The sequence below is a fragment of the Leisingera sp. SA32 genome, assembly GCF_056033425.1.
Genome location: NZ_JBVYHB010000010.1, coordinates 1 through 57,464 on the forward strand (window position 1 = coordinate 1; position 57,464 = coordinate 57,464).

The 57,464-nt window shown below is 63.1% G+C and carries 44 protein-coding genes, 7 pseudogenes and 1 other annotated feature (1 of these 52 running past the window's edge); of the genes and pseudogenes, 26 read left to right on the forward strand and 25 right to left on the reverse strand.

The genetic code is table 11. From position 1 onward, the window contains the following. Positions 1-1,164, forward strand: a protein-coding gene (locus AC0IPL_RS14425) for an IS3 family transposase (protein ID WP_474272577.1) whose coding sequence is annotated in 2 segments (ribosomal slippage) — positions 1-224 and positions 224-1,164 — 1,165 coding nt annotated over the 2 segments. Because the reading frame shifts where the segments join, the coding sequence is not laid out codon by codon here. This gene is flagged as partial in the annotation. Further along, positions 217-333 (forward strand) — a sequence feature (AL1L pseudoknot). Its footprint overlaps the gene before it by 117 nt. Positions 1,165-1,262: 98 nt before the next feature. On the opposite strand, the pseudogene AC0IPL_RS14430 reads toward AC0IPL_RS14425, so the two are convergent. From AC0IPL_RS14430 to AC0IPL_RS14445, 4 pseudogenes are all read right to left on the reverse strand, one after another. Further along, positions 1,263-1,529 (reverse strand): annotated as a pseudogene (locus AC0IPL_RS14430) (integrase core domain-containing protein); the annotation flags it as partial. 42 nt (positions 1,530-1,571) lie between these two features. Continuing rightward, positions 1,572-1,922, reverse strand: a pseudogene (locus AC0IPL_RS14435) (IS30 family transposase); the annotation flags it as partial. A 5-nt stretch (positions 1,923-1,927) separates the two neighbouring features. After that, positions 1,928-2,128: pseudogene (locus AC0IPL_RS14440) on the reverse strand (transposase); the annotation flags it as partial. A 53-nt stretch (positions 2,129-2,181) separates the two neighbouring features. Next, positions 2,182-2,454, reverse strand: a pseudogene (locus tag AC0IPL_RS14445) (site-specific integrase); the annotation flags it as partial. A 30-nt stretch (positions 2,455-2,484) separates the two neighbouring features. Here AC0IPL_RS14445 and AC0IPL_RS14450 point away from each other — a divergent pair. The 3 genes and pseudogenes from AC0IPL_RS14450 to AC0IPL_RS14460 all read left to right on the forward strand — a co-directional run. Then, positions 2,485-2,919, forward strand: a pseudogene (locus AC0IPL_RS14450) (transposase); the annotation flags it as partial. A gap of 59 nt (positions 2,920-2,978) precedes the next feature. After that, positions 2,979-3,111, forward strand: a pseudogene (locus AC0IPL_RS14455) (IS5/IS1182 family transposase); the annotation flags it as partial. A 495-nt stretch (positions 3,112-3,606) separates the two neighbouring features. Beyond that, the gene (locus tag AC0IPL_RS14460) at positions 3,607-3,843 is read left to right on the forward strand and encodes a hypothetical protein (RefSeq protein ID WP_474275344.1); all 237 of its coding nucleotides are present in this window, start codon (positions 3,607-3,609) and stop codon (positions 3,841-3,843) included. 83 nt (positions 3,844-3,926) lie between these two features. Here AC0IPL_RS14460 and AC0IPL_RS14465 read toward each other — a convergent pair whose 3' ends face one another. The 4 genes and pseudogenes from AC0IPL_RS14465 to AC0IPL_RS14480 all read right to left on the reverse strand — a co-directional run bounded on the left by AC0IPL_RS14465 (position 3,927) and on the right by AC0IPL_RS14480 (position 11,111). Then, positions 3,927-7,028 (reverse strand): AAA family ATPase, encoded by a 3,102-nt coding sequence (locus tag AC0IPL_RS14465; RefSeq protein WP_474275298.1) that lies wholly within the window; start codon positions 7,026-7,028, stop codon positions 3,927-3,929. After that, positions 7,025-10,075 carry an NAD(P)-binding protein gene (locus tag AC0IPL_RS14470; RefSeq protein ID WP_474275299.1) on the reverse strand — a complete coding sequence of 1,017 codons (3,051 nt, stop codon included), beginning with the start codon at positions 10,073-10,075 and terminating at the stop codon, positions 7,025-7,027. Before AC0IPL_RS14470 ends, AC0IPL_RS14465 begins: the two co-directional genes overlap by 4 nt. Positions 10,076-10,270: 195 nt before the next feature. After that, a pseudogene (locus tag AC0IPL_RS14475) lies at positions 10,271-10,401 on the reverse strand (IS5/IS1182 family transposase); the annotation flags it as partial. A 62-nt stretch (positions 10,402-10,463) separates the two neighbouring features. Then, on the reverse strand, positions 10,464-11,111 hold the full coding sequence (locus AC0IPL_RS14480) for a GntR family transcriptional regulator (RefSeq protein ID WP_474275300.1): 648 nt from the start codon (positions 11,109-11,111) through the stop codon (positions 10,464-10,466). A gap of 84 nt (positions 11,112-11,195) precedes the next feature. Here AC0IPL_RS14480 and AC0IPL_RS14485 point away from each other — a divergent pair, with 84 nt between their 5' ends. From AC0IPL_RS14485 to AC0IPL_RS14530, 10 genes are all read left to right on the forward strand, one after another. Next, positions 11,196-11,567 (forward strand): TIGR04076 family protein, encoded by a 372-nt coding sequence (locus AC0IPL_RS14485; protein ID WP_474275302.1) that lies wholly within the window; start codon positions 11,196-11,198, stop codon positions 11,565-11,567. After that, complete coding sequence (locus tag AC0IPL_RS14490; RefSeq protein ID WP_474275303.1) at positions 11,564-12,637, forward strand: aldo/keto reductase; 1,074 nt, start codon at positions 11,564-11,566, stop codon at positions 12,635-12,637. The genes AC0IPL_RS14485 and AC0IPL_RS14490 overlap by 4 nt, the downstream gene beginning before the upstream one ends. 34 nt (positions 12,638-12,671) lie before the next feature. Beyond that, positions 12,672-13,160, forward strand: a complete 489-nt coding sequence (locus AC0IPL_RS14495; protein ID WP_474275304.1) for a TRAP transporter small permease — start codon at positions 12,672-12,674, stop codon at positions 13,158-13,160. Next, positions 13,070-14,449: a TRAP transporter large permease gene (locus AC0IPL_RS14500; RefSeq protein WP_474275305.1), complete on the forward strand. Its 1,380-nt coding sequence runs from the start codon at positions 13,070-13,072 to the stop codon at positions 14,447-14,449. Before AC0IPL_RS14495 ends, AC0IPL_RS14500 begins: the two co-directional genes overlap by 91 nt. 53 nt (positions 14,450-14,502) lie before the next feature. Further along, complete coding sequence (locus AC0IPL_RS14505; RefSeq protein WP_474275306.1) at positions 14,503-15,543, forward strand: TRAP transporter substrate-binding protein; 1,041 nt, start codon at positions 14,503-14,505, stop codon at positions 15,541-15,543. Between the two features lie 87 nt (positions 15,544-15,630). Continuing rightward, positions 15,631-16,452, forward strand: a complete 822-nt coding sequence (locus AC0IPL_RS14510) for an alpha/beta hydrolase (RefSeq protein ID WP_474275307.1) — start codon at positions 15,631-15,633, stop codon at positions 16,450-16,452. Positions 16,453-16,893: 441 nt separating this feature from the next. Next, positions 16,894-17,400: a CBS domain-containing protein gene (locus tag AC0IPL_RS14515; RefSeq protein ID WP_474275309.1), complete on the forward strand. Its 507-nt coding sequence runs from the start codon at positions 16,894-16,896 to the stop codon at positions 17,398-17,400. Positions 17,401-17,603: 203 nt separating this feature from the next. Next, positions 17,604-19,244, forward strand: coding sequence for an ABC transporter substrate-binding protein (locus AC0IPL_RS14520; protein WP_474275311.1), 1,641 nt, complete (start codon positions 17,604-17,606; stop codon positions 19,242-19,244). A gap of 194 nt (positions 19,245-19,438) precedes the next feature. Then, positions 19,439-20,080: an NAD(P)-dependent oxidoreductase gene (locus tag AC0IPL_RS14525; RefSeq protein ID WP_474275313.1), complete on the forward strand. Its 642-nt coding sequence runs from the start codon at positions 19,439-19,441 to the stop codon at positions 20,078-20,080. A 71-nt stretch (positions 20,081-20,151) separates the two neighbouring features. Further along, the gene (locus tag AC0IPL_RS14530) at positions 20,152-20,580 is read left to right on the forward strand and encodes a thiol-disulfide oxidoreductase DCC family protein (RefSeq protein ID WP_474275314.1); all 429 of its coding nucleotides are present in this window, start codon (positions 20,152-20,154) and stop codon (positions 20,578-20,580) included. Positions 20,581-21,126: 546 nt separating this feature from the next. Here the strand turns inward: AC0IPL_RS14530 and AC0IPL_RS14535 are convergent. From AC0IPL_RS14535 to AC0IPL_RS14550, 4 genes are read right to left on the reverse strand one after another with little or no spacing between them, the layout of a single operon-like run. Further along, positions 21,127-21,909 (reverse strand): arginine deiminase family protein, encoded by a 783-nt coding sequence (locus tag AC0IPL_RS14535; protein WP_474275315.1) that lies wholly within the window; start codon positions 21,907-21,909, stop codon positions 21,127-21,129. Positions 21,910-21,912: 3 nt separating this feature from the next. Then, positions 21,913-23,520, reverse strand: a complete 1,608-nt coding sequence (locus AC0IPL_RS14540) for a 5-guanidino-2-oxopentanoate decarboxylase (RefSeq protein WP_474275316.1) — start codon at positions 23,518-23,520, stop codon at positions 21,913-21,915. Continuing rightward, a complete protein-coding gene (locus AC0IPL_RS14545; protein ID WP_474275318.1) occupies positions 23,517-24,701 on the reverse strand; it encodes a pyridoxal phosphate-dependent aminotransferase in 1,185 nt (394 codons plus the stop codon). Before AC0IPL_RS14545 ends, AC0IPL_RS14540 begins: the two co-directional genes overlap by 4 nt. Further along, positions 24,698-25,363 carry a TetR/AcrR family transcriptional regulator gene (locus tag AC0IPL_RS14550; RefSeq protein ID WP_474275319.1) on the reverse strand — a complete coding sequence of 222 codons (666 nt, stop codon included), beginning with the start codon at positions 25,361-25,363 and terminating at the stop codon, positions 24,698-24,700. Before AC0IPL_RS14550 ends, AC0IPL_RS14545 begins: the two co-directional genes overlap by 4 nt. Positions 25,364-25,459: 96 nt before the next feature. On the opposite strand from AC0IPL_RS14550, the gene AC0IPL_RS14555 reads away from it, so the two are divergent. The 8 genes from AC0IPL_RS14555 (at position 25,460) to AC0IPL_RS14590 (ending at position 33,567) form a co-directional block, all read left to right on the forward strand. Beyond that, positions 25,460-26,257 (forward strand): ABC transporter ATP-binding protein, encoded by a 798-nt coding sequence (locus AC0IPL_RS14555; protein WP_474275320.1) that lies wholly within the window; start codon positions 25,460-25,462, stop codon positions 26,255-26,257. Between the two features lie 40 nt (positions 26,258-26,297). Further along, positions 26,298-27,062: a transporter substrate-binding domain-containing protein gene (locus AC0IPL_RS14560; RefSeq protein WP_474275321.1), complete on the forward strand. Its 765-nt coding sequence runs from the start codon at positions 26,298-26,300 to the stop codon at positions 27,060-27,062. A gap of 9 nt (positions 27,063-27,071) precedes the next feature. Next, on the forward strand, positions 27,072-27,818 hold the full coding sequence (locus AC0IPL_RS14565) for an ABC transporter permease (protein ID WP_474275322.1): 747 nt from the start codon (positions 27,072-27,074) through the stop codon (positions 27,816-27,818). After that, entirely contained in the window at positions 27,815-28,576 is a 762-nt protein-coding gene (locus AC0IPL_RS14570) for an ABC transporter permease (protein WP_474275323.1), read from the forward strand. The genes AC0IPL_RS14565 and AC0IPL_RS14570 overlap by 4 nt, the downstream gene beginning before the upstream one ends. Before the next feature lie 379 nt (positions 28,577-28,955). Continuing rightward, positions 28,956-30,080 (forward strand): extracellular solute-binding protein, encoded by a 1,125-nt coding sequence (locus AC0IPL_RS14575; RefSeq protein WP_474275324.1) that lies wholly within the window; start codon positions 28,956-28,958, stop codon positions 30,078-30,080. Between the two features lie 157 nt (positions 30,081-30,237). Beyond that, the gene (locus AC0IPL_RS14580) at positions 30,238-31,350 is read left to right on the forward strand and encodes an ABC transporter ATP-binding protein (protein WP_474275326.1); all 1,113 of its coding nucleotides are present in this window, start codon (positions 30,238-30,240) and stop codon (positions 31,348-31,350) included. 13 nt (positions 31,351-31,363) lie between these two features. Then, on the forward strand, positions 31,364-32,284 hold the full coding sequence (locus tag AC0IPL_RS14585) for an ABC transporter permease (protein WP_474275328.1): 921 nt from the start codon (positions 31,364-31,366) through the stop codon (positions 32,282-32,284). Next, entirely contained in the window at positions 32,281-33,567 is a 1,287-nt protein-coding gene (locus AC0IPL_RS14590; protein WP_474275329.1) for an ABC transporter permease, read from the forward strand. The genes AC0IPL_RS14585 and AC0IPL_RS14590 overlap by 4 nt, the downstream gene beginning before the upstream one ends. Positions 33,568-33,637: 70 nt before the next feature. Here the strand turns inward: AC0IPL_RS14590 and AC0IPL_RS14595 are convergent, their stop codons facing one another. The 7 genes from AC0IPL_RS14595 to lpdA all read right to left on the reverse strand — a co-directional run bounded on the left by AC0IPL_RS14595 (position 33,638) and on the right by lpdA (position 43,000). Then, complete coding sequence (locus tag AC0IPL_RS14595) at positions 33,638-34,642, reverse strand: helix-turn-helix domain-containing protein (protein WP_474275330.1); 1,005 nt, start codon at positions 34,640-34,642, stop codon at positions 33,638-33,640. A gap of 93 nt (positions 34,643-34,735) precedes the next feature. Further along, a complete protein-coding gene (gcvP, locus tag AC0IPL_RS14600) occupies positions 34,736-37,588 on the reverse strand; it encodes an aminomethyl-transferring glycine dehydrogenase (RefSeq protein WP_474275331.1) in 2,853 nt (950 codons plus the stop codon). Positions 37,589-37,707: 119 nt separating this feature from the next. Next, positions 37,708-38,073, reverse strand: coding sequence for a glycine cleavage system protein GcvH (gcvH, locus tag AC0IPL_RS14605; RefSeq protein ID WP_474275332.1), 366 nt, complete (start codon positions 38,071-38,073; stop codon positions 37,708-37,710). A gap of 22 nt (positions 38,074-38,095) precedes the next feature. Beyond that, on the reverse strand, positions 38,096-39,193 hold the full coding sequence (gene gcvT / locus AC0IPL_RS14610) for a glycine cleavage system aminomethyltransferase GcvT (RefSeq protein WP_474275334.1): 1,098 nt from the start codon (positions 39,191-39,193) through the stop codon (positions 38,096-38,098). A 66-nt stretch (positions 39,194-39,259) separates the two neighbouring features. Then, a complete protein-coding gene (locus AC0IPL_RS14615; RefSeq protein WP_474275336.1) occupies positions 39,260-40,630 on the reverse strand; it encodes an alanine/glycine:cation symporter family protein in 1,371 nt (456 codons plus the stop codon). A 25-nt stretch (positions 40,631-40,655) separates the two neighbouring features. After that, positions 40,656-41,600, reverse strand: coding sequence for a lipoyl synthase (gene lipA / locus AC0IPL_RS14620; protein WP_474275337.1), 945 nt, complete (start codon positions 41,598-41,600; stop codon positions 40,656-40,658). Positions 41,601-41,617: 17 nt separating this feature from the next. Continuing rightward, positions 41,618-43,000 carry a dihydrolipoyl dehydrogenase gene (gene lpdA / locus AC0IPL_RS14625; protein WP_474275338.1) on the reverse strand — a complete coding sequence of 461 codons (1,383 nt, stop codon included), beginning with the start codon at positions 42,998-43,000 and terminating at the stop codon, positions 41,618-41,620. 176 nt (positions 43,001-43,176) lie between these two features. On the opposite strand from lpdA, the gene AC0IPL_RS14630 reads away from it, so the two are divergent. Both AC0IPL_RS14630 and AC0IPL_RS14635 read left to right on the forward strand, forming a co-directional pair. Beyond that, positions 43,177-43,791: a helix-turn-helix domain-containing protein gene (locus AC0IPL_RS14630; RefSeq protein ID WP_474275339.1), complete on the forward strand. Its 615-nt coding sequence runs from the start codon at positions 43,177-43,179 to the stop codon at positions 43,789-43,791. 77 nt (positions 43,792-43,868) lie between these two features. Next, a complete protein-coding gene (locus tag AC0IPL_RS14635; RefSeq protein WP_474275340.1) occupies positions 43,869-44,537 on the forward strand; it encodes a GntR family transcriptional regulator in 669 nt (222 codons plus the stop codon). 55 nt (positions 44,538-44,592) lie between these two features. Here the strand turns inward: AC0IPL_RS14635 and AC0IPL_RS14640 are convergent, their stop codons facing one another. Both AC0IPL_RS14640 and AC0IPL_RS14645 read right to left on the reverse strand, forming a co-directional pair. Further along, positions 44,593-46,908 (reverse strand): methyl-accepting chemotaxis protein, encoded by a 2,316-nt coding sequence (locus tag AC0IPL_RS14640; protein WP_474275341.1) that lies wholly within the window; start codon positions 46,906-46,908, stop codon positions 44,593-44,595. Positions 46,909-47,093: 185 nt separating this feature from the next. Then, positions 47,094-47,408: a hypothetical protein gene (locus AC0IPL_RS14645; RefSeq protein WP_474272681.1), complete on the reverse strand. Its 315-nt coding sequence runs from the start codon at positions 47,406-47,408 to the stop codon at positions 47,094-47,096. A 71-nt stretch (positions 47,409-47,479) separates the two neighbouring features. Here AC0IPL_RS14645 and AC0IPL_RS14650 point away from each other — a divergent pair, with 71 nt between their 5' ends. Further along, entirely contained in the window at positions 47,480-48,196 is a 717-nt protein-coding gene (locus AC0IPL_RS14650; RefSeq protein ID WP_474272682.1) for a trypsin-like serine peptidase, read from the forward strand. A gap of 31 nt (positions 48,197-48,227) precedes the next feature. On the opposite strand, the gene AC0IPL_RS14655 is transcribed toward AC0IPL_RS14650, so the two are convergent. The 4 genes from AC0IPL_RS14655 to AC0IPL_RS14670 all read right to left on the reverse strand — a co-directional run bounded on the left by AC0IPL_RS14655 (position 48,228) and on the right by AC0IPL_RS14670 (position 55,771). Then, entirely contained in the window at positions 48,228-49,406 is a 1,179-nt protein-coding gene (locus AC0IPL_RS14655) for an HlyD family type I secretion periplasmic adaptor subunit (protein WP_474272683.1), read from the reverse strand. Then, positions 49,403-51,592, reverse strand: coding sequence for an ATP-binding cassette domain-containing protein (locus tag AC0IPL_RS14660; RefSeq protein WP_474272684.1), 2,190 nt, complete (start codon positions 51,590-51,592; stop codon positions 49,403-49,405). Before AC0IPL_RS14660 ends, AC0IPL_RS14655 begins: the two co-directional genes overlap by 4 nt. Positions 51,593-51,843: 251 nt before the next feature. Next, a complete protein-coding gene (locus AC0IPL_RS14665) occupies positions 51,844-53,133 on the reverse strand; it encodes a TolC family protein (RefSeq protein WP_474272685.1) in 1,290 nt (429 codons plus the stop codon). A 100-nt stretch (positions 53,134-53,233) separates the two neighbouring features. Then, positions 53,234-55,771, reverse strand: a complete 2,538-nt coding sequence (locus AC0IPL_RS14670; RefSeq protein ID WP_474272686.1) for an Ig-like domain-containing protein — start codon at positions 55,769-55,771, stop codon at positions 53,234-53,236. A gap of 698 nt (positions 55,772-56,469) precedes the next feature. Between AC0IPL_RS14670 and AC0IPL_RS14675 the strand changes: the two genes are divergently transcribed. Further along, positions 56,470-57,464 carry the 5' portion of a PrkA family serine protein kinase gene (locus tag AC0IPL_RS14675; RefSeq protein ID WP_474272687.1) on the forward strand. It continues 940 nt past the right edge of the window, so only the first 995 of its 1,935 coding nucleotides appear in the window; its start codon is at positions 56,470-56,472; the stop codon falls past the right edge of the window.

The window sequence follows — 57,464 nt, forward strand, 5'->3', positions numbered from 1 at the left end:
CAACCAGGGCCAGCACAGTTCCCGCTGGCAGGCGATCATGTCGATCTCCGCGAAGATCGGCTGTTCGGCGCACACTCTGAATGAGTGGGTGAAGAAGGCAGAGGTCGACAGCGGCAAGCGGGCGGGCGTTCCAACCGATGTGGCCGACAAACTGAAGGCGCTGGAGCGGGAGAACCGCGAGCTGCGCCAGGCGAACGAGATCCTCCGCAAGGCATCAGCGTATTTTGCGATGGCGGAGCTCGACCGCCGGTCGAAGTGATGGTGTCATTTATCGACATGCATCGCGCGGAGTATGGGGTCGAGCCGATCTGCACTGTCCTGCCGATTGCCCCTTCCACGTATTACGACCACCTGGCGAAGCGGGCTGATCCGGCCCGGTGGTCGGACCGTGCCCGGCGTGACGCGGCATTGCGGCCCGAGATCCGGCGGGTTTTCGAAGAGAACTGGCGAGTCTATGGCGTGCGGAAGGTCTGGCGGCAATTGCAACGGGAAGGTTTCGACGTCGCCCGCTGCACGGTCGCCCGGCTGATGAGGAGCATGGGTATTCAAGGTATCATCCGGGGCAAGCCGCACAAGACGACTGTGCCCGACAAGAAGGCCCCATGCCCGCTGGATAAAGTGAACCGGCAATTCCGGGTGCCTGCTCCAAATATGCTCCGGGTGAGCGATTTCACCTATGTCGCCACCTGGAAGGGGTTCACCTATGTCGCCTTCGTTGTCGATGCCTATGCCCGCAAGATCGTTGGTTGGCGTGTCAGCACCTCGGCGCATGCCGGGTTCGTTCTCGATGCGCTGGAGCAGGCTGTTCACGAGCGGCGGCCGACAAAGGCGATGGGGCTTGTTCACCACTCCGACCGCGGCAGCCAATACCTGTCGATCAAGTACACAGAGCGGTTGGGAGAAGCTGGTATCGAGCCCTCTGTCGGCAGCGTTGGGGACAGCTATGACAACGCGCTGGCCGAAACGATCAACGGTCTCTTCAAGGCCGAGGTCATTCACCGCCGCGGTCCTTGGCGAAACTTCGAAGCGGTGGAATACGCAACACTCGAATGGGTGGACTGGTTCAACAACCGCCGTCTGCTCGAGCCTATCGGGAACATTCCGCCGGCAGAAGCAGAGGCCAATTTCTACGCCGCTCTGGAAACTGAGGCACGAGCCGCGTAACTAACTGAAATCAGCCTCCGGCAAACCCGGCGCGGTTCACCTTCCCGCCGAGACCGCGGGTGGACCTGTCCCGTTTTAGTGCCGCCCCATGTGCTCGTTTAAGCCACGTTCCGTTCGAAAGCGACTGGGCTTTTCCAGCCTAAGGCAGAGTGCCGTCGGCGCGGAATGTAGAAGCCGTTTATGTAGTTGAAGATTGCCATCTCCGCTGTCCGTCGCGTTGGCCAGGACTGCCTCCAGATCAACTCAGCCTTGAGGGTCTTGAAGAAGGTTTCCACTGCGGAGTTGTCATAGCAATTGCCCTTCCCGCTCATCGACGCCTGGAACCCATGCTGGCGCAGGATCCTCTGGTAGTCGTGCGAACAGTACTAGGCGGCTTCAAACGGTCGTCGAAACGATTGATTACTAACTCATGACAAGACCTCTGCCAACGCCTCCGCAGGTGTTCTCCCCCCGAGTGTTTTTCGAGGCCGATTGTTCAGGGCGTATGCGACGGCGTCGAGGGTATTCTCATCATGTACACGGAGATCCGTGCCCTTGGGAAAGGACTGACGCAATAGGTCATTGGTGTTCTCGTTGCTACCACGCTGCCAAGGGCTTTGAGGATCACAGAAGAACACCTGGATGCCGGTATCTGTCTTCAGCTTCGCATGTTGTGCCATCTCAGCACCCTGGTCCCACGTGAGTGATTTGCACCAGTGGCTTGGAAGGCCCTGAATTGATTTGGTAATGGCATCTCGAACAGCCTCAGCACCGTGACCTGCAAGCGCGCGAGCGTTCTTTTTGCGCGGGCAAGCTCCAAGTCTTTGGCCGGCACCACTTCCGTATCGCGGTGCGTCGTGATCCATTTGTTCAGCGTGGATACACCTACGCCCAATTCAGACGCCACCTGTTTACGTGTCAGCCCGCTGGTTAACCCGATCCGCACTGCTCCAGCGTGGAATTCGTCCGTCCGTTTTGTTCCCATAGATCGTCTCCTTTGCTGCAATAAATGCTATCAAAGGAGCGGCATCAAACCGCGACACGTCCACGGGTGCCTTCAGAGCTTTCCAAGCGCACGGGCTTCTGGGTCTTGCTTTGCAGAGCCGACGCGCGCTCCCTGATCAGGCCTGACGCCATGATATCGACCACCTTCATCTTCACCAGATCGCAACCACGCAGCTTGCTGTCTATGGCCAGATTAAAAAGTGCAAGGTCGCGGTGGTTCTCGGCTAGCTCAAGCCGAACGCGGATTGCCCAAACATGTTTGGGCTTAAGTGGGGGTTTGATGCACAAATCCCGCGAGGAATTCATCTCGTGAATCCAGAGTGATAGCAGGGGAGCATGAGCAGTTGGGCCCCGACGAAGTATAAGACCAGGAACTGGCCTTCGTACAACGCAGCATTGAAGCAGCGCGGATCGCTGTCGATTTGGTTTGTCCCGGAGATGATCTGGGCGCCACCACCGAGCGGCACGCGAGGTCGCCAGCAGCGTTTCAGCGACTCGGCGATCCAGACTTGCCTGACGCTGAACGTGCTGTTCGGGATGCCGCTTCGGCAAACGACCGGGTTCCTGCAAAGCCTTCTGCGGCCGGTTGGACTGGACAGTGCCCGACTATGGCACCCTGTGCCGTCCCGTTGCCCGGCAGGCGATTTGCATAGCAAATGTGCCAAGAGGGGCCAGAAGACGCTGAACGTGAGCCTGCCCTGCCAGGGTGGCAACTGCCCACTCAATCTCCTGATAGACAGCACCGGCATCAAAGCGCAGGGCGAAGGTGAGCGGAGTGAGGAGGGTCAGAAAACAGTCCGGGGGACTGTTTTCCCGGCAATTTGATGGACTTCATCAAACTCCTCGGCCAATCGCCTGATGACGAGAGACTTTGAGCGGCAAGTCGCGGAAGTCCAGGTCCGCGTCGCGGTTCTCAACCGTTACACGACTCTTTGCATACCTTTCACAGAGCCCGTAGGATAAGTCCGTCCAGAGAAAGGGAAAGTGCGCTCACAAGCCGATTTGTGCAACAAAGCTAAGCTACCCGAGAAAATACCCGCCAAACAGATTGCGCTTGGATGCGACGCGATGCAATGGTCTTGCGATGTGCTAAGTCACGTTACCTGGAGGCGCGTCGATCTGCTATTTTTCATTCGGCAGATGGTCGTCAATAGTTTCAATCACTTGTCCGGGCGCATCACGCCAGATTGATCTGCCCCCTTCTCCTCGCAGCAATTCGATCTGTAAATAGCCATTGTGAATCCGCACCTTGGGGGTCTCAGGCGGCTCCATGTTGTACTTTGTGATGAGAGGGTTGGCGCACAGGACTGCGTCCGACTTGCGGAAGAGGAGCGACATAACCCACCAGAACAAATTGGATAGTGGCAAGGGGAGCACCTGTGAAGCGAAGGGTTGTATCCTATTGTGGCAGGTCGCAGTAAGATTGAACAGGTAGTCAGTTGCGCGCTATGGAATGCGGTGGCGGGGATCTCGCAGGCAAGACCCCATCGAATTCTACGGGCCGAGTCGCTTGACCCCTCTGTGCTGGGCCAGATCACCGCGCGTTATGAGGGTCGGTTTTTTGTTGCAGGGGTGATCTGGCGGATCAGCTCCTTTGGCCAGTGGGGGGACTTTGCACGGTGCCGGGCAATACGCTGTTGCCGATGGTGCAGAGGGGCGACCCGGCCGGCAAGGATGCCTCCACTGCCGGGCTGATCCGGGTCCGGTCGCAAACCGGCGCTGAGACACAGGGTTGAACCGCAGTTCCGGCCATCTGGATTGCAGCTGGCGTCCGGACGTCAGATCGGGTGCGCGAAGGCCAGGCGGGCGGTTTTGAACGCCGGATGCAATTCCGATCCCGGCAGGGCGAGCGTATCGAGTTCACCATGCAGCCAGCGCTCGGCTTGCTGCTGTCCTGTGCTGTGGCTCGACAGGCGGGCCTGCGACGCTGCGATCAATGCTGCCCAAGCTCTGGTGCCGGTGCGTGCCGCCAGCTGTGCGGCATGGGCAAGGGCAACTTCGGCTTCCTCTGGTCCGGCACCACCAGTCGAAAGGGAGATTTCCGCCGCAAGACGGTGGACCTCAGGCGCGTAGATCAGATCACGGCCAGCCTCCAATGCCGCCAAAGCGCTGCTGATGGAAGATCGTGCCGGGCCGGGCCGGTCGGCGCAGGCATAGCAATTGGCCAGCATGGCGTCGTGATAGGCACCGCCAAGTTTCAGGCCGATGGCATGCATCGTCTGAAGTGCCGCCTCCATCTCGGGTAGGGCAGCTGCCGCCCCCTTGCTGCGCACCGCTTCATGCGCCATCCAGATTTGACCGGCGGTCACCCAGAAAGGCTGTCCGATTTCAGCGGCATAGGCGGTGGCCTCTTCAAGCTCTGCCCGGTATCCGGTGTCGGACAGAGCATAGGTATTGGGGGCGGTGCCATAGATCCGCACATAGGGCTTGAGGATCGGCAGCTCCAGAAAGGCTTCATGCGCGCGGGCGTCGGCGCAGGCCTGGCGCCAGCCTGGCAGATCGCCGGCGATGTAGCGCCCGTGGATCCGGAACAGATGGGCCATCTCCAGGCTGTCCATCGAATAGGTCAACGCATGAAGGCGGTGGATCTCGGGCTGGTACAGCTCTGCCACGCGGGCGGTAGCCTGTTCCTGCGCCTCCAATTCGCCTTGGTTGCACAGAACCAGCGACCGGGCAGCCGAGGCCAATACCTCGAGCGCGGTCTCGGTTTCGGCGATCCGGCTCATCCGGCGGACCATCTGCATGGCCCGCCCGGTGCCGCCCACGACGGTGTAATGCGCCCAGATGCCCCAGGCGATCTGGAACTCTGCCTCGCTGCCGCCGTCGCCCGCTTGGCACAATTCCAGCGCGCGCTCGTAGGCGGCGGCGACGGCTTCGTCGGAAAACCCGCGGTGCTGCACCAAGGCCAGCCCCAGCGAGAATTGAACCGCCATTTCCAGCCCGTCGCGGAGCCCGGAGGCTTCGGGCACCGCCTGCAGCCCTGTTTCCGCCCATCTGAGCAGGCGCACCGCTTCGGGAATTTCGCCGCGCTGCAGCGCGGTCTGTGCCGCGGCCAGCAGGTTCGGGATCGCCTCCGCCGCGCGGCCTGCCCCCATCAGATGGGTGGCGGCAATAACGGGGTCTGCGTCGAGCCGGAGCGGCGCTGCCGCCTGATAGGCGCTCAAGGCCTGTTCATGGAGCGCTCGTGCCTTGGATTTCAGAAGCGTGCCAAGCACCGCATCGCGGATCAGCGCATGATCGAACCTGATGGTGCCGCCGCCCCGCAGCCGGAACAGGCCGCGGCTGATCAGTCGGGACACCTGCTGCGAGACTCCGGCTTCGTCGCGGTCCAGCATTTGGGCCAGCACCGATACCCGCAGTTCCGGGCCGAGGATGGCGGCCGCTTCGACCAGCGCCAGCGCATCGCCGAGGTGGCTGAAACGCTCGTGCAGGGCTTCGATCATCGACACCGGTATCGCGTCGTCCAGCCGGTGGTCGGGGCGTTCCAGAACCGCCCGCGTGATGTGTTCGACAAACAGCGGCACTCCGCCGGCGCGCTCCACGATTTGGGCGCGGGCGGCGTCCGGGATGATGGCCTCGGTGTCCAGCGCGGCAATGATGTCCTGCGCCTCGGCGTCCGCCATGGTGTCCAATTCCAGGCTGACCTGGCCCGGCACCGCAAGCCCTTCCGGACGGCGGGTGGCCAGAACCATTAGCGGCCGACCCTTCAGAAGCTCCGGCAGCCGACCGATGAGCGCCAGGCTGTCGGCATCCAGCCAATGCGAGTCATCCGCAAACAACACAGCCGGAGAGGCGGGCAGCCGCTCCGCCAGCGCGGTTTGCAGCGCGCGGCCGATGGACTCGGTCCGCACGATCGGCGCGACGGGTTCAGTGTAAAGGTCGCAGAGCATGGCCAGCCCGTCAGCCGACCCGGCCGGTGCCCAGGCCCGCAGCGCCGCATGCTGGTTTTCCGCAGGGGCGGCCGCGCTGAGACCTGCAAGGTCGCTGATCAGGCGGCGGAAGGCGGCAAAGCTCTGCTCGCTGCGGTGGTGTTCGCCGTGCAGGAAGAAGACGTTGCTCTCATCCACAGTCTGTTTGAGGAAGGCTTTGGCCAGCGCGGTCTTGCCGTAGCCGCCGGGGGCGGTGATTTCGGCTACTGTGACCTGCCCGGAGCAGGTTTTCTGCCATGTTTCTTCAAGTTTCCGGCGCAGATCGCCGCGGCCGACAAAAACGCTGGCCGGGGCGCTGGCATCTGCCTTGGCCGCCAGCCAGATTTCCAGCGGCTCGTCAAAGCCGCGGATCGGCCGCACGCCAAGCCGGGACAGGGAAAACCGTTCCGGGCCGAGCCGCTGGCTGGTGCCCGAGGCCACGGCCACCTGACCCGGGCCTGCTTCGGATTGCAGCCGGGCGGCCAGATTGACGGTATTGCCGATGGCCATGATTTCCGCAGCCGCCGCATTGGCATGGGCATCGCCGACCACCATCCATCCGGTTGCAACCCCCGCGCTGGCGGTCAAATGCCCGCCATCCGGCAAGGTGATCCTGCCCGTTCGTTCGATAATGCTGAGCGCTGCTGCCACCGCCTGTGCCGCGCTGTTCTTCATCGCATCCGGGTAGCCGAAATAGGCGAGCATGCCGTCGCCCATATATTTTGCCACATAGCCGCCGTGTTCGTCCGTCAGCTGATTGCAGATGTCCTGATACTGCCGGATCAGGCCGAACATGGCCTCGTCGCCCAATGCTCCGGTCATCGCGGTGGATCCGGAAAGATCGCAGAACAGCACCGTCATATAGCGCGAATGGGCTTCGGCCCGGGCTGTGACCCGCGCCCCGCAGGCTCCGCAAAAGCGGCTTCCTTGCGGCAGGGTTTCACCGCAGGACAGGCAGGACAGGGTATTCATCGGGCACGCTCCCTCAGGATCCTCCGCAACTGATAGGATTGCAGCGGGTTGTTGATCGTGGCGTCGCTGGTCAGGAACACCGCGCCAAATGGCGAATGGGTGATGCTGGGCGGTTTGATGATGCCCTCGGGCAGGCCGAACCGGTCCGCAGAGATGCGGATCTCCATGTCGAGCGGTTCCAGCATCGATTGGCCGAGCGAGAAATCATAGACCGAATATTGCCATTGGCCCAAGCGGTTGCGGCAGACCATGGCCATCTCGTAGCCCTGCCGGGCCGCCGCAAAATGCGGCAGCATATGCGCCTGCACCTGCGGCCCGGTGCGGTCGAAGGAGCAGGAGATGATCTCGCTGCCGCTTTGGGCATCGCGGACGATATAGGTGTCCGTGCCCACTTCCATCGCCGCGCGCTCTTTCGGAAACCCGTAGCCGTAGATTCCCAGCAGGATCGGCGGCAGGCTGTCAAGGTAGAGCTTGGTCGGGGTGATCAATGGCGGCAGATCCTGCAGGTGGGCTTCGGTGTGCCGCACCCAGGGCACGGCGCAGATGAATTCGGTGTAGTTCATGCCAAGGGGGATCTGGTTCGGGCGCACGCCGCGCTGCTGGGCAAACAGGAGGATCACCGGGTGCTGGCCCGTCCCGGTCAGGGTCTGAGGTCCCGGCTCCAGCCCTCGGGGCAGCATCTTTGCGACGGTTTTCGTAGGATAGGGCACCATCACGGCCGGTCCCACGGTCTGGGCCATGCCAAAGACCGCGCTCCAGGGCCATTCTGAATTCTGCGCCCGGATCGTCCGCAGAACTGGCCCCATCGGCCGGGCGTGCGCACCGCCCTGCATCGGGCCGCCGGGCACCGGATCGGCCTCTTCGCCGGTGATCTCAGGCACCACGCCCATCAGGCCGGCCGCAGCCCTCAGCCCGGACATGGCGGCGGCCTCGACACAGCCCGCGTTGAGGCCCGTGTAGGTCCAGTCGCCGGCCAGCCAGAGGTTTTTGAACCCGGACCGGTCCGCCCTCAGCCGGGCGGCGGTCGATCCCGGGACCGACAGCACATAACGGTCGGAGGGTTCAACGTTGGCGCGGAAATACTGTGTCTGCCAAAGATCACCATTCTGAGGCGGCGCAGGGGGGATCAGCAGGTTCTGGTCGAAGCTGCTGCTATTCCGGCTGCGCGCGTCCGGCCAGAGATCGCCGAGTCTGCTGTTCAGCCATTTCAGGCTGTCTGCGCGCACCTGGGCCACCGCCCGCGCCGGAAAGGAGGTGTCGGTGAAGGGCGGCAGGTGGTCCGGGTCGGCAAGCGGCCCGCAGAAATAGGCAATGCTGCCCGGCTTGTTATCGCCGGGCCAGGTTTCGGCGGCATCCAGGTGGGTCATGTCCGCCCAGGTGTTCATCGGGTCGGCAAAGGCGGTCAGGATGCTGTCGCCATGCTGCCAGCCCAGGTCCTCCACGGTCGGCTTGAACCAGAGCTGCATGGCCTGCGTCGCCACGGTTTCCACCTTTTCGACCATCTGCCGCCATGCCGGATCGGTGCGGATCAGATCGCCGGCAATGTCGGGCAGGGCGCCAACGGGAATACCCAGGATCACCTCGTCAAAATCGGCACCGCGTTTCAGCGTCAGTCGGCCGGCAGGGGCCCAGCCGTTCCACGAGCTTTCCAGGTCGATGCCGCGCGCTTGCAGCTCGGCCCCCTCATCCAACTGGCCGAAATGCGGCTGCGCGGGCCAGCAATCCAGATCTCCGACCCGCACAAAAGGATCATAGTCGCCTTTGGTCACCGTGGCCTGCCGGTCGATGCCGATCAGGTTGATCGCCTCCGATGCGGGGTCGAGCTTCAACTCGCGCACCTTGTGGAAGAAGTTGAACTTCACGCCGCGCCATTTCAACAGCTTGTAATATGGGGTGAAAATCGTGTCCCCCATGCCGGCGCGCATCTTGAAGAAGATCGACCCCTTGTAGGTCAGGAAAAGCCGCATCGAGCCGCGCAGGAAAGTGCCGGCGGCAATCGCCCTGTGGGCGCGGTCGGTGACACCGCGGCGAAAGCCGAAGGCATAGTCATAGACGGCGCGGACAAGCGGCGAGTCGATGGTTTCCGGCCCCGCGCCATGCCGGGCCAGCCAATCCGATATCTCATCGCCGTCGATCACATCGAACCCATGGGTGATCACCCCGTCTGCAATCATCCCGCGCAGCGCTGCGCCGCCCAGATCCAGCGCTTCGAGCACCCGCTCCAGTTCCTGATCCGCTCTGCCGCTGTCGGCATGGGCGATCCGGTGGCGTTTTGCCGTTGCGTGAACGTCTTCGGCCAAGGCCCGCAGCGCCTCGCGGTCTTCCGAAGCGTGGGCGGCAGGGTCGCGGGGCAAGCGCTGTGCGAAATCGTGCAGCCAATGCAGGGGAGTCACGGCACCGGTTTGCGCCCTGGGCAGCAGGCTGCGGGACAGGTGCCCGGTCACCTCGGCCGTGAGATGCCCGGCCGGATGATCCGCGGCGCCGGGCTGCAGGCTGCTCTGCTCCAGCATATCCCGCAGAAACCCCGCCAGTTCGGTGAAATACTCCCATGGAGTCAGCAGCACACCGCCGGATCCCGGAGTGGCGTCATTGTTTTCCGGACGGAGGGGCCAGAAGGACCAGTCCGGGTGGGAGTCGTCTCCCAATGCGATGTTGTTGTGGGGCAGAAAAGCCTCTTCGAAACTGGGGAAAACACCGGTCAAACCGGCCTTCTGCAGTTCCGCCAGGCAGGCCTTCATCTGGCGGATCGCGTTGTCATAGAAGCCCGACCACACATGCAGGCCGTGTTCCTCGATCCGCTGTCCGGTGCCGGGGTGGCGGCCGCTGGCGCCCTTGCCGCCCAGCCGCCAGCCGACCTGATAGACGGTAATGTCATGCCGTGCGCGCAGCGCCTCTGATGCGGTCAATTCGAAGGCAGCGGTCATAGCGCCCACGCCTCCGCCTAAGATTACAATCTTCTTGCGGCGGGCACTCATGCGAGACTCCAAACAAACAATGACTCGTTGACGCGCCGGTCCGGGGCCGGCGCGTGCCGTTAATCTGCCCATCTGGATCCGAAGACCTGCCCCCAAGTCTTCTGTGATGAGATTTATGCTGATTTTACGCTTTGCCAAGTCTGTGACGCACTCAGCCAGGCAATTCCGCCGCGTAGCCAGCCCGCCGCGCGCCTCTGGCTCCGCTGCACCGGAATGCCATGCGAGCCGCACAAGTCGGCGAAATTCAGCATATGCTGTGCGACATCATCCGGTTCGGGTGATGAGTATTATCCCGCTCAGCGCGCGCCGGTCACAGTGCCGAGGCTTGCCATGGGGTCTGGGAAAAAGGGCTCCAGCCGCGCCATATGCGCTTTGGTCAGCCAAAAGAGATCAGAGATGTCTCCGCCCGATTTCCGGCTTGTGAGCTGTGTTGAACGCCTCAATTCAATGGGTTTTGAGCCTAGGGAAGCAATACGTGAAACGATCGGGTGATATCCGCCTCTAGCGCAGCATGTGCGTCGGCTCGGCGTCCTGCTCGCAGGGCAGCGATAAGGGCGCGGTGATGCGCATGTTCGTCGAGCTGACCGGAAGCGGGGCTGCTGATGATCAGGTTGAGATAAGCGCCATACTGTAGCCAAAGTGCCTCGATCATCGGCAATAGGACCTCTGACTGGCTGAAGCCGTAGAGCATCTGATGGAAGTCGTGATTGGCGACAAGGTCGGGCTGTCCCGTCGTGCTGGCCGATGGCCGCGATAGGATCTCTTCAAGCTGGTCGATGTCCGCATCTTTGATCCGGTCCATGGCTTGGTCCAAAGCCAGACTTTCCAGCGCCAGCCGCGCGGCCTTCAGGTCTGCGGCGCGCCGCGCGTCGAAAGCAGGCACCATCAGCTTGCGCGATGGCGTATCGACAAGCGCGCCCTCCGCCACCAGCCGCCGCACCGCTTCGCGCACGGGAGTCATCGAGACGCCGAGCTGATCTGCCAGGGTGCGTAGGCTCAGCACATCGCCAGGTGCAAATGCTCCCCGGGTGAAGGCGTCGCGGAGTGAAAAGTAGACATTTTCACGCAGTTTCAGCGGGTCGATGCGGGGAATGATCGGTGTGCTCATGTTCGCCCTTGACAGCTCAGAAAGATATCTTTGATAAAATATCACACATCACAGTGGAGTCGGTCAAGCATGGAAAGGCGCGGTATGGAGGAGAAGGGGGAGCGGGGATTCTGGCTCTACGACCTGAAGGTGGAGACCGTTTTGGACGGGCGGACTCCGGTTTGTCGGCATGTTGAAGGAGAGGCCTTCCGCGTCGTCGGCGAGAACCTAGTTTTCGATCGAGAAACCCGGATTTCGATGTATGCCCTGTCGTCGGTCTTGCCGTTGCTCGCGGCTAAGCAGCGGGAGACAGATGCCGACGATTGGATGACGACCGATTCCGAGGTTGCCTGCCCGGACCCGCATTGCGGCGGGCGCCTGCGCATCCACCGCGAAAACAAGCGCTGGTTCTCTCATGCGGCCACAACAGGCCTGCCAGATCAGCGCGGCACTCCCTATTGGAAGGAAGACAAATGACCGTGGAAACTGCAGAACTGCGCCCCGGCCACCGCATGTCCCGCGTTATCAAGGGCGGCTGGCAGCTTGCCGGCGGCCACGGCGAGGTGCGCAGGCAAGACGCGATCGCGGACATGGAAGCCTTTCTCGACGCCGGGATCACGACGTTCGATTGCGCCGACATCTATACCGGCGTTGAAGAGATGATCGGCCATTTCATCGCAGATGTTCGCCGCCGCCGTGGTTCCGAGGTGGCGGATCGCGTGGTGGTTCACACCAAACTGGTCCCCGACTTGGCGCGTCTGGCCGATATCCGGCCGGAGGAGGTCGAGGCGATTGTGGACCGGTCCCTGCGGCGCTTGCAGATTGACCGTATCCCGCTGGTTCAATTCTTCTGGTGGGATATGGGTGTGGGCAACGCTGTCGAACAGCTTGACGTGCTCAAGGAATGCCAGCGCAAAGGAAAGATCGCCAATCTGGGAGCAACCAACTGGGACGCGCCGGTCATGGATCGCTTCATTGATGCGGGGTTCGATGTGGTTTCGGCCCAGGTGCAGTATTCGCTGCTCGACCGCAGACCGGCTGGGACCTTTGCAGAGTGGGGCGCAGGCCGGGATGTTCAAATCTTGTGCTACGGTACGTTGGCAGGGGGCTTTCTGACCGAGAACTGGCTCGGCAAGCCCGACCCTGGCTTCACTTTCGAGAACCGCAGCCTCATCAAGTATCGGCTCATCATAGACGAATTCGGGCCATGGGAGCTGTTCCAGTCGCTGCTCCAGGTGTTGCAGGACGTCGGAAACAAGCATGGCGTTGCGCTGTCTTCCATAGCCACCCGCTGGGTCCTTGACCAGCCGCAGGTCGCAGGCGCCATTGTCGGCGCGCGCTACGCACGGCACCTGCCCAAAACGCTGGAGGTTTTCAAAGTGTCGCTGGATGCCGAGGACCGTGCGGCGATCGACGCCGTGCTCGACCAGGCCGCAGGGCCCAATGGCCCTGTCTACGGGCTCGAAGGGGACCGAAACGGGCGGCATGGCAGGATTATGAAGTACAATCTCAACACAAACCCGGCTGACAAGGTGCACGGGGCATGATCCGCAATCTGCCCTTTGTTCGAGAGGAGGTGTGATGCCCTATACCATCGCCTCCAGGATTTTGTTTCCTCTATACCTGCTCACCTCGTTTTCCATCGTTGTCCTGATGGGGGTGTCCTTTTCGGACGTGATCCTGCGCAGCCTGAACCGCCCGATCCCAGGCGCGTATGAGATCACGGAAATCGCCGTAGGTGCGATGGTCTTTGCGGCGCTGCCGATTGTCACGCTGCGCCAGGAACATGTGCGCGTGACGCTCTTTCGGACAGTGGCTGACCGCTACCGGTGGGTGGACCTTCTGTTCATGGCCGTGAGCCGGAGTGTCGGCGTGGCAGTCTACCTTTTCTTTGCCTGGCACTTGCTGCGGCTTGGCAACCAGATGAGCAGCGCAGGGGCACGGGCAATTTTCGCAGGCTTTCCGCTGGCGCCGTTTGCGTGGTTCGCGGCAGCGATGTGCATGGTATCTGCCATTGCATTGCCATTCAGCCGCAAGGCGCCGGATTCCGAGGGTATGGGAGAAGTCTGATGACGGTCATGCTCTGCGCATTGGCGCTGCTTTTCCTACTGCTATTTCTTGAAGTGCCAATTGCTGTGGCGATGCTGGCGATTGGCGTAGGCGGTTTCGCCTGGATCGTCGATTGGGGGCCGGCGGGATACATGGCGGCGGACACGGCCTATCGCACAGTCCACAACTTCAACATGTCGGTAATCCCGCTGTTCATGCTGATGGGCAATCTGATCAGCCGGGCTGAGATATCGAAGGAATTGTTCGATCTGGCGTATCGCTTTGTCGGTCACCGACGCGGAGGACTGGCGATTTCCACGATCATAGCGGGTGGCATGTTTGCAGCTGTCTGCGGGTCCAGCCTTGCATCCTCGGCTACAATGGGACGGGTCGCCTATCCGTCGATGAAACGCTACCGCTATGACGATTCCCTTGCGTCGGGTTCCATCGCGGCGGCGGGCACCTTGGGCATCATGATCCCGCCCAGCATCGTCTTGATTGTTTATGGTATCTTGACCCAGACAGACATCGGCAAGCTGTTCATCGCGGGCATCCTGCCTGGCCTGCTGGGCGCGTTGCTCTATGTGGGCGCGGTCGTTGTTTCCACCGCGCTGAACCCGGCGGCGGGCCCTGCAGGGGAAAGCAGCAACTGGCGTGAACGGCTGGTGGCGCTGCGTGCGGTCGGATCCGTCATTCTGCTATTCGGTCTTGTCATCGGCGGGATCTACGGAAATTTCTTTACCCCGACCGAGGCCGCGGGCGTCGGTGCTGTCGGCGCTCTGGCGATCACCGTCTGGCGGCGCAAATTGACCCTGTGGACCTTTGTGCAAACCCTGGGGCAAACCGCGATCATGAGCGCGTCGATCTTCTTTGTCCTGGTGGGCGCACAGGTCTTCGGCAACTTCATCAACGTTGCCGGCTTCACCGCGGCCTTGAACAGCTTTGTTGCCGGGCTCGACCTTCCGGCCTGGGCCATGATGCTGGTGATCGTGGCGATGTATCTGATCCTGGGCTGCGTTCTGGAAAGCATGTCGATGCTGCTGCTCACCATCCCCATCACGTTTCCGCTGATCCTGCATCTCGGCTACGATCCGATCTGGTTCGGCATCCTCGTTGTCACGCTGGTCGAGGTGGCACTGATCACACCGCCCGTGGGAATGAATATCTACGTCCTGCAAGGGGTGCTGCCCAAAGTGTCGCTGCGCAAGATGTTCGTCGGTGTAACCCCGTTCGTTGCGGCGGATGCGATCCGTATCCTTCTCCTCATCCTCATTCCCGGTCTGGCCCTATGGCTGCCGGGGCTGATGTAAGACCCCCCAAAATAATAGAGAAAACATAAGAAAACCAACATGGAGACTAGACTATGATCAGACGCAATTTCATTGCCGCGGTTTCAAGCCTGACCCTATTGGCCAGCGCCACATCCGCATTGGCAGAGGACGTGGTTCTGCGCTTTTCCAACTGGCTGCCGCCGACCCACCCGATCCTAACCGACATGATCGAGCCCTGGGCCGCAGAGGTCAAAGCAGCAACCGAGGGCCGCGTGTCTTTGCAGATCCTGCCTGCCCTCGGGGCGCCGGGTGCGCATTTCGATATGGTGCGCAATGGTGTGGCCGACATCGCCTTCGGCGTCCACGGTTACACGCCGGAGCGGTTCAAACTGACCGAAATGGTCGAACTGCCCTTCACGGCCGAGAACGCCCAGGTCAATTCGATCGCTAACTGGCGCACCTATCAGAAGTTCTTCATGGAGGCGAATGAACACGAGGGCACGCACCTTTTGGGCCTTTGGGTGCCCGGTTCTTATCAGCTCTTCACACGCGCTGGCGTGGAAGGCGTCGACGATCTGGATGGTCTGCGCATTCGCGTTCCGGGCGCCATCGTCGAACAGATCGCCACAAAGCTGGGGCTCGTTTCAATTTCTTCGCCGCTGACCGAAGCTTATGACCAGATTTCCCGCGGGATCATCGACGGCATGTTCCAGACCTATGGCACCGTGCTTGACTTCAACATGTCTGAGCACATGCCGGTTGTGATGACCGTACCGGGCGGCTTTGCCGCCTCCAGCCAGTTCATCGTTGTAAGCGGTGCTGCTTGGGACCGCATCAGCCCCGAGGATCAAGAAGTTATCAACGCGCTTTCGGGTGAGGCGATGGTAAGCAAGTTTGCCACTGTCTGGCAGGCGCACAACGCGAAAGCAATTGATGAACTGATGGCTGGCGGCCTGACAAGGATCGAGCTGGCCGGCGCCGATCTGGACGAGATGAAGGAGCGGATTGCTCCGATTTGGGACCAGTGGATCGAAGCCGCAAATGCACAGGGTGTGGATGCCAACGCGGCTGTAGACTTCTACCAGGAGCAACTGGATGAGGTCGCCGAAGAGTTGGGCGTAGACCGGAACTGAAACCGGAATAGAAAGTCATCGGGGCAGGGCCATTGGGTCCTGCTTCTCCCTTCGCAGAGGGGCCCGAAGCGAAAAGCGGAGCTATTCATGTTTCACAAGATCGACGATTGGGATCGCGCCTATTCCAATGCTTCACATATCCACCGGAGCGACCGTTGGCCGGAAGCCTGGGTTGCGCCCGCAGCAAAGTTCCGAGAGGACATGACTGACCAGGGCCGCGCCGTTCTTGATCAGTCCTATGGGAGTGGTCCGCGACAACGCTTTGACCTGTTCATGCCTGAAGGTAAGCCGCGCGGGCTGTTTGTCTTTGTTCATGGCGGCTATTGGCACACGTTGGACCGCAGCTATTGGTCACATCTGGCAGCGGGGCCGCTGGCCCATGGTTATGCGGTCGCCTTGCCGGGTTATACCCTTTGCCCGGAGGTTCGCATCACCGACATTGGCCGCGAAATCGCGCAGGCAGTGGATGCCGCGGCTGCGCGGGTGGAAGGCCCCATTGTATTGGCCGGGCATTCCGCGGGCGGGCATCTGGTTGCGCGGGTCTCAGCTCAGGGATCCGCATTGTCAGAGGATACGCGAACCCGGTTGTCGATGGTGATCCCAATATCTGGCCTTAGCGATCTGCGACCATTCTTGCGGTTGAAGATGAACGAAAGCCTGCGCCTTGATGCCGAAGAAGCGATGCGCGAAAGCCCGGCGCTACTGCATCCGCCCGAAGGTCTGCGTATGTGCTGCTGGGTCGGTGGTAGCGAGCGAGCAGAATTTTTGCGCCAGAACAGGCTTTTAGCATCAGTATGGATCGGGCTGGGAGCGGAAGTGGCTATCTGGGAAGAACCAGACAAGCACCATTTCGACATTTGCGATGCGCTTGCCCGGCCTGAACACCGGATTCACGGTCTTTACATATAAACTTCCCGGCCTTGGCTTGAACCGCACCGGAGCTGCCGACGGATGGTTTCAGTTGGTTAAGCCAATAAAGTTCAGGCATTCTCGCCGCTTGTTGTCTGAAACGCGAGGCGCGCTGCTGGAAGGACATCAATGGACCCTGAGCCTAGGGACAGAATGTGCCTGGCGGGCGGCAGACCGCGTTGATCTTGCGAAGCAGGCAAGACGACGATGGCCGTGGTGCGGCGGGGTCGTTCAGTCCACCCGCGCACAGGCGTCGATTAGGGTCAGCTGGTAGATGCGCCCCGCGCTTTTGATCATAGGGGCAGGCCATCGGTCGGATCACGTCGTCTCATTGGCGTCTATCTGGCAATTCCGCCCGATCGGGCTACGTCTCCTGCCAACTGGAGCCACGCAGAGGGTCACATCATGCCAAACGAGAGCCAGCGTCGCGGGAATAGGTTGATGGACCGGCCCGAGTACAAGTCAAAGCAACAGCCACTGACCTGTTCACCGGATACAAGTGTATTGGACGCCGTTTCGGCGATGACGGAAAAGAGGTACGGCTCCATCGTCGTGATCGATGGCGATGAGAAGGTCATCGGCATGGTAACCGAGCGGGACGTCATGAACAAAATCGTTGCGAAAGAGCGCGATGCCAGGACGACGGACGTTTCCGCAATCATGACCGAGAACCCGAGGCTGGCGAGTGAAACGGATGATCTGGTGGATTGGCTCCGCATCATGTCGAACGAGCGTTTCCGAAGACTGCCTGTTGTCGACGAGAACGGTCGCATCAAGGCGATTTTCACCCAAGGCGACTTCGTCTCCTACACTTGGCCTGACTTGATATATCAGATGAGATCAATGGTAACGGCAACAGCGACAAAGAACTTTCCCCTGTTGCTGATTGGCGGTGGGATCGCGGTTTATTCATTGGCGATGGTTATCGTTGTCAGCATGATGAATTGAGCGCCGATCCTGGCCGAAGAGGTCAGTGGTCTTGTTCGACGGCCTGAAGACGTAGAGGACTATGTCCCGCGCTATACGCTGCGAGGCCGCATGAGTGGGCCATACTCGCTTTGAGTGGTCGCTTACCGTGACACAAATTGCCTGCCTCGCGCGCACTTTTGACAGCTTGGTAAAGGCACAATTTCCAACAGGAGAGCCAAGCTATGGTCAAAATCACGTCAATTCACCCCGCAGCAAAACAATATGCCGCAGAAGTCGCGGCATCGACTTTGTCACGCCGCGAGTTTCTGACCCGTGCGACATCGCTTGGCCTGTCGGCAGGGGCGGCATACGGGTTGATCGGCCTGCAGCAACCCGCCGCGGCTTTGACCCAGGCTCAGCCCGGTGGGACATTGCGCATCGAGTCCAGTGTCAAAGCGCTGAAAGACCCGCGCACATTCGACTGGCCGCAGATGTCAAACTACACCCGAGGCTGGCTCGAATATCTGGTCGAGTATCAGATCGACGGCAGCATTGCCCCGTCCTTGCTGGACAGCTGGGAGATCAACGAGGACGCCACGGAATACGTTCTCAGGCTGCGCGATGGCGTCCGTTGGAACAACGGCGATCCCTTCACGGCGCAAGACGTCGCGATGAACATCGAGCGTTGGTGCGACAAGTCCGTTGAGGGGAACTCGATGGCCTCCCGCATGGCGTCTCTTATCGACGAGGAGACTGGCAAGGCGCGCGCAGGGGCAGTCGAGGTCATCGACGAGCGGACCGTCAAGCTTGCGCTCAACAACGCGGATATCACCTTGATCGCGGGCTTCTCGGATTACCCCGCGGCCATTGTGCACAGTTCGTTTGACGGCGATCCACTGTCCAACCCCATCGGCACAGGACCCTACCTGCCCGCTGAGTATGAGATCGGGATCAAAGCGGTTCTCGTGCGCAATGAAGATCACGAATGGTGGGGGGAGGGAGCCTTTCTCGACCGGATCGAATATATCGACTACGGCACTGAGCAATCCTCGATCTTCTCGGCGGTCGAGTCCGATGAGGTCGATATGATCTATGAATCCCTGGGCGAGTACATCTCTCTCTTCGATGATCTCGGTTGGGAGAAGTCCGAAGCGATCACGGCCAATACGGTGGTGATCCGCCCCAATCAAAACGCAGAGGTGGACGGCGAGAAACCCTATGCCGATGTGCGCGTGCGGCGCGCACTTGCGATGGCCGTCAACAACGCCGTCTGCCTCGAGTTGGGATTCAGCGACAACGGAACGGTTGCGGAAAACCACCATGTTTCTCCGCTGCATCCAGAATATGCCGAACTGCCAGCGCCAACCTATGACCCCGCCGCGGCGGCGGCTCTGATGCAAGAGGCCGGCATGGCGGACTTCGAGCATGATCTGGTCTCGATCGACGACACCTGGCGCAAGAACACCTCTGACAGTGTCGCGGCGCAGCTGCGCGATGCGGGGATCAAGGTCAGACGCAGCATCCTGCCCGGCTCGACGTTCTGGAACGACTGGGTCGGCTATCCGTTTTCGACGACCGACTGGGCCCAGCGGCCACTGGGCGTGCAGGTTCTGGCGCTTGCCTACCGCTCGGGCGAGCCTTGGAATGAAAGCGGGTTTGCCAACGCGGAATTTGATGCCCTGCTGACCGACGCATTGGCCATCGCCGATGCGGACCAGCGCCGCGAGGTCATGGCGAAACTGGAAAAGATCATGCAGGACGAGGGGGTCATCATTCAGCCTTACTGGCGCTCGATCTATCGCCACTACAAGCCGACTGTCGTAAATGCGCAAATGCATCCGACCTTTGAAATTCATGTCTCGAAACTGGGCTTTTCCGGGTGACGTAAGAAATCCGGTCGTGGGGCGACGATTTGCCGCCCAGTCACCTTTCTGAGCAAGCCCCTATATCAGAATTATCCGTGATGAAGTTGTTGGGGAGGGGTGGAATTGATGCGCAAGATGCTCAAAAGATCGGGTCGTATATGGGACGGTCGGTGTGGTCAGCGGACCGTCCGAGCCGCTGACCGGGGCCGCCAATGACCGAGCCAATCCTTGTCATGGGGGCGACCTCGGGCATTGGCGCCGCGGTCGTTGACGCCGCGGTCGACCGTGGCCTGCCGGTCCGCGCTTTTGCCCGCAGTGCCGACGATCTCGAAGATCGCGCGTTGGTGGAACCTTTTGCTGGCGACGCGCTGTGCGCCCCGGACGTTGCGGGCGCACTATCCGGGGCGCGGGCGGTGATCTATGCCCTCGGGATCAAGGAAGGCGTCTCGATGCTTTGGGAAGACGTCACGCTGTTCTCCGACACGACAAAGGTGCTGATCGACGCGATGCAGCAGTCGCCGACCAAACGGCTGTTGGCCGTTACGGGTTTTGGCGCGGGGCGGTCGAAAAACGCCATGAGCACGGTTGAACGGCTTGGACATAGGGCCCTTCTGGGCAAGCCCTACGCCGACAAGGACCGTCAGGAAGCGCTGATCATGGAAAGTGGTCTGGACTGGACCATTGTGCGCCCGGTGATCCTGACCAACGGTTCTGGATCGGCGAGACCCCAGGTCCTGCGGGAGCCATCGTCATGGCGCAACGGTTTGATCTCGCGGGGGGCCGTGGCGCAATACCTCATCGACGCCGTCGAGAACAATCTGGATGTTCGCTTGGACGTCGTGCTGACCCGGTGACCACCCGACCTTTCGCGGCTGCGCCGACAAAGCAGCTGCGGTCAACTGTGACGCAGGAAAGCGAGGATCATATGACTACCTCAGACAACAAGGAACCGCCTGAAACGACGGTCTATTTCGATGGGTCTTGTCCGCTCTGTACGGCCGAAATCAAGCACTACGCCGGGCGCGAAGGCGGTGACAGGCTTTGCTTTGTTGATGTCTCGCAATCGGCGCAGCTCGGCGGCGATCTGGCGCCCGAGGACGCGATGCGCCGCTTTCACGTTAGGCTGCCGGATGGCACCTTGGCCTCTGGTGCGCGGGGGTTTGTCGCGATCTGGGAACGCCTGGCGCGCTGGCGCTGGGCGGCCCGCATTGCGCGCTTGCCCGGCGTTTTGCCGGTGCTTGAGGTCGGCTACCGGATGTTCTTGCCATTGCGCCCCGCCTTGTCGAAAATCGCCTCCTTGCTGGGCGCTGAAGCCGCCAACCCACCCCCCGAGAAGCAGCGCCGCAACCGATGAGATAGCGGCCAGAAACCCTGCATCATCCGGCCCCGACGGGGGGCGCAATGTCGGCTTAGGACGCAACGATCTGTCATTCTACGGTGACGTCGTCAGGAACTGTTGGTCGGGCTCCACTTGCTGGGTGGCTGGTCCTCCCCAAACTGAGGGGGTGCGGAAGCAGATCTTTCTCCGCAGCACGGCCGGGGCGGGTCTGATGAAGACGGCGCGTTTTTCCGAGGTCCAGATCATGGGCATTCGGCGGCAGGTGTGTGCGGTGTTGCTGGTGCCGGTCTGTGCCGGGCGCATGGGGTGCACAGCGCCGCGGTCTGCACGTGGCGCGCCAAGGGCATTGACAGGGATGCCAGCCTGGTCAGCGCGAGCGGTGCCTTCTAAGCCATTGGTCCAAGGACACTGGCGAGCGGCGATGGCCGAGGGGAGCGGACGGCGTTGCCGCAACCTATATCCAGCCCGCCGGGCCACAGCATAACGGTGCGGCACGTATGGCTGTGCGATCCCGCCACGGGGTGGACCCCGGCGCTAGCTGGCCGGGATCCGTTGCGCGCGTCAGAAGCGCAGTGACAGGCAGGACATGCCGCCATCGAGCAGCGCGCAGTCGGTGTTGTCGATCTCGACCACCTCGTAGCCTGCCTTGTCCAGCAGTTCGGCCGTGCGCGGAAAGCCTGCTGCCATCAACACCAGGTTGTTGAAGCGGATGGCGTTGGCGGCGGCTTCCTCGCCTTCGGGGACGTGCAGCACACGGTAGCCCTCGAAACAGCCCGAAGCATCAAGGCGTTTGGTGGCCAGGATGGTCTCGGCATCCATCAGCGAGCAGTCGGTCTTGAAGTGCAGCACGCCCTCAGGCGTGAAGACCTCGCGCAAGGCGTGACCCCATTCAGTGGTGATCTCGGCCAGCTCGGCCACGCCCGCGGCATCGGTGCGGTCGGAGCGGCCGACCAGGATTTCGCGGCCGGTGACCAGGATGTCGCCGCCTTCGATATGGCCCGGGCCGGTGATCGCGCGGACGTCTTCGTAACAGCTGCGCAGGGTCGGGGCCATTTCGGCCACCTCGCCCAGTCGCGACGGCGCACCGGGGCGCATCAGGATGGCGCCCTGCGGCAGGCACAGGGCGGTGTCCTCGACGAACTGCGCATCGGGGAAGGCTTCCAGCGGGTCCAGCTCGATCACCTCGGCGCCGGTGCTGCGCAGGGCGGCGACATAGGCCGCATGGGCGGCCAGCATGCCGTCCAGGTCGGGGTTGCCCATGTCCTCGGCGCGCAGGCCGGCTGTGATGCTGGCAGCGGGGCGGCGGGTGATTGCGCGGGCAAATTCAAACGAGGGGTTGTCCATGGGTTACTCCTGTCCCGGCGTGCGGGGGGTGATGTCGATTTCCAGAAACGACGGTGCGTTGAGGGCCCGCGCCTGTTTCAGGGCGGTTGCGATGGCCTGCGGATCCTGCGGCACGCAGGTGTGGGCGATGCCGAAAGAGCGCGCGGCGGCGGCGAAATCCGGCGGCGTGGGGTCGCAGCCGACGACCGGGACCTCGACCTCTTCCATCGCCGAGGCGATCTCACCATAGCCACGGTTGTTCCAGATCACGAAGGTGACGGGCAGGTTTTCGTCCACTGCGGCCATGACCTCCGGCAGGGAGAACTGCGCGCCGCCGTCGCCGGTGATGCAGATCACCGGGCTGTCAGGGCTGGCGATGGCGGCGCCGATGGCGGCGGGGATGCCATAGCCGAGCGCGCCATAGCCGGTGGCGGCATTGAACCAGCCGCCGGGGCGGTCGTGGTCATAGTAGAGGTTGCCGGCATAGATCGGCTGGGTGGAATCGCCCACCATCAGCGCATCGGGCACCGCGTCGCGCATGGCGTTCAGCACCGCCACCTGCTGGCGGTAGGCGGGGCCGATTTCTTCGAACGCGGCGGCGCGGCTGGTTTCGGCCCGCGCCGCGCCGTCGGACTGGCGTGGCTGATCGGGCAGGGCAGAGCGAAGTGCCGCGGCGGCGGCGCGGGCGTGGCCTGGGATGGTCAGCGCCGCAGGGTGGCGGGCCAGCTGATGCGGGCAGATGTCGATGCGGATCAGGTTGGTCATCGCGGCCATGCGGCCAGTGGCATACATGTCGTAATCGGTTGGCCCCAGTTCTGTACCCAGGGCCAGAACGCAATCGGCATCTTCGATCAGATCGCGCACCGCCTGCAAGCTGGGGCTGGCGGGCACCGTCAGCGGGTGGTCGTGCAGCAGCCCGCGTGCGTTGGTGGTCTGCACGACCGGCGCGTCCAGATGTTCGGCCAGCGCGCGCAGCTCCGCACCCGCAGTCTTGGCGCCGCCACCTGCGAGGATCACCACCCGCTGCGCCTGTGCCAGCTGGCTCGCGGCGCGGGCGATCAGTTCCGGGTCGGGCGGCGGCGGGGCGCAGGCCGCGACCGCGGGAGCGTCCTTGGTGGCAGTGTCTCCCGCCACATCCAGCGGGATCTGCACATGGGTGGGGCCGGGGCGGCCAGAGTCAAAGGGCGCAAAGGCGGCGGCAAGCGCGCCTTCAAGTTCAGACGGGCGGGCGACATGCTGCGAGGTCAGCGCCACGGTCTTGGCCAGCGCATGCTGGTCGGGCAGCTCGTGCAGGTGCCCGTGCTGGCGGCCCAGCGTGGTGCTGGCGTTGACGCCGGAGACAACCAGCATCGGCACCGAATCGGCGCGCGCCTGGGCCATGGCGGTCAGCGTATTGGTGAGACCGGGACCGGTGATGACAAAGGCCACCCCCGGCCGCCCAGAGGCGCGTGCATAGCCATCGGCCATGAAACCCGCTCCCTGTTCGTGGCGCGGCGTGACGTGGCGAATGCCCGAGTTAGAAAGCCCGCGGTACAGCTCCACCGTGTGAACGCCGGGGATACCAAAGACGCATCCCACGCCGCGCGATTGCAGGCTGGTGACCAGCGCTTGGCCGACGGTTTCCTTGCTCATGCGACGCTCCGTTTGATGCGATTGGCGTGGGTTGTGATCCGCGTAAGTGCGGTGGCGAAATCCGCGTCATCAATTGTCAACGCGACCCGCACCCAGTTGCGCAGCCCGTCACCAAAAGCAGAGCCGGGCATCACCGCCACGCCGCTGTCCAGCAGGTTCCAGGCGTAGGCGTCTCCGTCCATACCGGTGGCGGAGACGTCGATGAGAGCAAACATGCCGGCCTTGGGGCGGTGAACACGCAGGGGGGTCTCGGCGTGCAGACGCTGTTCCAAAAGGTCCGCGCGGGCGGCAAAACGGGCCGCCATGCCCGCAGCCACGGCAGAGCCGTCGCGGATGGCTTTTTCAGTCATGTCCGCGATGAAGGGCTGGTTGCCGAACAGCATGGTCTCCGACACCGGCAGCAGCGCATCGCAGAATTCCCGTGGCCCGACGCACCAGCCGCTGCGGAACCCCGGTGCGGCGTGGGATTTGGAGATCGAGGAGACCGCGATCACCCGGTCGGCCAGCGCCGGGTCGGCCAGCGGTGAGACGAAGTCGGAGCCTTGAAAGACCAGATGCTCATAAACCTCGTCCGAGATGATCCAGAGGTCGTGTTCCAGTGCCAGCTGGCCGATCTCTTGCAGATCCTGCGCCGTCAGAATGGCACCGGTAGGGTTGTGCGGCGTGGTCAGCAGAATGGCGCGGCTGTGCGGGGTGAGACGCGCGGCGATGTCGCTGGCCTGGAGGCGAAAGCCCGCCTCCGGACGCAGCGGCACCGGCACCATGTCGGCACCGCTGGCGCGCACCACGCCCTCATATGTGGCATACATCGGATCGCCCACCAGCACCTCGTCGCCCGCCTCGGCCACGCCTTGCAGCACGGCATAAAGCGCGGTCTGGGTGCCGGGGAAACATAGCACATTGTCCGCGGTGAAGGCACGGCCGCGGCTGGCGCTGTAGGTCTCGGCCAGGGCGGCGCGCAGCCCTGCCTCGCCGCGACCGTCGGAATAGCCGGTGCGCCCCGCCTGCATGGCCTGGGCGGCGGTGGCAACCAGATCATCCGGGGCTGGCACATCGGGTTCGCCGATGGTCATTTCCACCAGATCAGCCCCGGCCTCGGCCAGTTGCCGGGCCTTCAGGTGCACCTCCCATTTGCCGCCGCCGAGACCGGCGAGGCGTTTGGTGACTGCTGTCAGTTTCATGGCTGTTCCGCCCCTTGTTCCAAATTCAATCCGATGATGGCGGCCACCGCATGCCGCCCTATGTCTGCCAGTTCTCCCGGCGCAAACGCATCGGGCAGGGCACCGCCCTCCAGCCAGAGACCGTCGATCACCGCGTTGCAGGCAATGGCGAGGCGGCGCTGGCGGGCCGGGTCCGCGTGGCTGTCGGCCTCGGCCAAAGCGGCGGCGATCAAACCCTGCAAATGGTCGCGGAAATAGGCGTAGGTGCGTTCGTGCGTCGCCTTCATCTGCGGATCCTGCTGCACCTTGTTGAGAAAACTGGCCCAGAGCGCGATGGCGCGCGGATCGACCACGGGCGGCGTCAGCGAGGCGTTGACGAAGGCGATCAGCCGCTGGCGGGCGCTGTCCGGCTGCGCGGCATCGGCGGGCAGGGCGCTGGCGGGGGCCATGGTCTGATCGGTCATCGCCGTCATGTGGTGTTCGTAGGCGGCGATGATCAGCTCTTCCTTGGAGCTGAAGTAATGCCGGATCAACCCTTGGGTGACGTCGGCGCGCTCGGCGATGGCGCGCACGGTTGCACCGCGCACGCCGTTTTCCGCCACCAGTTCCAGCGTGGCGAGAATCAGCGCCTGCTTCCGCGCTTCGGCGGATTCGCGTTTGAATTTGCGGCGCTCGTCGGTCACCTCAGCTCCTGTTTTTGCCTGGCGTTGAAATTATACGCTTGAATAATTACTGGAGTCGCGGCTTACTGCAATCGGAAAATTCAGGAAGACGCAGCAATGACCACATCCACCGCAGCCGCCGCCAGCCCGGAGACTGACACGCGCCAGGAGGCGATCCGGGTGGAGGGCTTGCACAAGTCATTCGGCGAACTGGAGGTTCTGAAGGGCGTGTCGCTGACCGCGCGGCAGGGCGATGTGGTGGCGATCATCGGCGGCTCAGGCTCTGGCAAGTCGACCATGCTGCGCTGCATCAACTTTCTGGAGACCCCAAGCGCGGGGCGTATCGTGATTGGCGGCGAAGAGGTGGCCATGCGTCCCGACGGCAGCCCTGCCAATGCGCGGCAGATCGAACGCATCCGCAGCCGGCTGGCGATGGTGTTCCAGCAGTTCAATCTGTGGACCCACCGCACCCTGCTGGAAAACGTGATAGAAGTGCCGGTGCATGTGCTGAAAACCCCCAAGGCGGAGGCCACCGCCCGTGCGCGGCAGCTGTTGGAGCGGGTCGGGTTGGCAGGCAAGGAGGACACCTATCCTGCTTATCTGTCCGGCGGCCAGCAGCAGCGCGCGGCGATCGCGCGGGCGCTGGCGGTGGACCCGTCGGCGATGCTGTTCGACGAACCGACCTCAGCCCTCGACCCGGAGCTGGTCGGCGAGGTGCTGACGGTGATCCGGGATCTTGCCGCGGAGGGGCGCACCATGCTGCTGGTCACCCACGAGATGAAATTCGCCCGCGAAGTCGCCAACCACGTCGTCTATCTTTATCAAGGCCGCATCGAAGAGCAGGGCCCGCCTGCCGAGGTCTTTGGCAACCCGCAGTCAGAGCGGCTGAAGCAGTTTCTCAGCTCGGTCGCCTGATCCACTACCACCAAAACAAAAAAGCAACTGGGAGAATAAGATGAAACTGAATGTATTGATTGCCGCAGCCACTGCCGCCGCCGCGCTGTCCGCCGGCGCCGCCACCGCTGAGCAGGTCAAGATCGGCATCGCCGCGGAACCCTATCCGCCGTTTGCCGCACCTGACAGTTCCGGCAACTGGAGCGGTTGGGAGGTCGAGATCATCGGCGCGGTCTGCGCCGCGGCTGAACTGGACTGTGTCATCACGCCGGTGGCCTGGGATGGCATCATCCCGTCGCTGACCGGCCAGCAGATCGACGCCATCATGGCCTCGATGTCGATCACCGAGGAGCGGATGAAGACCATCGATTTCACCGATCCCTATTACAACACCCCGGCGGTGATCGTGGCGGACAAGTCGATGGACATCGAGCCGACACCGGAATCGCTGGCGGGCAAGGTTCTGGGTATCCAGGCTTCGACCACCCACCAGGCCTATGCCCAGGCGCATTTCGGGGATGCCGAGCTGAAAGTCTATCAGACCCAGGACGAGGCCAACCAGGATCTGTTTGCAGGCCGCATCGACGCGACCCAGGCTGACAGCATCGCAATGGCGGATTTCGTGAACTCCGACACCGGCAGCTGCTGTGAGATCAAGGGCGCGGTCGCGGATGACCCGGCGATCCTCGGCCGGGGTGTGGGCGCAGGCGTGCGCAAGGGTGACGATGATCTGCGCGAGGCGCTGAACAAGGGCATTGCGGCGATCCTTGCCGATGGCACCCACGAGAAGATCACCGCCAAATACTTCACCACCAGCATCTACTAAGGCGCTGTTGTGACCGGACTGCTTGACTTACTGGGCCTCGGCGCCAGCGCAGAACTGCTGTCGCTGTCGGGCTGGGGCGGCAACCTGCTGCGCGGGTTGGCCAACTCTCTTCAAATCGCCTTTGGTGCCTTTGGCATGGGGCTGGTGATCGGGCTGTTCGGGGCCTATGGCAAACTCTACGGCGGGAAGGTCACGCGAGACCTTCTCGCCATCTATACCACGGTGATCCGGGCGGTGCCGGAACTGGTGCTGATCCTGATCCTCTATTACGTGGGCAGCGACCTCATCAACAAGATCTCCGCCGCGTTGGGCGGCGGCCGGGTCGAGATCAACGGCGTCGCGGCCGGCATCTGGGTGCTGGGCGTGGTGCAGGGGGCCTATGCCACCGAAGTGCTGCGCGGCGCCATCAAGGCGGTGCCAGTGGGCCAGATCGAGGCGGCAAAGTCTTATGGCATGCCGGGCCTGATGGTCATGCGGCGGGTAACGATCCCCGCGATGATGAGCTTTGCGGTGCCGGGGCTGGCGAACCTGTGGCTGATCGCCACGAAGGATACCGCGCTGCTGGCAGTGGTCGGCTTTAACGAGCTGACGCTGGAAACCCGGCAGGCGGCGAGCAGCACGCGGGCCTATTTCACTTTTTTCCTCGCGGCGGGGTTCCTGTACCTGATGGTGACCCTGTGTTCCGGCGCGGTCTTTGCGCGGATTGAAAGATGGGCGCGGCGCGGCCAGCCTTCGCTGAAGGGGGGCACGTCATGATCGGGCTGAAGGCGCTGATGCAGCCGCACCGCGTCGTGATGATGCTGGTCTTTGCGGCGTTGGCTGTCTGGTGCGCGCTGTCGCTGCGCTGGGACTGGATCCCGCAATATGCGCCGCTGGCGCTGGAGGGGCTGTGGACCACGCTTTGGATCCTCGCGGTTTCAACCGTCCTCGGTTTTCTGCTGGCGGTGCCGCTGGGGATGGCGCAGGCGGTTGGCCCCTGGTACCTGTCGATCCCCGCGCGCACCTTCTGCACCATCATTCGCGGCACGCCACTGCTGCTACAGATCTGGTTGCTGTATTATGGGCTGGGGTCGCTGTTTCCGCAGTTCCCCTGGATCCGCGGATCAGAGCTGTGGCCTTATCTGCGGCAGGCCTGGCCCTACGCGGTGCTGGCGCTGACGCTGTCTTATGCGGGCTATGAGGGTGAGGTGATGCGCGGTGCCTTCTCCAGCGTGGCCAAGGGCCAGCTGGAAGCGGCAAAGTCCTTTGGCATGCCACGGTTTACCATGTTCCGGCGGATCTGGCTGCCGCAGGCGGTGCGCAACGTGCTGCCCACCCTGGGCGGTGAAACGATCCTGCAGCTGAAGGCCACGCCGCTGGTGGCGACAATCACGGTGGTCGACATCTACGCGGTGTCCTCCAGGGTGCGGTCGGATACTTTCATCGTCTATGAGCCGCTGTTGCTGCTGGCGCTGGTCTATCTGGTGATCGCCGGCCTGATCGCGTTGGCTTTCCGACGGTTCGAGCAGGGCTGAGACAGCGCCTGCGGTCCCGGACGAACGCGCAGAGCGACCTGAGCCACTCTCAGGTTATCCCTTGCAAACGGCGCCATCGCACGGCTTTGGCCAAAACTTCACCCCAAGTGGTCGTCACATGGCCCGTTGGGGCGCTATGGCGTTGACGGGCTGTGCCGAGGCGCGCAGACTGCGGATACAGCAAGGAATTTCCCGAGCCAGCCTGAAATGTTTGCATTTCTTTTGCAAGTTCCGCCGAAACTGGCACCATGTTTTGAGATGTATCCGGTCAACTGGTCTTATCGGTTTCTGAAACTGTCACTGTCGGTGAAAGACCGGCAACCGCAAGCTTCTGCAACAAACAACAATAACAAAATCAATCCATAGGGAGATATTGGACATGACGATAAAGACTTCACTGTCGCGCCGCGCGGTGCTGAAAACTGCGGGCGCCGCGGCGCTGGCGGCACCGCTGTATTCCAAGAGCGCGCTGGCCTCCTCGGGCGAGGTCAACATCCTGATGTGGTCGGACTACCTGCCGCCGGAATTCATTTCCGGCTTTGAATCCGAAACCGGCATCAAGGTGAACTACACCGGCATCGGCTCGAACGAGGAAATCATCAACAAGATGAAAGCCACCAAGGGCCAGGGCTTCGACATCGTGTCGCCCACCAACAACCGTTCGCTGCAATGGGGGCCGCTGGAGTTGCTGAAGCCCTTTGACATGAACAAGGTCAATATCGACGCGGTGAACCCGGCGATGGCCAAGATCGGCACCGATGCCTGGAACTTCGACGGCGAGGGCGTGCATTGGCTGCCGCATATCTGGGGCACCGAAGGCATCGCCTACCGCACCGACAAATGGCTGCCCGCGGGCGATGCGCCCTCGTATGGCGATGTCTGGTCGGAAGAAAACGCCGGCAAGACCATGGGCCGCGCGCATTCGATGATGCTGGGTGCGGGCCTGTTCATGGAAGCCTCGGGCGAGATGGAGCCGGGCTCGATCTGGGCCGCCTATGAGGATGAGGAAACCATGCGCAAGGTCTGGGGCCAGGTCACCGACTGGTGCATGGCGCGCAAGGACCGGATCAAGCTGATCTGGAACGATGCCGACACCCAGAAAAACGGCCTGCTGAATGAAGGTGTGGTGGTTGGCCAGACCTGGGACGGCCCGCCGCTGGCGCTGAAATCCGCGGGCGAGCCGGTGCATTACCAAGCCCCGGTTGAGGGCGCGATGGCCTGGGTTGACGGCATTTCGATGCCGGTCGGCGCCGAGAACGAGGAACAGGTCTATGCCTTCCTCGACTATGCCTATCGCAAGGAACCGGCCGGCAAGGCGATCGACAGCCACGGCTACAACTCGCCGGTGCTGGGTGCGGACACCTACTCGGGCGATGTCTACAAGAAGAACTTTGCCGAAGCCTATCCGGGCAACTCACTGGCCAATCTGAACCCGTGGCCAGCCGAAGCGCCCTGGTATGCCGATGTGCGCACCGAGTTCGTGAACAAGTTCAAGAGCGCCTGATAGAAAGCGCCTGTCTTGCAGCTGGCCTCCGGAAACGATCGGGGGCCAGCCGTGCCGCGGCGGCGCGGCACATTCAACCAACAGCTAAGGGACGCAGATCTTGCGGCAACCGGTGGCGTGCCACCGGGTGGCGGTCTGCACCCAAGGGAGAAGCCAAATGAGTGCTGGGGTCGGCGTTGATCTCGAGAACCTCTGGATCCGTTTTGGGGACTTTGTCGCCGTGCGTGATGCCAATGTACACATCAATGGGGGCGATTTCTTTTCGTTCCTGGGGCCGTCGGGCTGTGGCAAGACCACGATTCTGCGGGCGGTCTCCGGCTTTCTGGACCCGAGCGAAGGGCGGGTGCTGATCGGTGGAAATGACATGAAGGGCATCGGCCCCAACAAGCGGCCCACCGCGCTGATCTTTCAGAATCTGGCGCTGTTCCCGCTGATGAAGGTTTGGGAAAACATCACATTTTCAATGGAGATCAAGGGCGCATCCATGCGCGAGCGACGCAAGCGCGCGGATGAGCTGTTGGACATGATCGCGCTGCCGGGGCAGGGCGACAAACTGCCCAGCGAGCTGTCGGGCGGCCAGCGCCAGCGGGTGGCCATCGCGCGCGCGCTCTGTGCGGAGCCGGACGTCCTGCTGCTGGATGAGCCCCTGTCGGCGCTGGATCTGAAGCTGCGCCAGCACATGCGCACGGAGCTGCGGGAGATCCAGCAGCGGGTCGGCATCACCTTCATCTACATCACCCATGACCAGGGCGAGGCGCTGACCATGTCCGACAACATCGCGGTGATGAAGGCCGGGGTGATCGACCAGATTGCCGATGGCAAGACCATTTACAACGACCCCGCCACTGCCTTTGCCGCGTCGTTTGTCGGTGAAAACAACGTGTTCCGCGGCAAGGTCAAGCGGGTCATGGGCAACGAGGCGCTGATTGAAACCAACCGCTCCGGCGACCTTATGGCGCGGATTTCGACCGCCAATCAGGGCCGCATGACCGAAGGCGATGAGGCGATGATGTTCATCCGCCCCGAGGCCCTCGCGTTGGCGGGTGAGGGCGCTGCCGCCGGCAATCTGGTCTCGGCGCGGGTCAACCACGAGGAGTTCGAGGGAAATGCCTTCAACATCTTCATGGAGGGCGACGGCGGCAAGGAGCTGAAGGTCTCGATTCCCAATGTGGGGCAGTCCTTTGACGATCACACCGGTCAGAACATCACCCTGCAATACGCCACGGAAAACGCCGTTGTCGTACCCGCGGGTGAGCTGGCCGCGGAATGAGGGGGCGCACGCCATGCCAGTCTTCCTGAAGGAATTCTTCAAGCGCAACGGCACCGGCATGGGCAGTCTGATGCTGGGTCTGGTCCTGTTCTGGACCATCGGTCTGATAATCCTGCCACAGCTGTCGATGCTCGACTTCTCGTTCCGCCCCAACCTGCCGCCGCCGGAGATCGGCGGCCCCAAGGATGTCTACACGCTGGAGAACTACAAGTACCTGATCTATGGCCCCGAAGGCGGCAGCCAGGACTACAACGCTGTCGACCTCAAGGTGTTCTTCCGCACGCTGCTGGCGGCGGTCTGCGTCACCATCTTCAACTTGATCCTGTGCTACCCGATCGCCTATTACCTGGCGCAGACCAAGGGCAATCACATCCGCATCTTTGCGCTGATGCTGATCATCCCCTATTGGATCAACGAGATCCTGCGCGCCTTCGCCCTGCGCATCATCTTCGGCGAGACCGGGGTGCTGAACAACGCATTGGTGGGATTGGGGATTTTCGACACGCCATTTGATTTCATCCGCAATGACATCGCACTCTATGCGGGTCTGGGGTACGCCTACATCCTGTTGATGATCTTCCCGATCTACAACGTTATCGAAAGCCTCGACCGCAACCAGATCGAGGCGGCGCGCGACATGGGCGCGAGCTGGGCCAAGATCCACCAGCGGGTGGTCATTCCCTACGCCAAGCCGGGGATTTCTTCGGGCTGCACCATGGTGTTCATGCTGTCGGCAGGCGCGCTGGCAGCGCCGCAGATCCTCGGCGGGCCGTCGAGCCTGTGGTTCACGCAGCTGATCTATCAACAGTTCAATGACAACTCCGACTGGCCGCAGGGCGCGGCTTATGCGGTGGTGCTGCTGGTAACCTGTATCCTGCTGGTGCTGGCGATCATGCGGCTGTTCAAGGTGAACATGGGGGATATTGGCAAATGAAGAACCTGTCTTTCATGCGCCTGAGCCTCTGGGTCTATCTGGGCGTGTTCTTTGCCTATCTTCTGGGCCCGCTGGTGATCATGTCGGCCACCGCCTTCAACTCACCGTCTTTCCCGCGGATGACCCCGTGGGAGTGCCTGACGTTCGAGTGGTTCTCGGCGCTTTTTCAGGACGAACGCATCCTGAACGGCATCTGGAACTCGATCCTGGTGGGGGCGGGCACGGTTGTGCTGTCGGTGGCGATGGGGCTGGCGGGGGCGCTGATGCTGACCCAGATCTGGCCCAAGCTGCGGGCGACCTATTACACCATCATCATCGCGCCGATCCTGATCCCCGGGGTGGTGATCGGCATCTCGACGCTGGTGTTCTGGGATCGGATCAACCGGATGCTGGGGCTTGGGGCGGACAGTTTTCTGTCGAACGGGTTGTTCCTGACCGTCATTGGCCAGTCCACCTTCATTGCCAGCTATTGCATGCTGGTGCTGGTGGCGCGGCTTCAGCGCTATGACATCGCACTGACCGAGGCGGCGCTGGATCTGGGGGCCACCCATGCGCAGGCGTTCCGCAAGGTGCTGCTGCCGTTCATGCGGCCCGCCATTGCCAGCGCCGCGGTGCTGGCGTTTCTGGCGTCCTTCGAGAACTACAACACCACCACCTTCACCTTTGGCGAGTACCCGACGCTGACCATCGAGCTGGCGCAGAAGGTGCGCTATGGCATCACGCCTGCGATCTCGGCGCTGGCCTTCATCATCGTGTTGCTGACAGTCTTTGCCGCCTTGGCAAACGAGGCTTCGATCCGCCGCAAGGAACTGGTGGCCATGGCGCGCAAGAACGCCACGGTGGAGGAGCTGGAAAGCGGCAAGCTTCGGCTGCCGGGTTTCCTCAGCTCCAATGTCGCGGCGGTGGCGCTGGTGGTTGTGGCTTGTGCAACGGTGGCGGTGGTTGGCACCGCGGCGGTCTACAGCCCGCAGCAATGTATCGCCGACGTGCAGGAGCAGAAACGGCTGGAGACTGAACAGCGCATCCAGGAGCTGCGCCGCCAGCGCGAGCTGCGCCGCCAGCAACAGCTGGAGCAGCAGGGGGAGGCGGCACCGCAGACGCAGCCGTCCGGCAACAACTCTGGCTTTGGCGGTGTGTTCAACCCCGGCAACCTGTCCGGTGACGGCAGCGACGCGGACGCCAGCCCGGCAGAAGAGCCACCCGCAGGGGGCAACTCCGGCTTTGGCGGTGCGTTCAATCCCGGCAACCTGTCCGGCAGCGACGACGCGGGATCAGGCAACTGATCCATCTTATCGTCCGGCCCATAGAAAAGGCGGTCCCTCGGGGCCGCCTTTTTTGCACTGCGGCGGGTGTTCAGGCCAGCGACCGTTGCGGCTCGCGGTCGGCGTAATATTGTTTGCGAAAGGCTTGCGGGCTGGTCTTGTACTCGCGCTTGAACCATTCGGTCAGGTTGCTGCGCGAGCCAAAGCCGGTGGCCTCGACGATCTCGGCCAGCGGCAGGGTCGTGTGCAGCAGCAGCTGGCGCGCCTTCTCAATGCGCAGCTTGCGATAGGCCGTCAGTGGGCTGGTGCGGATCTTTTGCTGAAAGCGGCGCTCCAGCTTGCGCGGCGAGACGCCAGCCTGGCTGGCAATGTCGCGGATCAGAAGCGGTTCTTCGATGTTGCGCTGCATCAGATCCAGGATCTTGACGATCAGCGCGTCGCCGCCGGCGGCCTGCCGCAGTTGCAACGACACGCGGGAGTGCTCCGCAGTCGGCCCGAGGGCCAGGCCCAGGTAATCGCACACTGCATCGGCGATGAAGGCGCCGCGGTCTTCGCGCAGGTAACTCGCCAGCAGGCGCAGCGCGGCAAAGCTGCTGATGGCGGTGCTGATCCGCTCCGTCGCAGTGGTCAGCGTGCCGCTAGGGGCGCAGGGCAGGTTCTCTTCCCTTGCGGCGGCCGCGAAATTGGCGTGCACCGCGGTCTCGTAAGGGGCGTTTAACCCGGTCTCGGGCAGCAGGAAGATGGCGCTGCCGGCGAACAGACAGCGCGGCGTCTGGCGGCAGATCCGCTGTAGACTGGCCCTGTCACCGCTGTTCAGGCTCCAGCGGCTGGAGATTCCCCCGAGAAAAATCGCGGTCCGCGGCTTCCAGCCTGCAGGGGCTGAGCGCATCTGCGGGGCAAGATAGCGCACATGCGTGCGGTAGGGCGCGCCGGGAAACAGGTCATTGGCGGCACGGAAAACCTCGCGGATCATTTGCGCGGCGGCTTGGGAGTCCTGCTGGGGCAGAATGATTTCCACATCATGGAAACGGGCCGTGGGTGTCGCTGGCGCGGTGGGCTGCGGAACTGGCATGGTCAGTGGTTCGAGACGGGACATCATTCTCTCCTCTGAGCGGGTCATGCGGGGGGCTGTCCCGCCGGTGATGTCGGCGGGACAGGGGAGCCGGGGGACAGCCCCCGGCCAAAGGCCTCAGCCTTCTTCGTAGTCCGACATCGGCGGGCAGGTGCAGACCAGGTGACGGTCGCCATAGGCGTTGTCGACCCGGTTCACGGCCGGCCAGTACTTGTCGACGCCAAGGTTGCCGGGCGGGAAGCAAGCCTGTTCGCGGGTGTAAGGCCGGTCCCAGTCCCCCACCAGATCGCGCACCGTGTGCGGCGCGTGTTTCAGCGGGTTGTTTTCGGGATCGATCTTGCCGTCGATGATGTCCTGCGCCTCCGAACGGATCGACAGCATGGCCTCGCAGAAACGGTCCAGCTCATCCTTGGGTTCGGATTCGGTTGGCTCCACCATCAGGGTGCCCGCAACCGGCCAGGACATGGTCGGCGCGTGGAAGCCGGAATCGACCAGACGCTTGGCCACGTCATCCACGGTCACGCCGCCCTCATCCGCCAGGGGGCGGGTGTCGAGGATGCATTCATGCGCCACACGGCCCGTCTCCGAGGTGTAGAGGATCTTGTAGGCATCCTTCAGGCGTGCAGCGATGTAGTTGGCGTTCAGGATCGCCACCTTGGTCGCCTGGGTCAGACCCGCACCGCCCATCAGCAGGCAGTAGGCCCAGCTGACCGGCAGGATCGAGGGCGAGCCGAACGGTGCCGCCGAGACCGGACCCACGGCGGTGCCGTATTCCGGGTGGCCCGGCAGGTGCTCCGCCAGATGCGCCTTGACGCCGATCGGACCCATGCCGGGGCCGCCGCCGCCATGCGGAATGCAGAAGGTCTTGTGCAGGTTCAGGTGGCTGACGTCGCCGCCGATGTCACCCGGACGCGACAGGCCCACCATGGCGTTCATGTTGGCCCCGTCAATATAGACCTGGCCGCCGTGCTCATGGGTGATCTCGCAGACCTCCTGCACGGTGGTCTCGAACACGCCGTGGGTGGAGGGGTAGGTGATCATGCAGGCGGCGAGGTTGTCGCTGTGCTGCTCGGCCTTGGCGCGGAAATCGGCAGTGTCGATGTTGCCGTTCTCGTCCGCTTTCACCGGGACCACCTTGTAGCCGACCATCTGCGCCGTGGCCGGGTTGGTGCCGTGGGCGGAGGTCGGGATCAGGCAGACGTTGCGGTGGCCCTGGCCGTTCGCCTCGTGGTAGTTGCGGATCGTCAGCAGGCCCGCATATTCGCCTTGCGCGCCGGAGTTCGGCTGCTGGGAGATCGCGTCATAGCCGGTGATCTGGCACAGCTTGTCGTTCAGATCGGCAATCATCTGGTGATAGCCCTGCGCCTGGTCTTCCGGGCAGAAGGGGTGCAGGTTGCCAAATTCCGGCCAGGTGACCGGGATCATCTCGATGGTCGCGTTCAGCTTCATGGTGCAGGAGCCGAGCGGGATCATCGCGCGGTCCAGCGCCAGGTCGCGGTCGGCGAGACGGCGCATGTAGCGGGTCATCTCGGCCTCGGCCCGGTTCTTGTGGAAGATCGGGTGTGTCAGGTACTCGCTTTCGCGCAGCGCGTAATCGGGCAGACGGTAGGCGCGGTTCTTGACGCTGTCGTCCTTCTTGTCGATGCCGAAGGCGCCCCAGACCGCTTCGATGGTCTCGGCGCGGGTCTGCTCGTCGAGCGAGATGCCGACGCGGGTTTCCCCCACTTTACGCAGGTTGATTCCGCGGGCAACTGCCGCTTCCATAACGGTTTTCTGGTGCGGGCCGACCTCGACGGTGATGGTGTCGAAGAACACCTCCGGCTCCACCTTGAAGCCGTGTTCCTCAAGGCCCGCAGCCAGACGCGAGGTCTTGCGGTGCACCGACTGGGCGATGGCCTTGATGCCGCTGGGGCCGTGGTAGACCGCATACATCGACGCCATCACCGCCAGCAGCGCCTGCGCGGTGCAGACGTTGGAGTTGGCTTTTTCGCGGCGGATGTGCTGCTCGCGGGTTTGCAGCGCCAGACGGTAGGCCTTGTTGCCGCGGGCGTCGACCGACACGCCGATGATGCGGCCGGGCATGGCGCGCTTCAGCTTGTCGGTGGTTGCCATGTAGGCCGCGTGCGGGCCACCGTAGCCCATCGGCACGCCGAACCGCTGGGTCGAACCGACGGCGATGTCGGCGCCCATTTCGCCGGGCGATTTCAGCAGCGCCAGCGCGAGGATGTCGGCGGCGACAACGGCAATGCCCTTGTGCTCGTGGATGGCTTCGATTTCCTTGGTGAAATCGCGCACGTGGCCGTAGGTGCCGGGATACTGGAAGATCGCGCCAAAGACCGCGCCCGGATCCAGTTCATCGGGATCGGCAACCACAACGTCGATGCCCAGGGGCTCGGCGCGGGTCTGGATCACGGCAACGGTCTGCGGGTGGCAGTTCTTGTCGACGAAGAAGGCGGCGTTGTTCGCCTTGGAGCGCGATCCGCGGTGCGCCATGGCCATGGCTTCGGCGGCAGCGGTGGCTTCGTCCAGCAGCGAGGCATTGGCGATGTCCAGCCCGGTCAGGTCGCTGACCATGGTCTGGAAGTTCAAGAGCGCCTCGAGGCGGCCCTGCGAGATCTCCGGCTGGTAGGGCGTGTAGGCGGTGTACCAAGCCGGGTTTTCCAGGATGTTGCGCAGGATCGGCGCTGGCGTGGTGGTGCCGTAGTAACCCTGACCAATCAGCGAAGTCAGCACCTTGTTCTTGGAGGCGACCTCCTTCATGTGGAACAGCGCGTCGCGCTCGGTCATCGCCGGACCCCAGTCCAACGCGTCTTTTTGGCGGATGGCAGGCGGCACGGTGGCGTCGATCAGCTCATCCAGCGTCTTGAAGCCGATGACCTGCAACATGTCGGCCATTTCCTGCGGGGAAGGGCCGATATGACGCCGGTTGGCAAAGTCATAGGCTTCGTAATCGGTTAGTTTGAAGGCCATTTGCAAGCGCTCCTTTGGAAAGGTCACGTCCAGCCGGGCTGTGGAGAGCCTCCGGCGGGGATATTTTCAGCCAGAAGAAGGGCGGATCCGGGCAGGCTGCGGCGGATCCGCGGCGAGGGTCAGCCGATCAGGGCCTTGTAGCCGTCCAGATCCATCAGCTCTTCCAGCTGAGAGGCGTCGGCGATCTTGATCTTGTAGATCCAGGCGTCGCCTTCGGGGGCTTCGTTCAGCGCGCCGGGGTTGTCGGCCAGGGTCTCATTGACCTCGACCACTTCGCCGTTCAGCGGCGCGTAGATTTCCGAGGCGGCCTTGACGGATTCGATGACGCCGATCTCGTCGCCCTTTTCAAAGTCGTCGCCGGTTTCGCGCTGCTCGACGAAGACAACCTCGCCCAGCTGGTCGGCGGCGTGCTGGGTGATGCCCAGGGTTGCCACGTCACCCTCGACGGTGATCCATTCGTGCTCTTCAGAGTAATAGGTGGCCATGTTCGACTCTCCTGATGTGGTCTTAGCGTTTGTAGTTCTGGGTGACGAAGGGCAGCGCAACGATTTCGGCGGGCTGCGCCTTGCCACGGATGATGAGGTTCACCTTGGTGCCAGCCGCGCTGTGCTCTGTCGCGACATATCCCATTGCAACCGGGCCGCCGACCGTGGGGCCGAAGCTGCCGGAGGTGATGGCGCCGATGCTGTCGCCCTCGAGCGTCTGCACCTCGACGCCCTGGCGGGCGGGGGCGCGGCCTTCGGGCTTGATGCCGACCAGCTTCTTGGCAGCCCCTTCGGCGAGTTCCTTCTGGATGCGGGCGGCACCGGGGAAGCCGCCTTCTTCCTTGCGGCGTTTCTGCATCGCCCAGGCCAGCGAGGCCTCCACCGGGGAGGTCGACTGGTCGATGTCGTTGCCATAGAGGCAGAGACCTGCCTCCAGACGCAAGCTGTCACGCGCGCCCAGACCTGCAGGTTCGCAGTCGTCATGGGCCAGGAACAGCTTGGAGATACGGATAGCGTCACCCTCGGGGATCGAGATCTCGTAGCCATCCTCGCCGGTGTAGCCGAGACGCGAGATGCGGCACTCGACGCCGTCGATCTCGGCAACGGTGGTTTCCATGAACTTCAGCTCGCGGGCGGAGGGGCAGAGGCTGCCGACAACTTCCTCGGCGCTGGGGCCCTGGACGGCGACCAGGGCGCGGTCGAAGATCTCGGTCACTTCGACGCCGTCGAGGTTCGCTTGCATGTGCGGGATGTCCTGGTGGCGCAGGGCGGCATTCACCACGACAAAGTAATGGTCACCGGCGTTGGAGACGATCAGGTCGTCCATGATGCCGCCGTCGTCATTGGTGAAGAAACCGTAGCGTGCCTTGCCTTCCTTGAGGGTGGCAAAGGCCTGCGGGCAGAGCGTTTCCAGCTTCTCGCCCACGTTCTCGCCGCGCAGGATCACCTGGCCCATGTGGGAGACGTCAAACAGCGCAGCCTTCTCGCGGCACTGCTTGTGCTCGCCCATGATGCCCATGGGGTACTGGACCGGCATCTCCCAGCCGGCGAAGTCGACCATCTTGCCGCCAAGTTCGACGTGCAGGTCATAAAGCGGGGTGCGTTTGGGTGCGTCGGTCATCCTGTGCAGCCTTTGAATTGGTTTAGGTGGGGGGAGGGAGGGCGCAGCTTGCGCCCTCCGCGTGTTTTACTTAGCTGCGCGGCCGGCTTCTTCGGAGCGCCCGCCGGTGGCAAAGAACTCTTTCGTCAGCTTGAAGACGATCGGGCTCAGCAGGGCCAGGGCGATCAGGTTCGGGATCGCCATCATTGCGTTCAGCGTATCCGCCAGCAGCCAGATGAAGCCGAGGTCGGCAGTCGCGCCAAAGTAGATCGCGATGATCCACAGGATGCGATAGGGCAGCATCACCTTCACACCGAACAGGAACTCCATGCACTTCTCACCATAGTAGGACCAGCCGAGGATGGTGGTGAAGGCAAAGATCGACAGCGCAATGGCGATCAGGTAGCCGCCAAAGCCCGGCAGCGAGGTCTCAAACGCCAGCGAGGTCAGTGCTGCGCCGCTTTCCCCCGAGGTCCATGCGCCGGAGGCGATGATTGCGAGGCCGGTGATCGAGCAGACGATGATGGTGTCGATGAAGGTGCCCAGCATCGCGATCAGGCCCTGGTTGACCGGACCTTTGGTTTCCGCCGCCGCGTGGGCGATCGGGGCAGAGCCGAGGCCCGCCTCGTTCGAGAACACGCCGCGCGCTACGCCAAAGCGGATCGCGGCCCAGACCGCCGCACCGGCAAAGCCGCCCTCGGCCGCCGATGGGGTGAAGGCATAGGTGAACACCATGACGAAGGCGTCGCCGATGGCATCCGCGTTGATCACCAGAACAATCAGGCCCGCGACAATGTAGCTGACGGCCATAAACGGAACCAGTTTGCCCGCCACCGCGCCGATGCGGGTGATGCCACCCAGGATCACGGCGCCGGTCAGCACCATCAGAACGATGCCGGTGATCGAGGGGTTGAAGCCGAAATTGGTTTCCAGCACCTGTGCCACGCCATTGGCCTGCACGCCGTTGCCGATGCCAAAGGCGGCAATCGCACCGAACAGGGCAAAGGCAACGCCCAGCCAGGCCCATTTCGCACCGAGGCCATTCTTGATGTAATACATCGGGCCACCGACGAAATTGCCTTCTTCGTCACGCTCGCGGAATTTCACCGCGCAGACCGCCTCGGAATACTTGGTGGCCATGCCGACCAGCGCAGTCATCCACATCCAGAACAGGGCACCGGGGCCGCCGAGGAACACGGCGGTGGCCACGCCTGCGATGTTACCGGTGCCGATGGTCGCCGACAGGGCGGTCATCAGCGCGTTGAACGGGCTGATCTGCCCCTCGCCGGTGCCTTCACGGCCCTTGAACAACAGGCCAAAGCCCATGCCCAGTTTCAAAATCGGCATAAACTTCAGGCCGACCTGAAGGAAAAAGCCGACACCCAGGATCAGAACCAGCATCGCCGGTCCCCATACGATCCCATTTACCCAGCCAACTGCTGTACTTAACGCTTCCATGGGTCTCCTCCCGCTTGCGTTAAATTTAAATGCCCTGGTCCAAGGCCGTCTGTCGGGCCTGTTTCAGGGCGGCAAAATCTTCGTCCGCGTGGAACGATGACCGGGTCAGCGGGGTGGCTGAGACATGCAAAAACCCCTTGGCACGGGCAATTTGTTCCAGTTGCACGAATTCTTCGGGTTCCCAGAAGCGATCAATCGGATGGTGCTTCGGGGTGGGCTGCAAATACTGCCCCACTGTCAGAAAGTCGACCTGTGCCGCGCGCAGATCGTCCATGACCTGTCGCACATCGTCCAGGGTCTCGCCCAGGCCCACCATGATGCCGGATTTGGTGAACAATTGCGGGTTGGCGCGCTTGGCGTCATCCAGCAGCCGCAGCGAGGTATAATACCGTGCGCCAGGCCGTACGCGCGGGTAAAGGCGCGGTACGGTTTCGAGATTGTGGTTGAACACATCCGGGGCGGCTTCGAACACCGCCTGCGCCGCCGTGCCCTTGCCCAGGAAATCCGGGGTCAGCACCTCGATCGTGGTGCCGGGGTTCTGGTGGCGGGTGGCGCGGATGGTCTGTGCGATATGCTCGGCTCCGCCGTCGTCCAGGTCGTCGCGGTCGACGGAGGTGATCACCACGTGGCGCAGGCCCAGCTTCTTGACCGCCGCCGCCACGCGGCCCGGCTCAAACGCGTCCAAGGTGTCGGGCTTGCCGGTTGTCACATTGCAGAAAGAACAGCCGCGGGTGCAGACCTCGCCCATGATCATCATGGTGGCGTGACGCTTGGACCAGCATTCGCCGATGTTGGGGCAGGCGGCTTCCTCGCAGACCGTCGCCAGATCGTGCTCGCGCATCAGTTTTCGGGTTTCGTAATACTCCGCGCTTTCGATCTTTTTCTTGCGGATCCACTTGGGCTTGCGCGGGATCGCGCTGTCGGCCTTGTGGGCTTTTTCCGGGTGGCGGGGACGCAGCTGGATGGTCATCTGGCGGGCCTTTCGGATCAGGCGTGGATGGCGCGGCCGAGCGCGTCGAGGCAGGCTTCCTTGACGGCCTCGCCCAGGGCGGGATGCGCGTGACAGGTTTGCGCGACCTCGGCGACAGTAACACCTCTGGTCATCGCGAGCGCCAGTTCGGCGATCAGGTCGCCTGCATGGGCACCGCAGATATGCGCGCCGAGGATGCGGCCATCGGGGCGGGCCAGCACCTTGACCGCGCCGTCGGTCTCGCCGGTGGCACGGGCGCGGGAGTTGGCCATGAAGGCGAATTTGCCGCTGATGTAGTCGATTCCGGCGTCTTTCAACATCTCCTCGGTCTGCCCGACAGAGGCCACTTCGGGGTCGGTATAGACGACACCGGGAACGGTGTTGTAATCCACATGGGCCGCCACGCCCGCCAGCATCTCGACGCAGGCAAGGCCGTCTTCTTCGGCCTTGTGGGCCAGCATCGGGCCGGGCACGCAGTCGCCGATGGCGTAGATGCCGGGCACCGAAGTCGAGAAACGCTCATCCACTTCAATGAACCCGCGGGCGTTGATCGAGACGCCCAAGGCCTCCAACCCCAGACCACGGGTGACCGGGCGGCGGCCGATGGCAACCAGCACCTTGTCAGCCTCGATCTGCTCTTCCATGTCCTTGCCGACGCGTTCCACGGTGAGGGTCAGGCCCTGTTCGGCCTTGTCAACGGACTTGAGCGCGCGGCCCAGCTGGAATTTCAGCCCACGCTTGGACAGGGCGCGTTGCGACAGTTTGGCGATCTCGGCGTCGATGCCGGGCAGGATCCGGTCGAGGTATTCGACCACGGTGACCTTGGCGCCAAGGCGCGACCAGACCTGACCCAGCTCCAGCCCGATGACGCCCGCGCCAACCACCACCAGATGCTCCGGCACTGCCTCCAGCGCCAGCGCGCCGGTGCTGCTCAGCACGTCTTGCTCGTCGATCTCCACCCCGGGCAGCGGCGTGGGCTCGGAGCCGGTGGCGATCAGGATGTGCTTGGCGGTGTATGTGTCCGCACCGACCTGCACCTGACCGGGTGCAGGAATGCTGGCCCAGCCTTCGATCAGGTCTATACCGTTCTTCTTGAACAGAAATCCAATACCCTTGGTCAGATCCGCAACGGTCTTATGCTTGCGGGCCATCATTGCGCCCAGATCCAGGCTGGCGCCTTCGATGGCAATGCCATGGGCGGCCAAACCAGCCAATGCGGCATATTTCGACGAGGAGGTCAGCAAAGCCTTGGAGGGGATACAGCCCACGTTCAGGCAGGTGCCGCCAAGCGCACTGCGGCCCTCGACACAGGCGACCGACAGGCCCAGTTGCGCTGCCCGGATCGCTGCGACATAACCGCCCGGACCGCCTCCGATTACAATCAGATCGTATGCGCTCATTTGGGGCCTCCTCATGGAATTCGGTCAGGGACCGGCACGTATGCTGCTGTATACGACGCTGCATGTTCCCTATAGGAAACTTTTTCCCTGATGCAAACAAAAAGTGGCGCGAGGGAAATTTTGACCGCAAAATACATCAAAGCTAAACTGCTTGGGTAACAGGAGAATTGACGCCGATGGAACCGATTTCCTTAGACGATACAGGGCTTGGGCCCGAGGCCGCCGAGGCACCGGACGGGGAAATCCTGGGAAAGATGATTCGCGACGCCCGCAAGGAAAAGGGGCTGACGCTGGAAGAAGCAGCCAAGGCCGCTGCTATTGGGCGCTCGACCCTGTCAAAGATCGAGAACAACCAGACCCGGCCCAGTTTCGAGATTATCCGCCGCCTGATGCAGACGCTGGAGCTGGAAACGCCGCAGCTGTTCGTGCAGTCGGGCCAGGGCGGGGTGACCGGGCGGCGCGATTATACTCCCACTGGCAGCGGCGAGCACAAGGAGACCGCCACCTACGACCACGAGCTGTTGTGCAGTGATCTGACCAGCAAACGCATGGTGCCCTATATCAGCACCATCAAGGCCCGCGACGTCACCGAGTTCGACAATTGGGTGCGCCATCAGGGCGAAGAGTTCATGTTCGTGCTGAGCGGCGAGGTCATTCTGTATACCGAGCACTACCGCCCGCTGCGGATGGGGCCGGGGGATTCCGTCTATTACGACAGCGGCATGGGCCATGGCTGTGTCTCCACCAGCGCGGAGGATGCCCGCGTGCTGTGGGTCTCGCTGGAGGGGTGATTTGGCGCACGCCGCTTTCCCAAGCGGGCGGCATCACCTAAACCACGTTCGACGCCGCAACACACAGAGGGGATGCGATGAAACTGGACCCGGTGGATATTTCCGGCTCGGCCTCGGCCTCTGCCGGTGTCTTCGAGGCGCTGCGTCAGGCCATCATCGAGGGTCGCCTGGCGGAGGGAGAGCCGCTGCGACAGGATGAAATCGCCCGCCACTTCAGGACCAGCCGCCTGCCGGTGCGCGAGGCGATCAACCGGCTGGAGGAACATGGGCTGGTGCGAACCCAGCGCTTTAAAGGCGCGGTGGTGGCGGGGCTGTCGGCGGATGAGGCGGCAGAGATCTTTGAGTTCCGTGCCTTGCTGGAGCCGGAGATCATCCGCGATGCGGTGCCGCGGATGGATGCGGCGCTGTTGGCGCAGGCGCGGGCGGATTATGCCGCCTTTGATGCCTCTGCCAACCCGCGGGAGTGGGGGCTGCTGAATCGCAGGTTTCATGACGGGCTCTACAGTGCCAGCCGCCTGGGCTACTTCCGCGAGGCCGCCAGCAGTGCGATGGACCGGATCGACCGTTACATCCGGGCGCAGCTGGTGATGAGCGATGGCATGCAGCGCGCCGGGCGCGAGCATCTGGACATTCTGCAAGCCTGCGAGGCAGGCGACGCGCGGCTGGCGTCCGATCTGACGCGGGCGCATATCCAGGCGGCCAAGGGCTCGCTTCTGGCGCATTTCCCGCGGTCAGCGGTGCCCTGAAAACCGCCGTGCCCCTTTTTGGCAAGGGGCGCGGCGAATGTTGGCGGGGGTCAGATCAGAAATCTTCCCACTTGCCCATTCCGTTGGTGCCGGTGGCGGCGGGCGCCGCGCGGGCTGAGTCTTCGTCCTGCCAGGGATCAACCTCAGCGCCGGTGCCCGCAAAACCACCTGTGTCGGGCGCATGTGCGGCAAACGGGGCCGGGGCGCCTTGCCCGGAGATGGTGAAATGCGCGACCAGCTCAGCCAGTTTGCCGGCGTCGCTGTTGAGCATGTGGCCGGCCGCGGTGGCCTGTTCCACCATCGCCGCATTCTGCTGGGTCACCTGGTCCAGCTGGGTCACGCCGGTGTTGATCTCGTGCAGGCCGGTGGACTGTTCCGACGCGCCCTCGGCAATGTCGGAAACCAGCTGCGAGATATGGGCGACCTGCGACACGATGCTTTGCAACGCCTCGCCCGCCTTGCCGACCAGATCGACGCCACGCTCCACCTGTTTGGAGCTGTCGGAGATCAGCGTCTTGATCTCCATCGCCGCATCCGATGACCGCTGCGCCAGCGCCCGCACCTCAGAGGCGACCACGGCAAAGCCCTTGCCGGCTTCGCCCGCCCGCGCCGCCTCGACGCCGGCGTTCAGCGCCAGCAGGTTGGTCTGAAAGGCAATGTCGTCGATCACGCTGATGATCTGGCTGATATGGGTCGAGGACTGCTCGATCTCGGTCATCGCCGCAACCGCGCTTTGCACCACGGCGTCGCTGGTCTCGGCCTCGTTGCGGGCCTGCTGCATCGTCGCCTCGACGCTGCGCGCGCCCTCGGCGGCGGATTTCACGCTGGCCGTCAGCTCATCCAGCGCGGCGGCGGTCTGTTCCAGCGTTGCGGCCTGGCTTTCGGTGCGATGCGACAGGTCGTCGGAGGCCTGGCTGATCTCGGCGGCGCCGCTGCGGATGCTGCCAGAGGCCTCGATCACCTGCTGCACGGTGGCGTTCAGATTGCTGACGGTGCTGTTGAAATTCTGCCGCAGCTGTTCGTATTCCTGCGGGAAGGTGTCCTCGATGGGCTGCGAGAAGTCGCCGTCTGCCAGCCGCACCAGACCATTGCTGAGGCTGTCGACGACCTCCTGCTGCTGACGCTGCATCTCTGCGCGCTCCTCTTCGGCGGCGCGGGCCAGTTTCAGGTCGTCCTGCATCGACAGGAGCGTCTTGCCGATCTTGCCGATCTCGTCGCGGCGCTGCGCGGCCTCGACCTCAGTGTCCAGATTGCCACCGGCGACCGATTCCATGTTGTCGCAAATCCGGTTGATGGGTTTGGTGATCGAACGCGCGAACAGCCAGCCCAGCAGGGATACGGCCAGGGCGCAGGACAACGAGACGAGCAGCATGATCTGGCGCTGCTGCGCGGCCGGGGCCAGCAGCTCGCTGTGGTCCAGCTCGGCAACTACAGTCCAGTTGATGTCGCGGAAGGCCACGGGCGCGGTCACGGCGGCGACGGTGCGGCCGTCCGGTTTTTGAACTGCGGGGTAAAAGCGGGCGGCTGCGTCGTCAGCGGCAAGGGCCGTCTCGAAATGTGACTGCTGTGGCAGTTCTTCCAGAACCGCATGGCCATTCTCCAGCCGCGAACGGGTACGGGCCTTGAGGTCTGTGCCGATCAGATAGGTGTCGAGGGTCTGCTTGTCGCCGCCAGAATTGGAGGTGATGCGGGTGATGTCCCCGACAGTGATCTGCACGACAAACACCCCGATAAACCGGCCAGCTTCATCTACGATCTGGGTTGCCGCAAAGGCCGCGGGCGCCTGGCCGCTGGGCTCATAGGCGGCAATGTCGGAGAAATAGACCTGCTTGGCATCGCCCGAGACGGTCTTTTGAAAGACCTCTCCCAGACCGGAGCTTTTGTAAGGCCCGGACAACAGGTTGCTGGTGTAGTCGTCCTCCTGGGTGGCGGAAAAGACGACATCGCCGTCAGGGCTGATCAGCGCCACGTTGTAAAATCCCATCCGTTCTATGATGCGCTGGAACGGCGGCAGGTTGCGGTTGAAATGCACATCATACGGCGACGCTGCGGAGGCGAACATCGCCAGGTTTCCGACCGCCGCCTTGTCCGCACCAGCGCGTGTCGACCAGGTGACGTGGAGATCCTTGACCGCCTTGGCGGTGGACGGCACCGAGGCAATGGTCAGCGTCGCCGCCTCGACGCCCTTGAGGTAGGAGTGCAACGCCAGCTCCCGGTCTCGGACCAGCGACATCATGAAGTTTTCCGCATCTGCAACCACGCTGCGCCGGAAATAAGTGGTGCTGACTGCGATCAGGACGACCGTCAGTGTCAGGGCGATGAAGACGATCAGCAGCGGCAGCTTGTGCGCGAGTTTCAGAGACTTGAACATGGATACCTAAACTCCGGCGGATGGGCGCCCGGCGGGTGTCGGACCCGTCGGAGCAGAAAACGCAAATTTCCAGTCATGAAGTCACAGGAAGGTGAGGGAGACGTTAACCGGCTGCGGATCGGTCAAATTGACTCTATTTTGCGGTTGCCGATGGCGTCGCGGCAGTGCCCTGACCGGGCGAGTTGTTAACCATTTCGGTAGCCCGATCCGAACGCCCTGTGGATGCACTGCGTTAAGATTTCCGTCGCACGCAGCGTGCCGGGCGGGCGCTTTGCGGGCAGGATTTCACGAATCGGCGAGGTCTGTTCGGCGAAATCCGACCCGATCTGGCGCGCCTGCCGCGAGTTTTTCTGACGCGTTCTTAGGTGTTTGCACGAGTTCGGAAGGTTTTCCGCGGTTTTTCTCGCAAAACGACGAAGTTTTTTGCCATGGTTGAGCATCAATGCGTGCGGCGTTGGGGGATTGTTAACGCCGTCGCAATCGGGACGTGTTTTCGCCACGAGGCCGCAAGTTTCTGTCTCAATTCGGCCTTGGACCTGAATGACGATGCCCCGGTGGGAAGCTGGAGTGAATGATGAAGCTTTTATTTGCTGCTATTGCGGCGTGCCTGACATTGGGGCTGCCAACCGGCGTCACGGCACAGAACGCGCCGTCGGAATTTCAAACGGTCGACGGCTGGCAGGCGGTGGGACGGCTGAATATCGCCAACCGCAGCATGTGTACCGGGGCCTTGATCGCGCCGGATCTGGTGCTGACCGCGGCGCATTGCCTTTACGACCCGCGCAGCGGCGCTGCAGTTGATCCGACGTCAATCCGGTTTGAGGCCGGGCTGTCCGGCCGCGAGGCGATAGCCCTGCGACAGGTGGTCCGGGCAGTGAAACATCCGCAGTATCGCTATCGCCCGGATGGCAGGCATCAGATCGGCAGCGATCTGGCTGTTCTGAAACTGGATCGCCCGATCAGCAGCCGTCGCATTCGGCCATTGACCGTTTCCGGCGGTGCCGAGCGGGGTGATGTACTGGGGGTGCTGTCCTATACGGCCCGACAGGCGACGCACCAGAACCTGCAAAACTATTGCAGCGTCCTGGCCCGCCAGAGCCGCACCCTGGTGATGTCCTGCCTGGTGGAATTCGGGGCCTCTGGTTCGCCGGTTCTGGCGATGCGCCCCGGCCAGCCGCCGCGACTGGTGTCGGTGATCTCTGCCAAGGCGGCGATGGGGCGGCGCAAGGTGTCAATCGGCACCGCCTTTGACACCACGCTGCGCGAGCTGGTGCGCCGGGCCGGCTGAGAGCGAGACCGGCGCACGGTGGCGCGCTGGGTCACGGCTCGCGCAGTGCTTCGCGGGATTTGTACAAGGGCTTCAGCAGATATTGCAGGACGGTCTTGGAGCCGGTCTGCAACTCCGCGGTTGCCCGCATGCCGGGGCGGATTTCGATCGTCTGCTGGCGTTCGGTAAAGTCGGCTTTGTTGACCCGGACCGTCACCCGGTAATATGGTTCGGCGCGCGGGTTGCGCTCGTCCTCGAACGTGTCGGCGGACACGAAATCCACCTTGCCACGCAGCGCGCCATAGATGGTGTAGTCATAGGCCGACAGCTTGATTGTGGCGTCCTGGCCGGGCTGCACGCTGGCGATGTCCTCAGGCCGGACGCGCGCCTCGACGAACAGTTCCTCGCCCAGCGGAATGATTTCCAGGATTTCCTCGCCAGGACGGATCACGCCGCCGATCGTGGTGACGGCCAGGCTGTTGACGATGCCGGCCATGGGCGAGGTGATGATGGTGCGGTTCAGCTGGTCCACCGCCAGTCGCTGCTCCTGGCGCAGGGTGGTGATCTCGCGCAGGGTCTTGGAGTATTCCTCGGCCTGCTCCAGTTCTGCCTGGGTGCCGATCTCGTTGTATTTGGCGCGGGCGTCGGTGGCGGCCTTACGGGCCTTGTTGACCTCGATCAGCGCCACGATCTTCTGCTTGTAGAGCTGTTCCATATTGGCCAGCTCGGCATTCAGCTGGTCCATGATCTGACGGGCGCTGTCGCGACGGCTGGTGAAGTCGGTCTGCCGGGCGGTCAGCAGGCCGCGTTCCGAGGCCAGAATGCCGGGGGAACGCTGCGCGAGCGGGTCGGGCACGGTGAATTCAAACGCGCCCTTCATCTGCGCTTCCAGCCGGTGGCGTTTGATCTCCAGCGCGTCAAGCTGGTTCTGCAGCTCGTCCGCGGCGGTGCGGAACTTGGTGTCTTGCAGCTTGGCCAGCACCTGTCCTGCGCTGACCACGTCGCCTTGTCGTACGTGCAACTCGGCCAGGATGCCGCCTTCGAGGTTCTGCACGATCTGCGCACGGGAGGAGGACACCACCTGGCCTTCGCCGCGCACGATTTCGTCGATCGAGGCAAAGGCGGCCCAGATCAGGAACACCGCGACTGCCGCCACTGCCAGATAGATGATGCGGCTGGCGCTGCGCGGGGCTTGGGCATTGCCGTAGGGGTCGTGCAGATCCAGGGTCATTTGCCCTCTCCGGCGGCCAGATGCGCCAGAACCTGATCGCGCGGACCGTCCACCACCATGCGGCCCGATTGCAGGATCAGGGTGCGGTTGGTCAGCGACAGGATCGGCATCCGGTGGGTGGCGATCACCGCCGTGCGGCCCTCCAGCCAGCTTTCCAGACGGCTGACAAGCGTGCGCTCCAGCGTCTGGTCCAGCGCCGCGGTGGGTTCATCCAGCAGCACCACCGACGGGTTCTGCAGCCACAGTCGCGCCCAGCCGATGGACTGGCGCTGGCCGATCGACAGCCCGTGGCCGCCATCGCTGATTTCCAGGTCCAGACCTTTGTGGTGGCTGCGCACATGCGCGCCGAGGCCTGCGAACTCCAGCGCTTCCATCAGCCGGTCGTCGTCGCGCTCCAGCTGATTGAGGTTCAGGTTGTCGCGCAAGGAGCCCGCAAACAGCCGCACGTCCTGGCTGAGGTAGCCGATGCCTGCCCGCAAATCGCGCGGGTCGATCTGCGCCATGTCGGTGCCGTCCAGCAGAATTCGGCCGCGGTCGGGGGCATAAAGCCCCGATAACAGCTTCAGCAGCGTCGATTTGCCAGAGCCATTGACCCCCAGCACCGCAACTCGCTGACCGGGCGTGATGGCAGCGGCCTGCACATCCACGGTGGGCGCGGCGTCGTCCTCGTAGCGGAACAGGATCTCGCGCAGCTCGAACCGGCCCTGGATCTTCTGGCGGCGCAGATAGGTGCGTTCCTTTTCCTTCTCCTGCGGCGCGTTGGCGATGGCGTCCAGCCCTTCGAGCGCTGCCTTGACGTTGCTCCACCGCGCGAGGGTGGCGGCGAACTGGGTCAGCGGCGCCAGGGTGCGGCTTGTCAGGATGCCCGTGGCGATGATGGTGCCAACGGTGAACTCGCCGGCAAAGACCAGCAGCGTGCCCAGCACCACGGCGGTGATATAGGTGGCCTGCTGCACGCCCTGCGACCAATAGGTGAGGGCACTGGACAGCTTGCGCTGCTCGGTCGCGGAATGCGAGGACAGGGTGTTCAGCTCATCCCAGAGGCGCAGCACGCGCTCTTCGCCGCGCTGGGTTTTCACGGTGTCCAGTTCGGTCACTACCTCATGCAGCAGGCGGCCCGCCTTGGCGTTGGCGCCCTGGGTCTGCCGGGTGAAGGCAATCATCTTCTTCTGCATGAAATAGGCAGGCAGCAGCATCAGGACGCCGCCGATGACGATGACCCAGACAACCGGCCCCGCGATGGAGGCGACCAGCAGCAGGAACACAGCGATAAACGGGATGTCCGCGAGGGTTGAGATGGTGGATGAGGTAAAGAACTCCCGCACCGAGCCGAAATCGCGCATCGCGGCAAACAGCCCCGAAGGCGGCAGCGGCTTCTTGTCAGAGCGCATGCCGATCAGGCGGCGCATCAGGTTGTGCTGCACCGACAGTTCGATCTGGCGCCCCGCCGCATCGGTCAGCCGCGCACGGGCGAGTTTCAGCAGCGCCTCCAGCGCGATGGCCAGAAAGGCGCCGATCGCCAGCACCCACAGGGTGGCATGGGATTGATGCGGCACCACGCGGTCATAGACCTGTAGGCTGAACAGCGCGACAGACACCGCCAGGATGTTGGCGACCAGCGAACCCAGCATGATCTCGCCCACCTGGCGGCGGTATTTCGGGAATTCGCTCCAGAACCAGTGGCCCGGGTCGAGCTGCGGCGTGTGACGGGCTGCCATCTGGCTGAGCGACGGCCGCGCCGACAGCACGGTGCCGGTAAAATACGGGGCAAATTCGCCCAATGTCACCTCTGTGCGGTTGTCGGCGCAGGAGGTGTCATAGATCGTCAGAACGTCTTCGGCCTGGCTGAGCACCAGAACGCATTGGCCGCCCGACATCACGGCCAGGGCGGGCCACAGGGCCGGGGCAAGCGGCTGTTTTTCAAGAATCTTGGGCTGCAACCCTGTGGATTGCACGGCCTTGGCCAACGTGTGCAGTGACAGATCGCCCGGTGTCTCACGCCACAACAACGCGGCGATGTCGCTGACCGGCACTTCGCTGCCCTTCAGCGCGGCGAGGGTGGAGATCAGGCTGGCGCGGTGCTGGATTCGCGCCGCGGCCCCCTCCAGAAGGGTACCGACCTCGGGCTGCGCGTCCGGCGCTTTCGGGTTCGACCCCGCCTTTGCGCCGATCTTCTTGCCCGACATGGTGCCCGTCAATGTGCCCGTCAGTGTGCGGGGGGCAGCGTTTGGCCTGGCATCGGCCGTGGTGGCGGGTTGCGGGGCGGCGGATGACGGGGAAAAGGCCGGGCTCTGCGACGCCGGTGCTGGCGGTATGGCGCCGTTTGTCGTCGGAGCCTGCGCTGCGCCCGCGCTTTTGCCGGACGCGGGTACGGCCCGCAGCACCGGCTTTCTGCCAGTGGCGGGGGCGGCGTGGGCCGGTTTTTGCGGTTTGTCGGTCAAATCTTGTCCCCATCGGCCAGCAAGCCCAGATCCCGTGCCAGTTGCAGCTGGATCAGCACGGCCTCGTATTTCGCGTCGATATAGGCCTGCTCGCGGCGCACCAGTTCCTCATAGACCTGGATCACTTCCATCACCGGGCGCTGGCCGGCCTCGAACTGCTTCTGGAACAGCTCATAGGTCTCGCGGCTGCGGCGCACCAGCGCGGCCGTCTCTGCCTCCTGACGCTGGTATGAGGCGATCTGCTGCACCTGACGGCTGTAGGCGCGCCGTGCGGCTTCTTCGGCCTCGCTCACCTGTCGTTTTGCGGCTTCCTTAGAGGCCTCCAGCGCGCGCATCGCCGCCGGTGTGCCCAGACCCAGCGGTTGCGCCATGCCGAGCGTCAGCCCGACGCCGGAGCCATCCGTGGTCACATTGCCCGCGCCGGAGATCTGCGGCAACAGCCCGGCGCGGCCTGCCTTGGCCTCAGCGATCGTGCGATCCGCCTCGGCGCTGGCCTTCAGAACCGACAGGTACTGCACCTGTTCGGGAGGGGTAGAGATGCCCAGATGCGACGGCTTGCGGTCAAAGCTCTGGCCGGTCATTGCCTGCAATTCAGCGCGCGCGGTGGCTGCATCGTCGCGGGCGGTGGCGGTGGTGGTGCGGATGCCGCTGATCTTGCTGTCGACCACATTCAGGTCGGAATGGTCGGACACGCCGCCATCAACGCGGCCTTGCACGATGCGGCGAAATTCCTGCATGCGGCGCAGGGCGCGTTCGCCATAGGCGGCCTTTTCATCGCCACGCAGCGCGGCGGCATAAAGACCCACGGCGGTTTCCACCCGGCTGTTCATGTCCTGCGACAGGTTTACGGCAGCCACCTCGACGTCGGCGGCGGCAAATGCACGCTCTGCCTTGCGGCGGCCATTGTCGAACAGCACCTGTTCGATCAGAAGCCCGGCGACGACATCACCGAGATCGGTCAGGCTCACCGAAGGGCCAAGCGTGGGCAGCCAGTTCTTGGAGGCGGCTTCGGCCCGCAGCTTGGCGCTGATAAGCTCTGCCTCCGCGGCGCGCGCAGAGGCGGCGAGGGCGGCTTCGGCCACCTCGCCATAGGCGCCGTGATCCGGCAGCAGCGAACGCCGTTCCTGCAATGTCTGGATCACCTGCGACGCGGCGTCGCCACTTTGGGTGAAATTGCTGCGGGGGGACGGATCTTCGGCGTCCTTGGCGGCGAACATGCCGATGTGGGCGCAGGCCGACAGGCTGCACATCACTGTGATGGCGCAAAGAAAGCGTCCCGGTTGCATCCTGCCCCTTGCCTTTGTGGTCCGGCCTCGTGGCCCGGCGGTGTTTACTGCTGTTCGGCGTGGCGGCCCGGCAACCGCGGAAGGGTGCCGGGCCGAAGGCTCAGATCACGGTGTTGATTTCTTCGTTTACGATCACCGTCGTGCCATCATCTCCAAGGGTGTAGACGTTGTAGGTCTCGTTGTTGATGGTCTGGCTGCCGGTGGCGGTTGCATCGGTCAGCGTCAGCGTGTCGTTGTCGGTGCCGTGTACCACCAGCGTGTCGGAATTGCCGGACAGCGCGTTGATGTCTGCCGCTGTCAGGGTCAGATCGACGTTGTCGGCGTGGACCAGGTTCAGCTCGTCGATGTTGAACTGCGACAAGCCTGCATGGTCCAGCACCCCGGCTCCGGCGCCGTCTTCCAGCACCACCAGGGTGCCAGAGCTGTTGTCGGCGCTGTCCACACGGTTGACAACCAGATGCGAGCCATCCGGCACGTCGTTGTCGAATTCGAACAAGGTGCGCCCGTTTCCGACATCGGTTTCGGTGCCGCTCAGCGCGTCGACCGCACCAGCGTCAGTCAGCTCGTGGGCGGTGTCTCCGGCCTCGAAGTCCTCGTTAAAGAAGCCGCTGATGGCGGTGCCGGTGTCGATCACGTCGCCGATGTCCGGCGCATCATAGTCAGTGTCGACGCTGAAGCTTTCGGTCAGGGGCTGGGTGTTGCCCGCCGCATCCGTGGCAACAATCTGGGCCGAGGCGTCATAGGTGCCGGTCGCCAACTCGCCAGAGGCGAAGGTGGCACTCCAGTTGCCGCTGGCATCCACGGTGGCCGCGTGGGTCACGCCCTGGATGGTGACTTCGACGGTGGAGCCGGGCTCCACGGTGCCGGTCATGGTCAACCCGGCGGCATGTTCGGCCAGGTTCAGCACGTCGTCGGCGGTCTGCTCGGGCGCGACGGTGAAGGGGGACACTTCGGTGTCGATCGCCAGCGTGTCTGTGATCGTGTCGATGTTGCCCGCCGCGTCTGTGGCCGTGACCACGACATCGGCGTCATAGCTGCCCTCGGGAATGTCGGCGGCGGCAAAACTGGCGCTCCAGTTGCCGTTTGCATCCACTGTCGCGGCCGTGGTGGCGGTGCCAAGCTGCACCATGACGGTGGAGCCGGGTTCCACCGTGCCGGTCAGAGTGACGCCGTCGCTGTGCTCTGTCTCGTTGACGATATTGTCGCCCTCGATGCTGCCGGAGGCGAGCGTCAGCGGGTCCACCAGCGTGTCCACATGCAGATCCGCGGTTGCGGTGGCACTGTTGCCGGCCGCGTCGGTGGAGGTCACGCTGACGGTGGTGTCGTATTCGCCAGCGGGCAGCGAGCCCGCTTCGAAGGTGGCGCTCCAGTTCCCGTTGGCATCGACGGTGGTGGTGCGGGTGACGCCTTCCACAGTCACGCTGACCGCGGCGCCAGCCTCGCCGGTGCCGGTCAGGGTCAGCCCGGCAGCGGATTCGGCGTTGTTGAGGATGTCGTCCCCGCCCGCCTTGCCGCCATCGATGGCGACGGCCGTGGTGGTGTCGACATGGATGGTGCCGGTGGTGGTTTCGCTATTGCCAAAGCTGTCTGTCGCGGTGACGGACACCTCGGACTCGTACTCGCCCGCGGCAATCTCCGAGGAGGCAAAATCGGCGCTCCAAGTGCCGCTGTCGGTGGCGGTGACGGTGCGGGTGACGCCCTGAAACGTGACCTCAACCGTGGCACCGGCCTCGGCGGTGCCGGTCAGGGTAACGCCATCCGCGGCCTCGGCGGCGTTGATCATGTCGTCGCCACCGGCCTGGCCTGCGTCAATGTCGACGTCGACCACGGTGTCGATCACCACGGCCGGGCCGTCGAGGTCGAATTCATACCCGTCGGGATCCACCACATGCACTTCGGACTCGTAGTTGCCATCCGCGGGCAGGTCCTCGACCGGGATGGTCACACCCCAGGTGCCGTCTTCCTCAACCGTGGTGGTGACTTCGGTGGTGCCGACGGTAACAGTCACATCGGAACCGGGCGCGCCGGTGCCGGTGATGACCACCGGGTCGGTTGTGGAGCCAGAGACCGGGTGGGTGGCGTCGGGATCGTCAACGGTCGGGTAGATGCCGTTGGGCGGACCGCCGCCATCGTCGCCGCCACCGCCGCCGCCGCCACCAACAAGAACCGCGGCACCGGCCACGCCCGCCGCGGCCCCAGCCGCGCCAAGGCCACCGAACAACGGTGCGGCCAGCGGGGCCACAACCGGTTCGATCCGGTCCACATCCAGGAACACCATCTCGTCATAGGCGCTCCACTTGCCGGACAGATCCAGCGGTTCGTAGGTGGCAAACAGCATGCCGCCGGATTTATCCTCCAGCACCACTTCGACGAATTGGCCTTCCTCGCTGAGAAACAGGTTCTTGGCACCGGTTTCGCCGTAGCCGTAGAAGTCTTGCAGCACCAGTTCCTGGCCATTGGCCAAGGTGATGTGAAGATTGCTACCCTGGCGGGAATAGCTTTCGATATCGGCAGGGTTGAGGTTCAGCGAGATGTCCTTGGCGCCGGCGGCTTCAATGCGCGCGGGGCTGCCTTCGGAAGAATTCCCATGCTGGGTAGTGCCCGCCATGTTGCGGGTGATAAATGCGACAGTGCTCATGTGTACCGCTCATCTGTTCGCTACGCCGCCGGAAATGCCGGTCCGCGCTGCGTGGTTGCGTTGCCTGTGTCTTGCCCATCGACCGTCTAATGCGGCCATTTAACGGCCATACTGTGATGAATTCGGCCGCTCTGTCCAGTCTCGCAGTGCAGGTGCGGGGGGCATTTTGGCTGAAACCGTGTCCTCACTGCCGCAGATTCTCTAGGCTTTTCCGCGATTTTGCGCTGTGGTCACGTTGGGTTCGGGGCGTTGCAGGGGCGTGCGGTGGAGCGGGAATGCCTCTGTCGCAAATGGCCTGTCCGACCGTGGTACGCCGAGTGGAGAGGCTGCCTTCAAGGTGCTGCCGCCGCGCCGCAGCGGTGCGATTGCCGCGGGCTGGTCGCTGCAATGTGAGGAAAATTTCCCATAAAAGTTTCTGGCAATTAATTAAAAGTACACCACTTTCAGATAGTATGGAGTTCGTAATTGGTGTAAGCTCGAATGTAAGTAACATGACGCCGAACGCCCTGGCACGCCGGGCGCAGGTCGCCGCCAAGAGCGGCCAGCCGGACGTAGAACGCCAGCAGCGGCGCTGAGCAGAAATCAGAATTCTAACACTGACGCGGACACCCATGCCCACGTGCTGGGCACTGTCTGTCCGTGCGCGAACCAGAACGCCAGGAGGACCGGCGCCAGCTAACCAGGAGGCTTGATCCACGATGAAAGACATTGCCGAACTTTTTGCAGAGCAGTACGGCGAAACGCGCGAGCAGGAAATGCCGCTGCAGGAGTATCTGAACGCCTGTCGCGACGATCCCAGCCTGTATGCCAACGTCGCCGAGAGGATGCTGAAGGCAATTGGGCAGGAGGAGTTGATCGACACCTCCAGGGACTCGCGGCTGGGGCCGATCTTTCAAAATCGCACCATCAAGCGCTACAGCGCGTTTCACGATTTCTATGGGATGGAAGACACCATCGAGCGGATCGTGGGCTACTTCCGCCATGCCGCGCAGGGTCTGGAGGAGCGTAAGCAGATCCTATACCTGCTGGGCCCGGTCGGCGGGGGCAAATCCTCGTTGGCCGAACGCCTGAAACGTCTGGTCGAGGAACAGCCGATCTATGTGCTGAAGGCGGGCGATCAGGTCTCGCCGATCTTCGAAAGCCCGCTGGGTCTGTTTGATCCGGTCCGCATGGGCAAGGTGCTGGAAGAGGAATACGGCATCGCCCAGCACCGGCTGCCGGGGCTGATGTCGCCCTGGGCGGTGCAGCGTCTGGATGAATTTGACGGCGATATCAACAAATTCTCTGTTGTGCGCATTTATCCGTCGCGGCTGCGTCGGATCTGTGTCGCCAAGGTGGAGCCGGGCGACGAGAACAACCAGGATATCTCCACCTTGGTTGGCAAGGTCGACATCCGTCAGCTGGAGCATTTCAGCCAAGACAACCCGGACGCCTACAGCTTCTCTGGCGGGTTGAACCGTGCCACGCAGGGGGTGCTGGAATTCGTCGAGATGTTCAAAGCCCCGATCAAGATGCTGCACCCGTTGCTGACCGCGACCCAGGAAGGCAACTACATGGGCACCGAAAGCTTTGGTGCGATCCCGTTCAACGGGCTGATCCTGGCCCACTCAAACGAAAGCGAATGGCAGTCATTCAAGAACAACAAGAACAACGAGGCCTTCATTGACCGGGTGTCCATCGTCAAGGTGCCCTA

What these genes read in the sequence shown, in the direction of transcription:
- AC0IPL_RS14585 (WP_474275328.1), top strand. Translation starts at nt 31,364, where the DNA reads ATGCCAGTCTTCCTGAAGGAATTCTTCAAGCGCAACGGCACCGGCATG.
- AC0IPL_RS14465 (WP_474275298.1), bottom strand. Translation starts at nt 7,028, where the DNA reads ATGAATACCCTGTCCTGCCTGTCCTGCGGTGAAACCCTGCCGCAAGGA.
- AC0IPL_RS14590 (WP_474275329.1), top strand. Translation starts at nt 32,281, where the DNA reads ATGAAGAACCTGTCTTTCATGCGCCTGAGCCTCTGGGTCTATCTGGGC.
- gcvH (WP_474275332.1), bottom strand. Translation starts at nt 38,073, where the DNA reads ATGGCCACCTATTACTCTGAAGAGCACGAATGGATCACCGTCGAGGGT.
- AC0IPL_RS14480 (WP_474275300.1), bottom strand. Translation starts at nt 11,111, where the DNA reads ATGAGCACACCGATCATTCCCCGCATCGACCCGCTGAAACTGCGTGAA.
- AC0IPL_RS14540 (WP_474275316.1), bottom strand. Translation starts at nt 23,520, where the DNA reads ATGAGCAAGGAAACCGTCGGCCAAGCGCTGGTCACCAGCCTGCAATCG.
- AC0IPL_RS14630 (WP_474275339.1), top strand. Translation starts at nt 43,177, where the DNA reads ATGGAACCGATTTCCTTAGACGATACAGGGCTTGGGCCCGAGGCCGCC.
- AC0IPL_RS14640 (WP_474275341.1), bottom strand. Translation starts at nt 46,908, where the DNA reads ATGTTCAAGTCTCTGAAACTCGCGCACAAGCTGCCGCTGCTGATCGTC.
- lpdA (WP_474275338.1), bottom strand. Translation starts at nt 43,000, where the DNA reads ATGAGCGCATACGATCTGATTGTAATCGGAGGCGGTCCGGGCGGTTAT.
- AC0IPL_RS14635 (WP_474275340.1), top strand. Translation starts at nt 43,869, where the DNA reads ATGAAACTGGACCCGGTGGATATTTCCGGCTCGGCCTCGGCCTCTGCC.
- AC0IPL_RS14545 (WP_474275318.1), bottom strand. Translation starts at nt 24,701, where the DNA reads ATGAAACTGACAGCAGTCACCAAACGCCTCGCCGGTCTCGGCGGCGGC.
- AC0IPL_RS14525 (WP_474275313.1), top strand. Translation starts at nt 19,439, where the DNA reads ATGACCGAGCCAATCCTTGTCATGGGGGCGACCTCGGGCATTGGCGCC.
- AC0IPL_RS14670 (WP_474272686.1), bottom strand. Translation starts at nt 55,771, where the DNA reads ATGAGCACTGTCGCATTTATCACCCGCAACATGGCGGGCACTACCCAG.
- AC0IPL_RS14530 (WP_474275314.1), top strand. Translation starts at nt 20,152, where the DNA reads ATGACTACCTCAGACAACAAGGAACCGCCTGAAACGACGGTCTATTTC.
- AC0IPL_RS14470 (WP_474275299.1), bottom strand. Translation starts at nt 10,075, where the DNA reads ATGGGCAGATTAACGGCACGCGCCGGCCCCGGACCGGCGCGTCAACGA.
- AC0IPL_RS14580 (WP_474275326.1), top strand. Translation starts at nt 30,238, where the DNA reads ATGAGTGCTGGGGTCGGCGTTGATCTCGAGAACCTCTGGATCCGTTTT.
- AC0IPL_RS14495 (WP_474275304.1), top strand. Translation starts at nt 12,672, where the DNA reads ATGCCCTATACCATCGCCTCCAGGATTTTGTTTCCTCTATACCTGCTC.
- AC0IPL_RS14615 (WP_474275336.1), bottom strand. Translation starts at nt 40,630, where the DNA reads ATGGAAGCGTTAAGTACAGCAGTTGGCTGGGTAAATGGGATCGTATGG.
- AC0IPL_RS14520 (WP_474275311.1), top strand. Translation starts at nt 17,604, where the DNA reads ATGGTCAAAATCACGTCAATTCACCCCGCAGCAAAACAATATGCCGCA.
- AC0IPL_RS14515 (WP_474275309.1), top strand. Translation starts at nt 16,894, where the DNA reads ATGGACCGGCCCGAGTACAAGTCAAAGCAACAGCCACTGACCTGTTCA.
- AC0IPL_RS14505 (WP_474275306.1), top strand. Translation starts at nt 14,503, where the DNA reads ATGATCAGACGCAATTTCATTGCCGCGGTTTCAAGCCTGACCCTATTG.
- AC0IPL_RS14665 (WP_474272685.1), bottom strand. Translation starts at nt 53,133, where the DNA reads ATGCAACCGGGACGCTTTCTTTGCGCCATCACAGTGATGTGCAGCCTG.
- AC0IPL_RS14655 (WP_474272683.1), bottom strand. Translation starts at nt 49,406, where the DNA reads ATGACCCTGGATCTGCACGACCCCTACGGCAATGCCCAAGCCCCGCGC.
- AC0IPL_RS14535 (WP_474275315.1), bottom strand. Translation starts at nt 21,909, where the DNA reads ATGGACAACCCCTCGTTTGAATTTGCCCGCGCAATCACCCGCCGCCCC.
- AC0IPL_RS14660 (WP_474272684.1), bottom strand. Translation starts at nt 51,592, where the DNA reads ATGTCGGGCAAGAAGATCGGCGCAAAGGCGGGGTCGAACCCGAAAGCG.
- AC0IPL_RS14575 (WP_474275324.1), top strand. Translation starts at nt 28,956, where the DNA reads ATGACGATAAAGACTTCACTGTCGCGCCGCGCGGTGCTGAAAACTGCG.
- AC0IPL_RS14555 (WP_474275320.1), top strand. Translation starts at nt 25,460, where the DNA reads ATGACCACATCCACCGCAGCCGCCGCCAGCCCGGAGACTGACACGCGC.
- gcvT (WP_474275334.1), bottom strand. Translation starts at nt 39,193, where the DNA reads ATGACCGACGCACCCAAACGCACCCCGCTTTATGACCTGCACGTCGAA.
- lipA (WP_474275337.1), bottom strand. Translation starts at nt 41,600, where the DNA reads ATGACCATCCAGCTGCGTCCCCGCCACCCGGAAAAAGCCCACAAGGCC.
- AC0IPL_RS14490 (WP_474275303.1), top strand. Translation starts at nt 11,564, where the DNA reads ATGACCGTGGAAACTGCAGAACTGCGCCCCGGCCACCGCATGTCCCGC.
- AC0IPL_RS14485 (WP_474275302.1), top strand. Translation starts at nt 11,196, where the DNA reads ATGGAGGAGAAGGGGGAGCGGGGATTCTGGCTCTACGACCTGAAGGTG.
- AC0IPL_RS14650 (WP_474272682.1), top strand. Translation starts at nt 47,480, where the DNA reads ATGATGAAGCTTTTATTTGCTGCTATTGCGGCGTGCCTGACATTGGGG.
- AC0IPL_RS14560 (WP_474275321.1), top strand. Translation starts at nt 26,298, where the DNA reads ATGAAACTGAATGTATTGATTGCCGCAGCCACTGCCGCCGCCGCGCTG.
- gcvP (WP_474275331.1), bottom strand. Translation starts at nt 37,588, where the DNA reads ATGGCCTTCAAACTAACCGATTACGAAGCCTATGACTTTGCCAACCGG.
- AC0IPL_RS14595 (WP_474275330.1), bottom strand. Translation starts at nt 34,642, where the DNA reads ATGTCCCGTCTCGAACCACTGACCATGCCAGTTCCGCAGCCCACCGCG.
- AC0IPL_RS14510 (WP_474275307.1), top strand. Translation starts at nt 15,631, where the DNA reads ATGTTTCACAAGATCGACGATTGGGATCGCGCCTATTCCAATGCTTCA.
- AC0IPL_RS14570 (WP_474275323.1), top strand. Translation starts at nt 27,815, where the DNA reads ATGATCGGGCTGAAGGCGCTGATGCAGCCGCACCGCGTCGTGATGATG.